The sequence below is a fragment of the Microcoleus sp. Pol7_A1 genome, from assembly GCF_036701085.1.
GTDB classification, from domain to species: Bacteria; Cyanobacteriota; Cyanobacteriia; order Cyanobacteriales; family Microcoleaceae; genus Microcoleus; species Microcoleus asticus.
The window spans coordinates 1-57,671 of the sequence record NZ_JAUBQD010000023.1; the positions used below are offsets into that span (position 1 = coordinate 1).

Sequence of the window (57,671 nt, forward strand, 5' to 3'; positions counted from 1 at the left end):
GATTTTCAGATCTGAAGTCTGTTTATTTTCAACTCAGCTTTGCTGAGTCTTTTCTTGCTGCCTAGTCTAAACTCCAGTCAACAGGCTTTCCGGCTTATTTCACAAAGAATAAGTCTTCTTCTTGTGCGGTGGGCTTCTCGCCCGCCCTTCTGACCTAATTTTTGCTTTTTAAACTCAACAAGATAAACTGAGTTTTCTGCGCTTCATCAAAATTGTCGTCGCTGACCAAAACTACACTCTGGCTGCCGTCTGGCAAGCGCGGGCCGAGGGTCATTCCCTCTAAATTATATAGCGGAATTCCGAGTTCGCTTAAGTCTAGCAGCAACTTTTTCTTAACAGGTTCGACCATTGCCACTCGCCCTTTAAAACTCTGGATTCTCGAAGTATCTGTAGCCGCCCCAACCGCTACTTGATAAATCCTAGCACTGTATCCCGACAGCCCAAAAGAACGTTCTAAACTCAGAATCTGACCGCCACCGACCGTTACTAATTCTGTTAAACCGTTCAAAATAGTCATGGGAACTTGGTCGAGCTTGTAAAGATTTTCTGAGACTAATTGCGGCGTTTTATCGACGATAACATAATGTAAAAGACGGAGTTTGCTTGTCTGTTCTGGGTCTAAATCTTGCATTAACGGCGCTTCCGTAGCTGCGAACAAACGAAAGGGATCGAGACCGCCCGGACTAAAAGTTTCTGGGTCGATGGTTAAAGATTCAAAACCTAAATTTTCCACCACTCCTTGCTGCTGTTTTTCATCGCTGGCATCGGGAATATAGCGCTTTGGTATCGGCAATTGTCCCCGCATTTGCCCTGTTTTGAGGTCAAATTCACCGAGAAAAGGAGGGATGCCAACATGAGTAACGCCTTCGCTGGCGACAAATACTGAATTGCGGGGAGAAAGGGCGATACCTTCGGGATTGATGGAACCCCAAGAGAAGGTTTCACCGTCTGCTTTTTTGAGGGAGGTAACACCTTCAACGGTAACTTTTTTTAGGCCAATATTTGCTGGGTCACTTGATGTGAGGTCGAGTCGGAGACTGTAAAATCTGGCTTCTCCGTTTTCGCTGGGGTCGTCGGAAAGAGCGTAAAAGCGATAAGCTTTGGAAGTGACTGCGCTAATACCTTTGGGGTCGTAGGTAATTCCTGACAAACCGCCGACTGGTACTCCTTCAAAATTGATTTTTGGCAATTGGTACTCGCCCAAAAATTCTAGGGACATTTCGGGAAAAGAGCGGTCTCTAGCAACTGCGGGAGGGGGGGCGCAAGCTGTGCAAACAGTTAAGATAATAAGGGCTAGACTAAATAAGCGTAAAATACGATCGCCCAGCGCCTTTAAATCCCAATAATTGCTCAGTGCGGTAATTTTTTTGTTGTTGCTCTTGTTGAACTGTTTGCTTTTGTGCCATCTTTGTGACATAATTTATACCGTTTTGTAGATATGCAAAACTTGATGTTTCCAGAAGTAATGCCGAATCGCGGCAACCAAATTTTGAGAATGAGAAGTTCTGTGCCAATTGGGTGCTTGCTTTTCTTGTGGCTGTGTGCTGGTTCTATTGCTAGCGCCCAAACTAATCCACCAGGCCTCGATCAATTTTCTCCTAATCCTCTAGAAATTACCACACCCGATCCCCTAACTCCCGCTAACGAATCTTTGAGCAGCACTCAGCGGGAGGAACTGACAGCGGCTTTGGAAGAGTTAAACTTAGAAGCAGCGGCTAAACTGCAAGCTGGAGACGGCGCGGGTGCTTTTGAAATTTGGTTCCGAGAATTGCGGCTGCGGAGGTATCTGGGCCCGGCGGCGGAAATTGCTGCTTTGAGTCGGGTGGGAAGTGTTGCTTGGAGTAACGGTAAAAACCTCGAACTACAGCTTATTACCAAACGGTTGCAAGCAATTCAAAAACAAGTCAAATCCCAAGTACCACTTAATACTGAGTTGCTCCCCACCTTGGTTGCCGCTTTTCAGCAGGTGCGCGCTAAAGGCCCGACTGTAGAAGTTTACCAAGAAATTCTCGAAAATGCGCGCCAAAACGAAGATATCTTGGCTCAAGGTCAGATTTTGAAGGCGATCGGGCTAATTCACATCAATTGGTTGAGTTACGATAAAGCTGCTCCCGTGTATGAGGAATTGGCTACTTTAATTCAGGAAAACCGCGATTTATTTGCTGCTAATTCTGCTGTGCAAAATTCTGCTGTAGTTGCGGGAAACGGCGCGCCGCCGCAGCCTGTAACTCCTCCAACTGAGGTAGATACTCTGAGACAATTGGCCTACGTTTACCAGCAGTCGAAACAACCCCTAAAAGCGATCGCAGCCCGGGAAAAACTAGCATCAGTGTATCTTAACTTACAAAATCCCAGCGCTATACCACCGCTCAAAATTGCGATCGCCAGCGATTACCAAACCATAGGTCAAATCAATTTAGCAGCTCAATACTATCAGGAAGCCTACAATTTAGCCGTCCCCATTCAACAGTATGCTCAGGCTAGCGAAGCTTTGGATAAATTAGCATTGCTTTACCGAGCGCAAAAGCAGTGGGAGCCGACTTTGCGGATTTATCAAATGCAGTTGCTGTTAGAAGAGCGGGCTTACAATTTTTACGGATTGATGAATGCTTACGACAATATCGGTCAAGTTTATCAAGAGATGACGGCTTACGATAAAGCTTTGGAAGCCTATCAAAAAGGGTTAGAAGTGGCTAAAAGATTGGGACACCGACAAGAGTATTTTGATAAGAAGATTCTCAAGGTGAACAAGCAATTGCAAAGAACTTCGTAGTTGTCTGCAGGCAATAATTACAAATTGCAATGTGAGTAATTTAAATGCAGTAAGGTGTGCAATGCACACCCTACAAAATTACTTTTGACTCGTAGGTTTCTCGGGAGATAGAGTAATAAAGTACATCAGTTTCGTAATAACGAGCATTTTTTTCATATTTCATGCCCACTTTCTGTATCACCCGCTGAGAGGCGATATTTTCTGGTCGGGCGATCGCAACTATTCTCTCCAAGTTTAATATTTGAAATCCATAGTTTAGACTAGCAAAAGATGCTTCAGTCGCCAATCCTTGATTCCAGTAAACTTTGTCGATCGCATAGCCAAGCTCAACTTCCGGTGTTTTGTCCAGAAAAGCAAGTCCGCAGCGACCGATCAATTTACGGTCTATTTTATGTACTAAAGCCCACATTCCGAAGTTGTTTTGTTCCCAACGTTGGAGCATGGTATGAATGGCGATTTCTGTTTCTTCTTTAGTTTTAACTCCTGTGAGGTATTTCATTATTTCCGGATCGCTGTAGATGCGGTAGAGCTCATCTAAGTCGTCTGGCGTAAATTGTCTTAGATACAATCGGGCTGTCTCTATCTCTTGCATGATTAATATAATTAATACCACTAGATTATGATATCAGTTTTGATAAGTATTGCTACAAAAATAGTGGTTGGATTTCCTTCCTCAACTCAACTAAACTACTTTTGACTGATAGATTTTTCGCGAGATTGAATAATATACTCGATCGGAATGGTCGAGGTTATGCTGGTATCTCATCCCCACTTTTTCCATTACCCGCCGCGAGGCGATGTTTTCGGTATATGCAACAGCGACAATTTTTTCGAGTTTCAATACTTCAAATCCATACTTGAGGCTAGCCGCTGCAACTTCCGATGCTAAACCTTTGCCCCAATACGCTTTTGCTAACACGTAACCGACTTCTACTTCAGGTGTTTCGCGTAAGAAGCGAAGCCCCCCGTCGCCGATCAATTGGTTATTTTCTTTATTGACAACAGCCCACAAACCGAAAGCGTGTTTTTCCCAATCTGCGATTATCTGAAATAAATCTGCTGCTGTTTCTTCTCTATTTCTGACGCCTTCGCTCAAATACTTCATTATTTCCGGATCGCTGTAGATGCGGTAGAGCTCATCTAAGTCGTCTGGCGTAAATTGTCTCAGATACAATCGGGCTGTCTCTATCTCTTGCATGATAAATATAACTTCTACCAGTAGATTATAATACCAGTTTTGTCTGCCTACAAACATTTTGGTTGGGTTTCGTTCCTCAACCCAACCTGCTGTTACAAGAAAACACTCTTTTTGAAACAGGCATCTTGCCTGTTACTGATAGTAGTGCCAAATATTCATTTTATTTGTTACAATTATTAACTAGATAGATTGTACAGTTTTTGCCATCAATGACTATTTCCTCACCAGTAGCAGACACCAAAAACAAATCCGGCCAGGAAACAGACTGGCGGTTATTTCTGAGGTTGGCATCTTACGCAACCCGCAGCAAACGCTTGCTGATTATTTCGATCGCACTATTAGTACCGCTAGCAGTCTCAGGAGCAGTTCAACCGATTCTCATCGGACAGGCAATTTCGGTAATTCGCTCGGAACCTACCTACGAATTATTGCGGGGATTGCCTTTATCTGCTGCATTGAATCTTCTGGCAGTTTTGCTCATGCTAACTATAACAGTTAGATTGGCACTGCAATCACTTCAAGGCTATTTAGTCACGAAAGTAGGGCAAATAATTACTACAGATATTAGAAATGATTTGTTCACGCACGTCACATCGCTAGCAGTGAGATTTTTCGATCGCACTCCTGTAGGCAAACTTATGACTCGCCTCACCAGCGATGTAGAAGCTTTGGGAGAGGTTTTCTCTTCAGGGGCGATCGGCATTGTCAGCGATTTATTTTCTATTTTAGTAATTGCCATTTTCATGTTTACCATGCAGTGGCAACTAGCTTTAATGTTGGTACTGATGATGATCCCAATTACCGCAGTCATAGTTTATTTCCAGTATCAATATCGCCTAGCAAATTACACTACCAGAGAAGAACTTTCCGATCTCAACGCACAACTGCAAGAAAATTTGACTGGTATTGGCGTAGTGCAGCTATTCCGGCGCGAAAGATTCAACTCAGAATTGTTCCGGATCACCAATAAACGGTACATTAAAGCCGTTGACACAACTATCTTTTATGACTCAGCCGTATCTGCGACTTTAGAATGGATTGCTTTAGTGGCCATCGCAGGGGTTTTGTGGATGGGCGGTCAAAGGGTTTTAGCCGGTAATCTTAACTTCGGTACTCTGTCTGCATTCATTTTATTTGCTCAGCGTCTCTTCGATCCGCTGCGGCAATTTGCTGAGAAATTCACTGCAATTCAAGCAGGATTTACCGCCGTCGAACGGATTAGCGATATTCTCAACGAACCGATCGAAATTCAAGATCCAACTAGCGGGAAGAAGGAAGAAGGAAGAGGGAAGAAGGAAGAAGGAAGAGGGAAGAGGGAAGAAGGAAGAAGGGCAGGTTATTCACCGTTGTTGATAACTGGACATCCAGAGGCAACTGCTTACAACTTGTCTCCGTTCGATCGAGAATTGGCAGATAATCATCAAAATCCAGCAAGTTCAGAATATCGTTTATTGCCTAGCAATCCCAAATTACCCCCCAACCCGCCCAACCTTCGGAGGGGAGAAAATGCCAAATCGCAGAATTCTGAATCGGGAGAAATCCAATTTGACAACGTGTGGTTTGCTTACAAAGAAGACGAATATGTCCTGCAAAACCTCAATTTCACCATCAAATCAGGCGAAAAAGTAGCATTAGTCGGCCCTACCGGTGCGGGCAAAAGTTCGATTATCCGTCTTCTCTGCCGCCTTTACGAACCTAGTAAAGGGCGGATTCTGGTTAATCATGTGGATATTCGGGATTTGCCTCAAGCAGAATTGCGCAGGCACATAGGCGTGATTATCCAAGATGGCTTTCTATTTGCTGGCGATGTGAAGAGCAATATCAGCCTGGGAGAAAATTACTCGATTGAGGAAATTCAAGCAGCAGCAGAAAAGACAAATGTTGCCCGTTTAATCGAACAGTTGCCTCAAGGTTATGACACGCAATTGCGGGAACGGGGAACCAATCTTTCGGGGGGACAAAAGCAATTATTAGCGTTTGCTCGCGCCGCTATTCGCAATCCCAGTATTTTAGTTCTAGACGAAGCAACGGCTAGTTTGGATGTGGGAACCGAAGCTTTAATCCAAGAAGCTCTAGAGCGTTTGATGGCAGACAGAACGGCGATTATTATTGCCCACAGGCTTTCGACTATCCGAAATGTCGATCGTATTTTAGTGCTCAAACGCGGGCAGTTAGTAGAATCAGGCAGCCACGAAGAGTTGTTGGAGCAAGAAGGGTTGTATGCCAGTTTGTACAAGTTACAAATGCTGGGAAGTTAATATCTGAAGGAAGAAGGAAGAGGGAAGAAGGAAGAAGGAAAATTTTCGTAATCCCCAGATACCCGGCTTCTGGAAGAAGTCGGGTATTTTAAAAAATCAAAAATCAAAAATCGGATTACTTGCCCGAAATCATTTTCCCTAGGGTTTCCGGCAGGTGAATTATATGTTGAAAAAGCTGGTTGGGCCCGATGCCAAACAATAACTGCATCGCCAGCACAATTGCTGCTAAACCTATCGCTGTACCGATGCTGGCTTTCAATACTTTAAAAGCCCAATTAAACACCAGCCAAGATACAAGTAACGAAGCAATTAAGATAATTAGTTCTATTGGCATATAACATTTTTAACTCTATTTAAACTCTACATAACTTACGCAGCAATACCAAAGAAACCGGGTTTTTTATCTGTGTTAAAGGCTTAAATGCAGTATTTCCGTAAAAACCCGGTTTCTGCGTCCAAGATTACTCTACTTATTACTTTAAGCAATACTGCCGCGCTTCCGTGTTTCCTTATAAGAAATTCCCACGTTTTTTAAGCCTGCTTTAATCATTTGCTGCTCTAACAAAGCGAAAAAGCGACTTCGATCGCCCCCCGTGACTACCGCTTGATTGTGAGCTTCTGCTAGCGTCACCGGATACCCGCCGCCTTTGTGTACTTGAGCCAGCATCATTCCTAATGCTAAATCTAGCTGTGCTGTATCTTGTGCTACCCATTCCGGCACTTCTATTCTAGCAATTTCTGTGCCTACGTGAACGTAACAGAAATAGACGGAATTAAGACCGTACAAATCTAAAATTCGAGCTTGCGATTTCCACAAAGGGCTTCTTTGTCCCGGTGACAGGATTGTTGCCCACAAGATGGCATCCCGCAAGGGTTCAAATTCTTGACAAGGTGCTTTGTCGGCGAAAGAAATTGTGGCGGCAAATCCCACGTTCGGGCAATTTGTCATGCAGTCCGGTACTTCGTGGGTGCAAGCTTCAAACCGTAAAAAAGATAAGCTTTCGCTGCTGCGAGAAGCGCTTAAGTATCCTAACAGCGGAATTCCTGCTAAACGCAACTTGTCCCAAGCTTCTAAAATTGGCAGCAAAATTTGATCGCGCGCTTCGGTGGGTAACTGTTCCAAAAACCAATAAATCAGGGAACCGTCTACCATTGCTAAAGCTGGCGCGGGCAATTTATTGTCGTTAAATTTTGCCCAATTGCAGCCCATTTCTGCTAAGGCAATTGCTTCGGAAACTGCTCGCCGGTATCCCATCCATTCTTCGGTTCTAATTCCCCACTGTCGCGAACCGTACAAGTCTTCGGGTTTGTAGAAAACCTCGGGCACGCTGTCTAAAACTGGGTGGCGGCTTTGTCCGTAGTGCAGCATGACTGTGCCGACGTTTAGCAGGTAGCAGTAGGCTATTTCGTGATGGTTGGGGGAAATTTGCGATCCGTCTGTGGCAAAGACTGTGTGGGCGGCGGGGGGTGCGGTGATGTAGGTGCGATCGGACAACGGCTCGATCGGCGTGGCAGCATTAAATAAAGTGCGATCGCGCCAATTCTCTTGCAATTCCACCAATTTTCCCTGTTCCGCTGCAGCCTTTACCAGCAAATTCTGAGCCACTTCCAAACGCTGGCGAGCCGCGTGAGCTTCCACATTCAAATGTTGGCTCATTCCCTGCATTGCCTTGGCTGCTTTAGTTAAATCGAGCATTGGTTTTAAGTTTCAATATTAGAAAGCTTTCAAGCTGAGAAATTATCAAAACACTTTTCAATTTTTGGGTTCCGAAGCTTGGTTATTTGTCATACACGCGGTTTGATAAACTAAAATACTTCGTACCAGCCCGCAGAAATTGCAAAAAAAACCAGTTTTTGAGGTCATTAGTACCTCCAATAGTCGCTCAAAAAAACATTATTTTTGTCGATATCCTTGCTTTTTTGGGGAATTTTTGTTATATTTATTTTATAATGGAATGGTGGAAAAAACAATATTTTTTCCACCATTCCATTATATTAAAATACCATGTCTCCGCCGCAAAAGTCAACAAAAAAGATGTAAAATTTTGTGAGTTTTTTTGACTCTGAAAAACAAAAAAAATCCCACCTCCCAACAAATTTCACATCAACATTCGCTCGGCAGCCAATCGGCAAAATCTCCGGCAAACTGCAACAGAGAAAGCAATTGAACAGGTGGATTTTGGGCTACAGATTCCCGTTCGGGCAAAGTATTGTAACCCCAATCAGCCAAAAATAACCTCACCTGAGATAAATCCGGCTGCTGCTTCACCGACAGCAAAGTTTTTAACCGATCTTCCACAAACCAAATAGTCGAATCTTTGGCAGACGCAGCCAAAAACTCCCGCAAAATTTGGTGTTTTGGCTTGTTGTATTCCTTACCGAAAATCAACTCTGACGGCATTTGTACCCCTGCTAGCTGCAAAAGTTCTCGCACAAAACGACCTTCCTTTGTAGTGACGATCGCCACTTTCACCGAACTCTCCTGCAAGGAGTGCAAGCGATCGGCTACCCCTGGATAAAAGCGGTGCAAAGACAGCCACCCAGCTAAATCCTCAGCAATCCAATTATCGCGCAATCCGTCTAACATAGCGCCGACAGACTGCGCTTTCAAATTATTTTCGGTCAATAAATGCGGTACAATATGGGGCCACTCCAGCAAAATTTGCTCTTCCGTAATTCCTGTCAGCAGTGCGCGAATCAGCAGCGGCATTTCCCAACCGGTTTCGATGGCGGGCCGCACTCGGTAAAAACTCAAAGCTAAATCTGCATCGGGCACTGTTTCAACTGGTTTCCAGATTTGACAGTAGGTACGCCAAGCTGTTTGGAAATATTCGATTAGTCCGTCACAAATTACACCGTCAAAATCAAGAGCCAGAATTGTCGGAAAGTTATTAGCCATCAATCGATTTTAGATTTTAGATTTTGGAGTTTGGATTGAAGAATTGAACAATTGGAGAATTGAATAAAGCTATCTCACGGATTAATCCGGGGACTTGTTATCTGATAATATTTTTTGGTTGTGCCAGGATAAATACCGGGCTTGTACCCTGGCTGCTTTCGGTCACTGCATTGAATAATTGAATAATTGACTATGCAAACACTCAGCATTTATTCGTCAAGAATCTTGATTAAAAAGACTGAACTAGGGGTTGAGTAGCAATCGATTCTAGTCCTTGAGACTGCAACAATTGTGTCCACTCGGTCGTCAGCCGCGAATCATCGGGTGCGATGCGCAGCATTTGGGCTAAAGTAGCAAGAGTCTCGTACCAAATCCCATTTTTAGCATAAGCAATCAGCCTCGCCCTCGGGTCTGGATTTGCCAAATCGCTCTTGAGAGTCGCCTGGGGTTCAATTCGCTGCATCCATCCTTTAACAATATAATCTCCCGAACGCTCTAGAGGATCGCAAGCTAGTGCAAACGACCACACATATCGCTTACCAACCTCAATATTTTTTGTCTTGTCTTTCTCAGAAATGCTAACTCCAACAATTCCGGCTTTGTCATTTTTGATAGTAGTTTCGTAGACTACTTCGGATTCATCTTCGTTTAGCAAAACAAACTCTACTTGAGCCGCCGGTTGAGAAACATATACAAAAAATGTTGGCGACTCTGTTAGCGTTAAACCAATATTGCTTTCAGGTATTAAGGGAGTAATTGATAAACCTTCGCGCAACTGACAGCCTCGATGGGCCCCCCCTTGTCGGTTGTCGGGGGCTGTGACATCTGGAGGTTTGAAATTAACATTCTGACTCAGCAGAATTGGTGCAGGCACAGCCTGCATCGGTGAAACCAAACTGGGGAGAGTAACGGCGATCGCCAATACAGCCATCGCCAGTGCAGTAAAATGTAGAAAACGTTTCATTTTTTCACCAACTTGTAGAGATATTATAGATCGCATCTCTACTGTTAAGCCGGAGTTTAAACCTCGCGCGATCGGGTAAATTTGTCAATTTTTACATCGCAATCGGAAGACCGACAAAACTTCAAGAAATAGCGAGATTTAAAGAGGGCCAACCAGCGGTTGAGTTGCAACTGATTCCAGTCCTTGGGACTGCAATAATTGCGTCCACTTGGCTGTCAGCCTCACATCCCCCGGTGTCTGGCGTCGCATTTGGGCTAAAGTAGCGAGAGTTTCGTACCAAATCCCATTTTTAGCGTAAACGTTGAGCCTAGTCATCGGGTCGGGATTTGCCAAATCACTCTTGAGAGTTGCCTGCGGTTCAATTCGCTGCACGAACCCTTTAACAACTAAATCTGCCGATCTGTCTTGGGGGTCGCAAACCATCGAAAACGACCACACATATCGCTTACCAACTTCAAGGGATTTGTTGTTGCCCGTGGCAGGAATGCTCACTCCCACAATCCCGGATTTGTCAAGTTTAAAAGTTTTTTCATAGATCACTTTGTCCTCGTTGTCGTTCAACAAAGTAAACTCTATTTCTGCTGACGTTTGAGGAACATAGACAAAAATGGTGGGAGACTCTGTTACGGTTAAACCGATATTAGTTGGAGGTACTAAAGGAGTAATAGATAAACCCGCCGGACAAAGCTTGCTGCCGCGATGTGTCCCTCCTTGTCGGCTGCCGGGGGCTGTTACGTCGGGAGGCTGGAAATTAACATTTTGACTCAGCAGAAGTGGCTGGGATTGTGCCCGCATCGGTGCAAGTGAACTGGGGACGGTAGCTGCGATCGCAGATACGGCGACCGCAAGTGTAGCCCGATGTAGAAAACGTTTCATTTTGTTGTACCTTTCACTATAATATTGCAAACACAGACATTCGCTGATGGCGACAAATATTTTTGAGCTGCTAGTCGAGGGCGCAGATACACAATTGGAACCTTGACATATCATCAATAACATTAATTAATTCGATCGGCAAGTGGATTCTCCGTCCGAAAAATCATGCCACCTAGGTTCCCAGTATAATTGCATACAGTAGATCGCGGTCAACTGTAAAATTTTGTTAAAAAGCGGTCGGAGTTTCCCGGTGTTCTAAGATGGAGGAAGTCTCCGGTAGGGGGCAAAGGCGAAACAACTGCTGTTCCAGAAACGAGTCAAACTTTTATGCTGGGATAATGAGTAAAATATCTAACAAAATTCGATCGGCAGCGGCTCAATTGAGTCAAATGTATAAACCATCACTAGCATTGGTTAGGTCTGTATTAATTGCCAGCGCGGCAGTAACATTATCCTTGATCGGGGCCAGACAGCTAGGAATACTCGCTCCAGTAGAATTAAGCGCTTACGATCAAATGCTGAGGTGGCGTTCCGACGAAAAGCCAGACCCGCGCTTGTTAGTTGTGGGGATTACCGAAGCAGACATTCAGAAACTGAAACAGTGGCCGATATCCGATCGCAAAATAGCTGAAATATTACAAAAACTCGAAAAAATGCAGCCTGCTGTCATCGGTTTAGATGTACTGCGAGACGTACCTTTAGGAGACGGGCGCCAGGAATTAACCAAAATTTTACAAAAAAGCGATCGAATTATTGGAGTATGTTTAGTTACCGACGGAAGCCCGGATAATCCCGGTTCTCCGCCTGCGCCGGGGCTGCCACAAAACCGGGTAGGATTTGCAGATTTCGGAGTCGATCCGGGCGGCATACTCCGCAGAGCTTTATTATTTATGAAACCGCCGACAATTGAGGGCAAATCCTCGGTGGAAAAACATCTTTGTAATGACAATTCTCAAGTTTTATTTTCATTCAACCTCCAGCTAGCACTCCGCTACCTGCAAGGACAAAAAATATCTCCCAAACTGGCACCCGATCAATCTTTATGGCTGGGAAACACCCCATTAAAAAAATTAGAAAGCAATGACGGAGGATATAGAAATACCGATGCCAGAGGATATCAAATATTAATTAACTATCGTTCGAGGCAGCAGGTGGCAAACCAAGTCAGAATTACGGATGTTTTAGAAGGGAAAGTTGACCCGAATTTAGTTAAAGGTAAAATAGTGCTCATCGGTTATACCACAGAAACAGTTAAAGATTTCTTTTATACTCCTTACAGTGGGCGACAGCAAAGTAAGCAATTTATGCCGGGTATCGTGGCACACGCACAAGTAGTCAGCCAAATTTTGAGTACAGTTTTAGACAACAGACCGATGTTTTGGTTTTGGCCGGAATGGGGAGAAATCTTGTGGATTGCGGCATGGTCAATTGTGGGAGGAACCTTGGCATCGCGGATGGCTCACCCAGTGCGGTTGGCGGTGACATTCGCAGCAATACTGTCTGGGTGTTGCGCGATTAGCTTTGGGATTTTTCTGTTGGGAGGGTGGGTGCCTGTGGCAGCGCCAGCCTTAGCATTAATCCTAACTGGCGGCAGCATAGTATCAGCAGACAGATTTAATAAAGCCGGATACGGGAAAGTAATTAGCGATCGAGTAAAACAAGCCTTCAAAATTGAAATAGACCAAGCCAAAAAAGACCAGCAAGTCGCAGAAATCACAGAATCTGATTTCTTTAAAGAATTGCAGCAAAAGAAAGATAAACTGAGGATTAGCAAACAAGAAACCTCTGAAAAAGCACCTTCCGATCCCCAAGAAATAACTGCTAGTAACGCAGAGCTTGCCAAAGGGCAAAGTCAGGCAGATGAATACTTAGCTCAGTTGCAGGAAAAAGCCACACAGCAGAAGCAGCGCGCCGCCGTGACTGAATCGGAAAGCGGCTCAAAAACGGTTACCCCGAGCGATGCCTGTTCGGGTGCTAGTTCAGCCGAAACCAAACCCGATGACGAGTTCAGCGATTTGCAAGCCAAAGCCAAACAAATGCGGCAGCGCAGGGGCGCAGAAAAGAGGATAAAAGATGAAAAAATGGATAGTTTAACAGACAAGGAGGATTTGGGGGACAAGGAAGAATGACAGAGAACTCGACTGCATCGAGAATTGCATCATAATGGGTTCTCGCCGTTTCTTACCCTCATACGCAGATCATGTCCAAAATCATCTCTGTCCACTCTTACCGGGGCGGAACTGGCAAATCGAACACGACAGCAAACCTGGCATCTATTATCGCTCGCGGCGGCAAGCGGGTCGCCATTGTAGACACAGACATTCAATCGCCCGGGATTCACGTGCTGTTCGGTTTCAGCGAAAGCAACATGGATCGCTGCCTGAACGATTACCTGTGGGGCCGGTGTCCGATGGCGGATACGGCCTACAATGTGAGTTCGCTGCTGCCAAAATTAGCCAGTAACGGCAGCCTCTACCTGATTCCTTCAAGCATTAAAGCAGGCGAGATAGCGCGAGTTTTGCGCGAAGGCTACGATGTGGGGCTGCTTACCGACGGCTTTCAAGAACTGATCGAGGTTCTGGACTTAGACTACCTATTTATCGACACGCACCCGGGGCTCAACGAAGAAACCCTCCTCAGCATCACCATTTCCGACATCCTGCTGTTGATTCTGCGTCCGGATCAGCAAGATTTTCAGGGCACGGCTGTCACGGTAGATGTGGCCCGCAAATTAGAAGTTCCCAAGATTTTGATGACGATCAACAAAGCCCCTGAATCTCTAGATTTCGAGGATTTGAAGCAGCAAGTAGAGAGTATTTACAACATCCCAGTTGCAGGGGTGCTGCCCCACAGTGACAAGATGATGCTTCTCGCCAGCAAGGGGGTGTTTGCGCTGCACTTCCCTAAAGATCCTCTAACTAAGGTGGTGGAAGGGATTGCGAAACAGATTGTGGGATAATTGGTGCAGCGAATGTCGATCGTCCGCCCAGGAGTGAGTTTCGATCTCAATTCCTCCCGAGCGATGTCTTCCTGGGTATCCGGCTGCCGGCGGAGCAACTTTCAAAGGCGACAATATTTGGTTAAAGACTCAGGAGAATGGCGACAAAATGAGATACAAATAGATTATGAGAATTTGTTAAAAAACTTTAGGAGGAGAACTCATGGATTTTGACTTCCGCATACTAATAGTATTGCTGCCCGTCTTGTTGGCGGGCGGCTGGGCTGCGTACAACGTCGGCACTATAGCTCTCAAACAAGTGCAGAAATTGTTGAACAAGCAAGCTTAAACTCAGCCTCTTTTCAGGTAATCCCGCAGCCGACTGTTTATTGAGACACAAAAACAGCCGGCTGATTTGTGCATTGGCTCTGCTTAACTGATGGCTGATTTTTGGCAAGCGGGCAATTTACGGCCGCAGAGAGATGGGGCAAAAGCAAAAGAAAAGTTATATTAAAAAGCTTGCCATAAACCGGGTGCAATTGACCAAAATACGTCTTTGCAGCAGGCGATACCCGGTACAAGAACCCGGTTTATTCGCGAGGCGATCGCGTAACTCCGGATTTTGATGTTTTGGGCTTTCCTCTACACTTGTGAGTAGAACCCAAAACAAATATTTGGCAAGCACGTTCCCGCAGAAAATATGAGACAATCACAAAAGTATTTGCCCTGACAATCGCCCTAAAAACTGCGAAGTTTAACTTGTAGGGAAGATCGGTCAAATTGTCAATGTTTAATTCCTATATCTTTAGATAGATTATGCTTTTTCCCCGATCGAGCGGCATTCTACTCCACCCCACATCCTTTCCCAGTCGATTTGGCATTGGGGACATGGGAATAGAAGCATATCGCTTTATTGACTTTTTAGTAGAGAGCGACCAGCAATACTGGCAGGTATTGCCGCTGGGGCCGACAGGATACGGCAATTCTCCTTATTCGTGCTATTCAGCAATGGCGGGAAATCCGCTGCTGATCAACCCAGAACTGCTGCGGGACGACCAATTGCTCGCCGATGAAGACTTCGCTAATTTACCAGAATTTCCGCTCGATTATGTAGACTTCGAGCGGGCGATCGCCCTGAAAGTGCCTTTGCTAAAAAAAGCTTGCGAAAACTTCCAAGCCAAAGCATCGCCGATCCAGCAAAAAGAATTCTCAGCTTTTTGCCAAAGCAAAGAGAGTTGGCTGGAAGATTACGCCTTATTTATGGCACTAAAAGACAACTTTGGCGGTGTTAGCTGGAACAATTGGGAACCAGAAATTGCCCGTCGAGAACCCGAGTCGCTAGAGAAGTGGCGCCAGCAGCTAAGTGCTGAGATTTATTACTACAAATACGTCCAGTTTGAGTTTTTTCGCCAGTGGACCGAGTTGAAACGCTATGCCAACCTGCGGGATATTAAAATTATTGGAGACATTCCGATTTATGTAGCTCACGACAGCGCGGATGTGTGGTCTCATTCAGAAATATTCTGCTTGGATGAAGCCACCGGAGAAGCAGCTTTAATGGCAGGAGTTCCCCCTGATTACTTCAGCAATACCGGTCAATTGTGGGGCAACCCCGTATACAATTGGGAGAAGTTGCAAGCAAATAATTTCGAGTGGTGGGTGCAGCGTTTTGAAGCAATTTTCGCTTATGTAGACGTGACTCGGATCGACCACTTTCGAGGATTTGAGGCTTACTGGGCGGTGAAACGCGGGCAAGAAACTGCGATGTACGGAGAGTGGATTAAAGCGCCGGGAACAGCTTTGTTGGATGTAATTAACGAGAAGTTTGGCAACTTGCCGATTATCGCTGAGGATTTAGGGGTAATTACTCCAGAAGTAGAAGCTTTGCGCGATCGATACGAGTTTCCAGGAATGAAGATTTTGCAGTTTGCTTTCGGCGCTGGACCGGACGATCCTTTTTGGCCTTTCAATTACGATCGCAACTGCGTAGTTTACACCGGCACTCACGACAACGACACGACTGTGGGATGGTTCAATCAACTGCAACACTACGAAAGAGATGAGGTTTATCGTTATTTTGGCTGCATCGATCCCCAAGGAATCCACTGGTCTTTAATCCGCATGGGTTGGATGTCTGTTGCTAATATGGCAATAGTACCGTATCAAGATTTGTTGGGTTTGGCTACGGACGCGCGGATGAATTTTCCGGGGAAAGCAGAGGGAAATTGGGGCTGGCGGTATCGACCCGAAGCTTTGAATGGGGAAGTGGGCGATCGGCTCAAAACCATGACTTACATCTCCGGTCGCGCTCCAAATAAAAATTGATCGTCTGGAATGGGTAGTTGGTAATTGTTAATAGGTAATATCAAATCTGTTAGCATCAGAATTATTCCTATCTCTATTCTCGCTCTCTGCGTGAATCTGCGTCAATCGATTGTCATCTGCGGCCCGAGAAATTAACTTTTTTTAACCGCAGATGAGGGCAGATAAACACAGATTAACGCAGATGAATTAGATCGATTCCGTTTGCACCATTCATCCGTGATTGTTGACTGTTGACTGGATTTGACTATTCCGATGCAACCGAAATCGATCTAATCTGTAATTGTTAATGGGTAATTGGTAATTGGTAATGAGTGAATAAAGACGGACATTCTAATTAAAAGCCGTGGACTGCCAGCCATTACCTATTCCCGATTACCCATTAACACTTACCCTTCATTTTTTGGCAGTGTTGCAGGCTTGAGGTCGTCTGCTTTAAAAACTACTTCTTTGACGACTCCAGGAACTCCGAGTTGTTCGGCTTGTCCGTTATTGACGGCAACCATTACCCCGCCGGCGTTACCAGCTACAACTACCAATTGCTTTTGAGCCTGCCAGGTGCGTACAGTTCCTGAAGGCAAAATTCCCTCAAACTCTGTTTTGCCATCGACTTCAACCTGCATCCACGATTCGGCTTTAAAAGTGACGCTAACCATCACTGGTTTATTGCCAGATTTATCTAAATTTTTACCTGTTCTTGCTGCTTCCACAGCGGCGTAACTATCCGGTTTCTGATTTTGTGAGGCGCTCGATCCCTCAGCAGCTAAACGTGCTTGTTCTTGCTGGCCAAGCGCTAGTTCTTTGGCTCCCGCACCGTTTTTAGCGGTCACAGAACCGCCCATCAACTGAGATAAGACATTGACCGAACAGATAATTAGAAATGTGTAAAAGAGGTAGAGGTGCATCGGGCGCAACTGAGGCCCATCTTGCCAGGAGAGCTTGGTTCTCGATCGGGCTGGCGGTTCGATCGGGAAAAAGTCGGCAAACTGAGTTCCGTCCAAACCCATTGCTTCAGCGTAGCGCTTGATCAAACCCTGAGTGTAGACGGGTTCGGGAAGTTGGTCGAGTTGACCGTCTTCGATCGCTTGCAGCAGATTCCGCCGAATCATTGTTACCACAGCTACTTTGTCCAAACAAATCGACTGCTGTTCGCGGTACTGGCGGAGTTGAGCCCCTATTTCCGCTAACTTCTTCTGAGCTGGTTCTGGCTCTTGGGAGTGCAGTTTCTTCTTAGTTGTTTTGAAGAATAAAAACAATAAATTCTTTGTCATATGCTGTGCTCCTGGGATTTTACTGGCACGCTTATTGATGTTAGGTTGACTAGATTCCATAAATAAATAATTTCCGAATCTTCTAGGGGTCGGTAGCAGCCCGGTGGCAATATTGGCAATTCGGGCCGCTGCAATTGAATCGGGCCGATCGCTGTGCGGTGCAGCCCCACCACGGGATATCCCAACTGCTCGGCTGTTCGCCGAATCTGTCGGTTCCTGCCTTCTGATAGAATGACTTCTAACAGAGTTTTGTCTCGCGCGCGATCGAGAACTCTCACTTTCGCGGGCAAAGTCTTTCTGCCTGACAAGATAATGCCGTGACGCCACGCTTCCAGTATGGGTTCCGGGGGATCGCCGAGCACCCAAACCTGATAAGTTTTGGCGATCGAGTGACGCGGATGGGTCAAACAAAATGTCAGCTTACCATCATTGGTGAGCAAGAGGGCACCGGTGGAATCTGCATCTAAGCGTCCTACGGGGTGGATGCCTTGACCCGAGCGCAGTTGGGGCGGCAGCAAGTCGAGAACTTTCGATCGGGCTCTGGGGTCGCTGCAAGTAGAAACGACGCCTGCCGGTTTATTGAGCAACAGATAAACCTGTGACGGTCGATCCGTTGGTTTTACCGGGACTCCATCGACTTCGATCAGATCCCGATCGGGATCTGCTTTTTCTCCTAAGCGAACAATATTGCCATTAACTCGGACTCGTCCAGCTACAATCATCTGTTCTGCAAGACGGCGAGAGGCAATGCCCCACTGGGCGAGGATTTTTTGCAGCCTTTCATCTGACATGACGGGAGTGTGGAAACCCCCAACGAGCGAGCGGTGGGGAAGGAAACACGACAAGGTTAATTGATTAACCGATGCTGGCAATGCTCAATTCCTGCTTGGGAATAAATTATAATCCTCGACCAATCCTTAGGGGGCGTTACGCCCTGTAAGAATTGTCCTGATGGCATGACCCTGAATGTTGTGTAAAAACTACGAGGAAAAGACTCGCCGCAGGAACAGGCTTGCACCGTTGGTTTGCGACTGGTTTTAGAGGTGTGGGTCTGACCAGACCCTAAACCAACACTACCATAAATCCCGTACTGCTGGTTAAATTTATACGCTCGATCGCAAATTTTTCCTGGGGATCGCACAACTCGCGAACTAAGGAAAGATTCCAAGGGGGGAAAGGGTGAGAATTTTTCTGCTTCTGGTGTTGCTGAGGCGAGATTTATGCTTGGTTTTGGAGTTAATAGGAGTTGCGCTCGTCAACCCGGTTTCTTATAAAAATAGGAGGTTTACGGCGATATATCTGTGAATCAAAGGGGTTTTTGAGGCCGGACGCGCAAGTTCTAGTTAAATTTATGTGCTTGAATATTAAGGTTTATATTCTGAAATTATTTATGACTGTCGATCGAAACTCTCATCAATTTGACAATAGAGATGGGGCTGCTGGCTCTGGTGGGACTGTTAATCTCGGCGAGGAGCCGGGGAGACATTCGCCGAGTCAAGGCAGCCGGATCGCGAGCGCGGTGCTGTCTCCGGCGGTGCAGTTGTGGCTGCGATCGCAAGTTCAGCAGGTGGACGAGTTGAAAGTGAAAATTGAGGGAAGCGATCGACAAATCTTCAGCGGTGCGATCCCCAAAGTCACGGCTGCCGCGAGCGGTGCTGTGTATAAAGGACTACACCTAACAGAGGTTGCGATAGAGGGCTGCGGCATTCGCATCAACCTCGGTCAAGCTCTCAAAGGCCAACCCCTGCGCCTCCTGGAATCCGTTCCCGTGACAGGCGTTTTGAGGCTCAGTCAAGCGGATTTGAATGCGTCGCTGAAAGCGCCTTTGCTTGCTGATGCTTTGAGCGAATTTTTGCTGCCAATGCTGCCGCTGACAGATAGGGAACAGTCGCTGAAGTTGCAAAATTCGCAGATTGCTATTGAGGCTGGTTTGTTAACGCTTTCGGCGACAATTTTGCGCGCTGGCGGTAGGCAAATTCCTTTGGTATTGCGGACGGGTTTGCGGATGGCCAGCGGTCGCGAATTGATGTTTGAATCACCAGAAATCGAAATGGATGGAGAATTAAAGAGCAGTGATTTCAATGGTTTTAAAATTGATTTTGGACCGGAAGTTGAGATTGAAGAGTTGATTTTGAGTCCGGGGGAGATTGTTTGTCGGGGAGGAATTAGAGTTTTGCCTTAGTTAGTTAACTGTTGACTGTTGACTGTTGACTGTTGACTGTTGACTTTAACCTTCCACGCATAGCTTGGGAATACATACCCAATTCCCAATTCCCAATGCCAAATTCCCCCTTCCCAATTCGCAATTCCCAATTCGCAATTCCCAATTAGCGGGCGATCAAGTAAGAGTCGATCGCGGGCAACAGTAAAGTGACAAAATAGTAGACTAAGGGCGCGGTAAAAACATAACTGTCGGTGCGATCGAGAATGCCGCCGTGACCGGGGATCAACTGTCCCGAATCCTTAACGCCGGCGTCTCGCTTCATCATCGACTCAGTTAAATCTCCCAACAAGCTAGCAACGCCAATCAACAGACCAAAAGCAGCCCCAGTATACGGCCACCCCGGCCAGTGCAAATACCAAGACCCAGCCGCTGCCACGGCGATGCTGCCGCAAACTCCAAATACGGCACCTTCAACGGTTTTTTTGGGGCTGATGTGGGACAGGCTAGTGCGACCGAAGAATTTGCCGACAAAATAAGCCCCAATGTCAGCGGCCCAGATGCAGAAGAAAGCCAGCAGCAGCGAAGTCAATCCTAAAGATATGCTGCTGGAACTTGTCCAAGACGGCGGCGGGTAAATGTTAACGGGCAAATTGCTTGCTACTGCTTGCGAAAGTTGGGTTGTAGCAAGATTGGCTGGGTCGAGGCCGACTCGCAGCCGTACCCAATAGCTGGGCAAATAACCGCCGTAGAACAATCCTAAAACTGAAGCGGCAATATCGGCGATCGTCGATAATTTAGGTTGGAATAACAGGTAGAAACAAATTAAGGTTCCCGCTAAGGGGAACATGGCATCTACGAGTTCCGGTGCTAGGGCGGCAGTAATTAATAGCCCTTGACTGACGGCTAAGGTAGTTTTGGCAGCGGGTGCAATGCCTTTAGCCCTGGCTAATTGAAAATATTCCAATTGACCTAGGTAGACGATGACTCCAAAGCCGAGGGTGAAGTACCATCCCCCCATAATAATCATTCCCAAAGCAAGGGCGATCGCAACTATTCCACTGAGGATACGAGACCAAGGCATAAATGAATTTCTCTTGCAGACGGCGGCGGGTCATTCGATTTTGGATTTTGGATTTTGGATTTTGGATTTTAGATTTTGGATTTTTCTAGAGCACGAGTTGATCCCTTGCACAAATAACCCTTATCCCCCATCCGTTATCCAATATCTCAAGTCAGGCGGTCAATCCAGCTATGGTGGCCCCTATTCTTAAGTATGAAGGTTAAGTGAACTTAAAAAAGATTAAGAATTACATTTAGGAATGGGCATAGGGCATAGGGCATGGGGCATTGGGTATGTATTCCCAGGCTCTGCCGAGGAACCAGGTTAAAGTTAACTGTCAACTGTCAACTAACTTCTAATCCAGCTTTTCGCCGCTGAGAATAAATATGGGATTGACGGCGGCAAAGGTTTGACTCAGGCCGCGAGTCTCCAAGCGGTTGACGGCGGACTGGACTACTTCGATGTTGCGGACTTGCAACTCGGCGAACCCTTCGGAAAGGGCGTAAAGATTCTCTAAATTCGAGGCTGTGGCGACAACTCTACCGTGGGGTTGCAAGTACCGCCAGACTTCTTGGAGAATGGCTTTAATGGGGCGACCTCCTTCGATGCAGACTCGGTGGGGGGGTTGAGGCAGTTTTTCCAGGCATTCCGGGGCACTGCCTTCTATGACTTCTACGTTGTTGAGCTCGAATCGATCGCAATTTCTGCGAATCAAGCTTGCTACTTCTTCGTCCCTTTCGACGGCAATAATCCGACCTTTGGGACACAGCAAACCTGTTTCTACGGCGATCGTACCAGTACCTGCACCGATGTCCCACACGACTGAATCTGCTTTCAGCCGCAGGTGGGAGATTAACAGCAGTCGGACTTCTCGCTTACTCATGGGAATTCCCGGTAAACGTTCAAATAAGTCATCGGGAATGCCTGGAGTGACGTAGGGCCAAAGCATAGTTCTATTTTTGATTTTTGATTTTTGATTGAAGCAAGACCGAAGTTGGAACTCGCGGAAGAAGTAGAAATTCTCCCAATTTCCCCCAAGCCTTAATATTTACTGTCGCACAACCTTGAGAGTTTGGAGTCCGGGATCGCTGCAACCTGTAATTTTTCCGCCGGCTGCCAGGATTTGTTGCAGGTAGTCAACGGCTGCTGGGGTAATAATTTCACCGGGCATCAGGACTGGTATTCCTGGGGGATAGGGACAGATGAGTTCGGCGCTGAGTCGATCGACTGCTTTGTCTGCGGGAACTGTTTCCGCCGGGAAAAAGAATGCCTCGCGGGGGGAGACGAGAGGGGGAGAGGGGGAGAGGGGGAGAGTGGGAGAGTGGGCAAATCTTCCATCGGACATCTTCCTTCTTCTCTCGGACTTCTTCTTTCTTCCTTCTTCCTTCTTCCTGACATCCGTTACATCCGTTACAGAATCCGTTGCCGAACTTCCTTCTTCCTTCTTCCTTCTTCCTTCTAAAAGAGTACAAGCTTTAACTAAATTGTCAATATCTAATTCTGTATTTCCCAGGCTGATAATAAATGTTAAATGTCGGGGCATGGGAAGTTCTGCGGTAACGGCGAGTTGAGAGTGCAGAATTTCATCGGCGGCAAATCCTGTGATTCCTAAATCGGATACTTTTACTGTTAGCCTGGTTCGGTCTAATGCTGCAAAACCGGGTGTATTTAACGGTTCTAAAACTGATAAGCCGGGAATTTGACTGATGCGCGATCGCGCTTTTTCTGCTAGCTGTAAAGTTTGCCCCATTAACTGTTCGCCGTGGAGTACGATTTGTTGGCGGGCTGCGTCTAGGGATGCTAATAATAAGTAACTCGGACTGGTAGATTGTACTAACTGCAATGCTTTATTTAATTTTTGGATATCTATGCGATCGCCCTTGACGTGAAGCATCGATGCTTGTGTCATTGCACCGAGGGTTTTGTGGATGGATTGTACTGTTAAATCGGCACCGGCTGATAGTGCTGGTTCTGGCAAGTTTGGATGAAAGTTAAAGTGCGCGCCGTGGGCTTCGTCTACTAATAACGGTATGTTGTATTGATGGGTAATTGGGGCGATCGCCCGCAAATCACCGCAGACGCCGTGATAGGTTGGGTAAACTATCATTACTGCTTTGGCGTCGGGATGTTGTTCTAATGCTGCCGCTGTGGCTTCTGGGGTGATGCTGTTGGCAATATCCCAATCCGGGTTGTACTCGGGATTGACAAAAATTGGAATTGCACCGGATAAAATTAAACCAGAAATTGCCGAGGAGTGGATATTTCGAGGTAGGATAATTTTATCTCCTGGGCCGCAAGTCGCTAAGATGGCAGCGATAATTCCGCAAGTCGAACCGTTAGCCAAAAACCGAGTTGATTTTGCTCCAAATGCTGCGGCGGCTAAGTCTTGAGCTTCAGCAATTGCACCTTCAGGGTTAAAGAGATTGTCTAACTCCGGCAATTCGGGCAAATCCGATCTAAATACTGCCGCACCCAATAAGTCAATTAGGGGTTGAGAGATTCCTTGTCCGCCTTTGTGTCCGGGGGCATAAAATGGGGCGTGCGACTGATTTGTGCGATCGCGCAAGGCATTTAATAGAGGCGTTTGTTGTTGAGAGTTTGCTGGTGACACGCTTAATCCTGATTGCTGTATTTGATATCTAAGTAGAGCGGTATCAAAAAACCATAATATTTTGTTGTAGGGGGGGGTGAGCCAATGTCTTTACTTTCACGCAGTTTATTTCTGTACTCACGCGCCCTCGCCATCTAATGTTTATTTGTAACCACATACTTAGTTTAATACCAAAGGAATAACTTTCTCTGGAAGTAACAATTAATTATAGTTATTTAGATAGATGTCTCCGCCGCAATCTTTAGTTTATAATTTTCAGATACAACACTACCACAACTCAGTTATCTTTGTTATAAAATATAGCGAGTAGTTGCGAGCAAATGTTTTTGAAACACCTCTATTAGCGAGCAAAACACTAACATGATTTATCCCACTCCAGATCCATTTCCAGGCCCGCAGATTCCCAGCACCGAACCGGGGCTGCCGACTATACCCGCATCGCCACCAGTGCCGGGCCCCGTTCCCGAACCGATTCCCGGGCCAGTACCAGAGCCGGTACCTGCGCCAATTCCTCAGCCAATTCCTGAACCGGTGCCGGAAACTGTACCCTCTCCAATTCCTCAGACAGTGCCGGGGCCAATTCCTCAGACAATCCCTGAACCTATTTAAATTATCTTTTAGTCGATCGCGAAATTTAAGATTGTTTGTGAGGTCGATCGCAAAAACCGGGTTTCTCCAAAGTCGCCAATCTTTTTGTTGAATATCAGACTTGAAAAAACTCGGTTTTTGCCTAAATTATCAATTAATTGAAGTTGAGCGCAGTCTCTTTACAAAGGTCAACAGCCTCCAAATCAGTGGATTTGCCGTCAGAGTATTCGGCCCTGACATCAAAAACACAGCCCGCATCCGAGCCGCCGTAGTCAGCTTGATTCCACTCAAAATCTGCCTTTTCCCGATCGGCAATCGAGCCGTCTAGCTCGTTTTCTCCCCAAGTATCCTTATCGGGAGCAGAAATATAAACGGCTGTCATCGTCTTGCCGCTGTTGTTAATCACCGAAACTTTGACCATCTCAGCGAAAACGCTAGCTGCTGTCAGCGCTAACAGGGGCAGCGAGATCCCCGCAGCGATCGTTACTTTGCTTAACAACTTGTTGATCATTTACCTATCTACCTCAAGTTAGATATTTATTCAAGCTTAGCTGTAGAAGTTAGAAGGGACAAGTCAGATATATTGCTATTTCTTATGATATTTTGATACAGTGATATGTTTCTAAATACCTATGCTCACCGCCGGAATTGTCGGATTGCCTAATGTTGGCAAATCTACCTTGTTTAATGCTTTGGTTGCTAATGCCAAGGCGACTGCTGCTAATTTTCCTTTCTGTACGATCGAGCCAAATACGGGTATCGTGGCAGTGCCAGACGAACGGTTGAAGGTGCTGAGCAATATTTCCAATTCCGCGCAAACTGTGCCGACGCGGATGGAGTTTGTGGATATTGCGGGTTTGGTGAAGGGGGCGAGTCAGGGGGAAGGACTGGGAAATCAGTTTTTGTCTCACATTCGAGCTGTAGATGCGATCGTCCACGTTGTCCGCTGTTTTGACAATGATGATATCATTCACGTTGCGGGTTCTGTCGATCCCCAGCGAGATATTGACATTATCAATCTCGAATTAATTTTAGCAGATTTAGCTCAAATTGAACGCAGGCTCGATCGCACTCGCAAGCTGGCCCGCAACAATAAGGAAGCTCAGGCCGAAGTGGATGTACTCGAAAAATTGGTCGCTGTTTTGAATGCGGGGAAACCGGCGCGGCAGTACAGTTTCACAGATGAAGAAGCTGAATTAGTTAAAGGTTTGGAATTACTGACCAACAAACCAATTATCTATGCTGCTAACGTATCTGATGACGATTTAGCAACAGGAAATAGCTATGTCGAACAAGTGCGGGAAGTAGCAACTAAAGAAAATGCTAAGGTTGTCATAGTTTCGGCGCAAGTTGAGTCAGAATTGGTGGAGTTATCCGAGGAAGAACGAACGGATTTCCTAGAATCTCTGGGAGTAAAAGAAGGTGGCTTGAAATCTTTGATTCGAGCTACTTACGAATTATTGGGTTTGCGGACTTATTTTACTAGCGGGCCGAAAGAAACTCGCGCTTGGACGATTATCGCGGGAATGCTAGCACCGCAAGCTGCGGGGGTGATTCACTCGGACTTTGAACGGGGTTTCATCCGGGCCGAAACTGTAGCATATGAAGATTTGGTTGCTACGGGCGCTATGAATGCGGCTAAGGAAAAAGGCTTAGTTCGCAGTGAAGGAAAAGAGTATATTGTACAAGAGGGGGATGTGCTGTTGTTCCGATTTAATGTTTAGCTTTTTTAAGGAGATGAACACATGGATATCGTTTCGCTGGCAATTGCTTGGCTGGTAACTTCGGTGAGCTTTTTTATTATTTCCAAGTTGCCCATCGGGGTGGACATTGACACTTTTGGAAAAGCGATGGTTTCGGCTGCCGTTTTTGGATTGCTGAATGCTTTGGTGCGGCCGCTTTTTGTGGTTTTGGGTTTTCCATTGGTGTTGGTAACTTTTGGTTTGTGGATAATTGTTATCAACGCGATTATCTTTGGATTGGCGGCTTGGCTAGTGGATGGATTTCGGTTGCGCTGGGGAATTTGGAGTGCTTTGCTGGGGGCGATCGCCCTCGGTTTTATCAACTCTTTGCTCTATGAGCTGTTGCGGACTCTGCCTAGTGTAAGGTAGCTCCGGGTAATGCGGGGGGCGGAAGGAAGGGGCGGGTTTATTCATCCTGTTAGTTATCGCCAATATTTCAGGTAAAACCGGCCCCGACGGCAAATATTTTAGGTTTAATTCCTCCATATCAGGTATTTGTTTTTTGTTACTGGTTGAGTTATTAGCCTTCGCAGTAGTCGATAAATTTGTCTGGAACTAGGCGCAATTCGCCTGAGCGAAAGCGCTCGATCGGCATCCAAAATGCAGTATGTTCCCCATCTCCGTCTGCAAAATCCAGACTCTCCAATTGATAAAATTTGGAATCGACAAAATCGCACTGGTATAGTTGTATTAATTCATGTCCGGCTTGGTCATTAAAAATAAAAAAATTTTCCAAACAAGCCAAATATTTGATGTTTGTCAACTCGGCTTGAATTTCTTCTTGAAACTCTCTTTGCAAAGCGTCGATGCTGTGTTCTCCGAATTCTATGCCACCGCCCAGAGCTCGGTAAAATGTGTCTTGTTTGACCGGATCTTCGCATTCTGACACGAAAATGCGATCGCCCGATCGAATTAATCCTAAAACAATTACGCGAACTTTACCTTGCATAATTAGTCATCAGTCATTAGTCATTAATCATTAACTGGTTCCTAGGCTCTGCCTAGGAATCAATGTCCAGAGGCTCTGCCTCGCTTTGGGAGCAGCAAAATAGGAGGCAGAGCCTCCGGATATGCGTTACCAGGCAGAGCCTAGTAACGAGTAGAATCCACCGCTAATGACTAATGACTAATCACTAATTATCAGCAGCAAAAGCCTCTCGACGGCGAGTGTTGTCAACGGGCCAGTTTGTATTTTCCCCACCAATAATGAGTTTTTCAATCGTTACGAATTCTTTGCTGAGTTGCTGGAAAACATTAATCAAAACATCGAGGCCGATCGCATCGCTAGTGCCCAAATCAAACCAGCAGCGAGCCCAAGAACCTTGATACTCCATTTCTCCCATATTGTGCATCAAAGCCATCATGCTTTGGTCGGCTAGATTAACATCGTAATTCATCTGACTGATATCTAAGCCTTCATCTTGAACTTGCAAATTTTCCGCATTAAATCCTCCGAGTTTTCCCAAGAAAAACCAAGAGTCAAACACTTCTTCAACATACTGTTTTTCACCGTTTGAAGGCACGTTGCTGAACTTCAGCCAAATCCAGAGGTCAAAGGGGTTAAACTCGCGAAACTCTACTTGCATAGTTTTTTGGTGTTTTTATAATGGTGGTAAGGCTGTCGGCCCCCAGACTCCATCTGCATCTCTAATTTTATCGCGCATCGGGTCGCAGGCGCGAGATTGGCTGTCGAGACGGTTACGGGTTCTGCACTGCTGAAAGAAGATTTCGGCTACTAAACTGCGCGGCAGTTGGTCGGGTTTTGCTAAGGCTGCGTCGAAGTTTTTTCGGGCTTCCTCCAGTAAGGTTTTGTTGCCGTCTTTCCCCTGGGATTGGGAAAACAAAATTTGTGCTTTTAGATAGAGAACTTCGGGATTATTTGGCGTTTCTGCTAGCGATTTGTTCGCAAATTCTAAAGCGCGATCGTACTTTTTCAAGTCTCGATAGCCTACTGCCATGCCGCGATAAGCTAAGTAACGGGGAGAGGCTTTTTGTTCCAGTCTTTGAATGGCTTCGTTGGGGTTGGAAAAGGGCAGGTTTGTGGCTAGAATTAAGTCCATGTAGCCTTTGATCAGGTTAAGTTCGGGGTCGTTGGGCGCTATTTTATCGGCGGCCTCTAGGTATTGAAATACTACTCGCAATTTACTCAAAGCTTGGGGCGCGCCTTTGGCTGTTCCTTCTTTGGCTATAATGTGCGACCCTTCTAGAAAGTGACCTGCTGCTGTGTAGATGTTGCCGCGCAATGGATTAGTTTTAGTCAATTTTTCCCCGACTTCGCGGGTTTTTTGTGCGTAGGAATTCATCGAGTTTAAGTCCTGCTCGATGTATGAGAGGGAGGCTGCCATTGCATAGGCTAGCGGCTCGTTTGGTTCGGCTGATAGTGCTTGTTGAATTTGAGTTTTTGCTTGTTTGTAGTTTCCTTGCTGAAACATTGTTTTGAAAGCGGTTTCGGTGTTGGTCCCGATCGCCTGCGGGTTGCTGTTGCGAAAGGGATCGCCCGCTACTGCCGAGTTAATGCAGATGCTGAGGGCGATCGCTGCTGCACTGGCGATCGCCCGCACTGTCTGTTTAGAACTTAACATTTGCTTGCCCAGCGATGCTAAAGGGGTTTTCGTCATCGTCAATTCTCTCAATGGAATATACTGTAAACTACAAACAAGAGAGTTAAATTTTCAGACTCTCGGGTCGCGACCAAAAAAAGAGTGAAATTTGCTTGATTTTTTCTAGCTGTTGCGGTATATTTTAATAATGGAAGTGTGAATTTTAATAGATAAACGGACTGATTTCCATTATTAAAATATACCATGAAAAAACTGAGAAATCAAACGCCAATCCTGAAAAAAAGGAAAATTTTTGTTAAGATTTCTGTAAAATAATTGTGTGCGCTCGGCAACAACCAGAAACAGCCTTAACTATTAATAGCACAAATCCGTTAAACCCGTTAAATCCCGTACACTGTTAGTTAGCGAACTTCCTTCTCCCCAATTACCAATTGCGTTAATGCTTTATCTAAAAAACTTAGTATATCATCCTACAGCCTGTCCGAATGCTATTCTGAAAAATATTAACTTAGAACTTCCCTCGCAGCAAATGGGGCTGATTGTCGGTCGCAGCGGTTCTGGCAAAAGTACGCTATTAGAAATATTAGCAGGTTTAGCAGAAAAAACTAGCGGCGACATCCGTTGGCGGGAACAAGAATTAACACCGGAACACTTGCAACAGTTAGGAGGGTTAGTGTTCCAGTTTCCAGAAAGGCATTTTTGCGGCGGCACAATTTTAGAAGAATTGCGGTTGGGGCATCCTGAATTGGGACAAGAACAAATTAACTCAGCAATGGCAGAAGTGGGGCTCGGACATTTGCCGCTGCGCGCTTCCCCCCACGCTTTGAGCGGCGGGCAACAGCGGAGGGTAGCCCTGGCAGTGCAGTTAATTCGGCAGCCGCATTTGCTACTATTGGACGAACCGACGGCGGGTTTGGATTGGTCGATGCGGCGGCAGTTGGTAAGCTTGTTGAGCAAGTTGAAAAGTCACTGGACTTTGTTGATTGTTACTCACGATGCTAGCGATTTGCTGAGCGTTGCTGACCGATTTTGGACTTTAGACCACGGGGATTTGCAGGAGGTCGATCGGGCTAAGCTAGAAGCTAAGGAAACGAGTTTTGTTAGTCATTAGTCATTAGTCATTAGTCATTAGTTAGTGCGGGCGGGTCTATCGCATTGTGAAGCATTTTTGGGCGAAGATAATTTGCATAGTTTAGGAAAGAGTGGCAATACAAGATGAATCAGATTACAATGCCTGTGCTACCGGAGATGAACGAGTTGTGGCAAAAAACGCTGAATTGGCAGCCGGATGAGTCGCAGCAACAACAATTTCAGCGGCTTTATGAGTTAATTGTCGAGGGAAATCGCTCCTTGAATTTAACTCGAATTACTGAGCCGATGGAGTTTTGGGAAAAACATTTGTGGGATTCTCTGCGGGGAATTGCGAGACTGCTGCCAGCTAATCACAATTCGGCGGAAAATCCCGAATTGTCCGCCGAGCCGGTACACAAAGCGATCGACATTGGGACTGGAGGGGGTTTTCCGGGGTTGCCGATCGCGATCGCCCTGCCGCATTTATCAGTTACGTTGCTCGATTCTACGCGCAAAAAAATTACTTTTTTGGAAACAGTTGTGCCGTCTTTAGGGATAGAAAATGCTGCAACTTTGTTGGGCAGAGCCGATGAAATTGCCAGAGGGCCACAGCACAAACAAGCTTACGATCTAGCACTTCTCCGAGCAGTGGGAGCCGCTCCTCTATGCGCTAAATGCGCGCTGCCTCTGCTGAAAAATGGCGGTTTGGCTGTACTTTACCGTGGAAATTGGACGGTGGAGGAAGAAACGGAGTTGCAAAGGGCGATCGAGCATTTGGGCGGTAAAGTTGAGTCAGTCGAAGCATTCACAACGCCGACGAGTCAGGGGGCGCGGCACTGCGTTTACTTGCGGAAAGTTGTACAGCAGTTCGAGCGTCCCGTGCGCTAGCTATAGCCGTTTTTCAATGGTTTATAATACGAAACCAGGTTAAATAATTTCTCTCTTCTCTGAGTCTCGCGTTGCGCGGACTTTGTTTGTATAGTCGCGAATTCTATTCGCCGATTATCCTAATATTTTCAATCTACATAAAACAATGTTTGTAGTTGCGCTGAAGCGAAGACAGCGCCACTACAAATCTGGTTAAACTAACCGATCGCCTGTTCGTAGCGCTTGTTAATTTCCGCCCAATTAACAACATTCCACCAAGCTTTTAAGTAGTCGGCGCGCAGGTTTTGATATTTGAGATAATAAGCGTGTTCCCAAACATCGTTACCCATAATTGGATAGTTGCCATCTATCAAAGGAGTGTCTTGATTGGCAGTAGTTGTAATCTCAAGTTTGCCTGCTTTATTGCGGACTAGCCAAACCCAACCGCTGCCAAAACGCTTAGTGCCGGCATCGTTAAATTTTGCTTTAAAATCGTCAACACTGCCGAACGTTTGCTGGATTGCTGTTGCAATTGCCCCTGTGGGTTCGCCGCCGCCGTTGGGAGTCATGATTGCCCAAAACATACTGTGATTTAGGTGTCCGCCGCCATTGTTGCGCACGGTTGTGCGAATATCTTCCGGCACTTTGCTCAAATCTCGCAGCATATTTTCCGCAGTGATATTTTTGAGTTGCGGGTATTTGCTGACAGCATCGTTGAGGTTTTTAACGTAAGCGGCGTGGTGTTTGTCGTGGTGAAATTGCATTGTCCGCGCATCGATGTGCGGTTCTAAAGCATTGTATTCGTAAGGCAGAGGTGGCAGTGTAAAAGACCCCGGAGTTTGGGCTATTTTTGGACTTTCTGCAACTGGACTTGCTTGCGATACATTATTTCCTGACGCTTGGCAAGCACCTGCGGTAATAGCTCCGACGGTGGCAGTCACCAAATACAAGAAATCTCGGCGTTTGAGAGTCATAAAAAATACCTAAGTGAATTATTAACTGTTTTATCTCAGATTAAAGCAAAATGGGAGCGAGTTTAGAAAAAAAGTTCGATCGCCCGAATGGATGAGACGGATGGGCGATGGTTGTGAGAGTTTCTCAAGTATAGGCTAATTGTGTGCGCGTAACTAACTCACGTGCTCCGGTTCCCCAACCCGGTTTCTGTCTCGAAACCGGGTTGTTTTTTGATTATTCTTGGGACAAGCGCTGGATGGCTTGGCCTCCAAAAAGCCGATCGGCTGCTTGAAGAATACCGGGAATTTTAGCAGCGTGGGGACTGTGGGCGAGAGGGCGGCGCAAGTCTAATTCATCGAGGCGATCGGCTTTTTGGCCGGGGAACCAGTGGCCCGCATTACCTAAGAGGTTGTAGCGCATCTTGCAATAGTCGATCGTATCGTAAGCCTGCGCCAAATTCCACAGCCACAGAATCACATAAATATTAATACCTCCGGGAGTATTTTCTATAGTTGGTAAACCGACGTGCCAAGTTTTAAACCAATCTTCTCCTAATTTATTAATTGCTGCATCTTCCAACCTGGCTAATATCGGTGGCAAAATTTCATCAGCTCTATCTAACAATTCTACAGCTTTCAGATGCTCGTTAAAATCTTCAGGTTTGGCTGCGCCTAAACTTAAAGTGTGTACTTGCGGATGCGACAAACAAAACAAATCATTAAACACCATCGGACTCAGCGGATAGCACAAGTCTACCAATTTTTGCGGCGGGCTGTAAAGTTGACCGCCTTTGTCGGAAGGACTGATAATAAAAACGCCCATATCGTGACGTTTAGCAGCTTCAATAGCCGGCCAATTAATTTGATTGATGTAGTACCAGTGCAAGTTAAGATAATCAAATTGATTAGTTTCAATTGTTTTGACGATCACATCCGTCGGACCGTGGGTTGAAAAACCAATAAACCGAACTTTGCCTTCGGCTTGCAACTTTTTCGCCACATCCATGCAGCCGCCCGGACGCATAGACTCCTCTAGCAATTCCAACGTATTAATGCCGTGTAGCGACAGTAAATCGACGTATTCCAGTTGCAAATAAGCTAAGGATTTATCAAATTCTTCGCGAAACTCTTGGGAGTTCGGTTTGGGATTAACTTTCGTTTGCACTATCAACTTTTCGCGGGGAAAATTGGGAAAAATCGACCCCAGTTGCATCTCAGAAGTGCCGTAACCGCGAGCGGTTTCTATGTGATTTATGCCGCATTCAACCGAGTAGCGAATCGTCGCTTCTAGATTTTGTTGATTGTCTGGGGGAATTTCATTGGCTGGCACGTCTTGCCATTTGTACTGATATCTCATGCCACCGCAGGAAAAGACGGGCATGGATAATTCTGTGCGACCGAATCTGCGATATTGCATCATCATAATCAAAATCAAAGCTATAGCAGAAGGAAGTTCGGCAACGGATTATGTAACGGATGTAACGGATGTCAGGAAGAAGGAAGTTCGGCAACGGATTATGTAACGGATGTAACGGATGTAACGGATGTAACGGATGTCAGGAAGAAGGAAGATGTAACAAGTGCAAGGGTTTCACTGATTAAGAACTTCTTAATAGTCTTGGCGGTTGCTATAGGGTAAGAAGCCTTGTTTTTGGTATTTTTGCGGGTGGTAACTCCCATATTACAGCATTCTATTGAACAGGCAAGATGCCTGTTCCACAAATAGTTTTTGACCACCATCGGGCCAGTCTTGACTATTTAGAAATCTCCCGTACTACGGGTTTTCCGTCTTTGATTTCGCCGACTAAAACCAAATCTGTACAGTCTACAAACAAACCATTTTCTAACACACCGGGAATGTTATTCAAGCTTTTTTCCATTTCTCCGGGGTTGGCAATGTCATCAAATTTGACATCAATTACCATATTACCTTGATCGGTAATTACCGGGCCTGCTTTTTTCACACCCATGCGGAGTTCGGGTTTGCCACCCAATTTTTCAATGGCACGCATCACTGGTGTTAATGCCATCGGTATAACTTCGATGGGAACGCGAAAAGTCGAACCCAATTTATCAACCATTTTGGAACCGTCAACTACTACAATAAACTGAGTTGCGAGGTAATCGACTACTTTTTCGCGGGTGTGGGCTGCGCCACCACCTTTAATTAAGTTGAGGTGGGGATCTACTTCATCAGCGCCGTCAATAGCAACATCAATTTTGTCAATTTCATCTAGTGTTGTCAGCGGTACTCCGTACTGTTTGGCTAACACTTCTGATTGAAAAGATGTCGGCACTCCTTTGATATCTTTGAGTTCACCTGATTTTATGCGATCGCCCAATGCTTGAATAGTATAAGCTGTAGTTGACCCCGTGCCGAGTCCGACAATCATACCAGATTTTACGCGATCGGCGGCAGCAAAGCCGACTTGCTGTTTCATCAATTTTACGGGATCTTGTTCTGTGGTCATGTTGGGTACTCCTCAATAGTTTTAAGATTATACCATTTAATGAAAATCGGATTTCTCGATACCTACACTTGGGATTACAAAATTGAAACTCCTTACTGCAAACCTTTGGGCGGCACTCAGTCGGCTATTTGTTACTTAGCCGAGGCGTTGGCAGCACAGGGAAACGAGGTATTTTTGCTCAACAATACTTCCGAGTCGGGGATGTCGCGCGGCGTTGATTGCAGGCGCAGGGTGGGGGACAAATCTAATTTAGAATTGCTGCGAGCGCTCGATTTTTTAGTTATAGTCAATATAGTCGGCAAAGCACTGGAAGTTAAGCCGTTTTTGGGGAAACAAACTCAATTAATTTTGTGGATTCATAACGAACCGGGCTTTGTATTCCTCGAAAATTTTAAAAATGTTCGAGAAATCAATGCTTGCGATGCCTTTGTATTTGTCAGCGACTGGCAGCGCGAGCAATTTCATCGGCGCTTTGGGATTGACTCCAATCGCAGTTGTGTTTTAAGAAATGCGATCGCACCTTGTTTTGCTAACATTTTCGCCGATAATATTTCTATCCTCTCTCATAAATCTCGACCGCCCATTCTAGCTTATACCAGCACTCCATTTCGCGGACTCGATATTTTGTTAAAAGTCTTTCCCGAAATTCGTCAAGCTGTCCCTGGAACCAGATTAAAAGTATTTTCAAGCATGAAAGTACACCAAATAGACGACAATGATAACCAGCTTTTTTTCGGTCAACTTTACCGCCAGTGTCAGGAAACAGAAGGCGTCGAGTACGTCGGTTCCGTACCGCAACCCGAACTCGTCCGGCAACTGCGTTCAGTCGCGGTTTTAGCTTACCCGAATACCTATTTGGAAACCTCATCTATTGCCGTGATGGAGGCAATGGCCAGCGGTTGCCGGATTGTGACGAGTGAATTGGCAGCTTTGCCGGAAACAACTGCTGGATTTGCCCGTCTAGTTTCAATGTCCGGGGTGGAAAATTTTGCATCGATAACTAATTGGAAGCGGGCTGGTAAACCAGATTGGGAGGGATATACAAGGCGGTTTTTAGAGGCGATAGTCGGAGTTTTAAATGAGGAGACGGGTGCGGGCGGCGCAACTGCTGAAAATCATCTGAGACAGCAGGTAGAATATATAAATCGAGGGTGTACTTGGTCTGTGCGATCCCGACAGTGGGTAGAATGGCTGAATAGTATTACTGTACAACCTGTAAGAATGGCAGAGCAAATGATAACGGATTCGTTGGTGGATTTAGAAGCAGCTCAAGCTTATTTTGTCAAGGGAAATCGGCTGAAAGATGCAGGCAAGCTTGATGAGGCGATCGCAGATTACAAGAAAGCTTTAGAGTTTAACGGGGAAGATGTCGAATCTCACAAAAAGTTGGCGGAAGTTTATGTTTTGCAAGGAGAATTTGAAAGTGCGATCGCCTGTTGCAATCTCGCTCTTAAATTCAAACCAAATTTTGCTCCGGCTTATTTGACAATGGGCAATGCCCTGCACGCTCAAGACAAGCTGGAAATGGCAATTAAAGCTTATTTGCAAGCTTTAGAAATTCAGCCGAGATTTGCCGAAGCTAGCGCGAATATCGGCAGTATGTATTACAAGTTAGGGCAATTGGAACAAGCAGCAAATTATTACCAAAAAGCTCTCGCCATTAATCCTAAATTGTGTTCGATTAATTTGATGCTGGGCAGCGTTTTGCAGCAGCAAGGAAAGTTAGATGCAGCAATTGCTTGCTATGAAAAAGTGCTGCAACTGCAACCGGGAGATGCCAGCGCTGCTGAGAAACTATCGAGTTTGCTAGCACAAAAACAGCGGGAAACTACCGACAGCAAATTTATCGAATTAGAAACAGAATCAGAGGAACAGCAACCAGTATCTGTCAACAAAGATGAAGGCTACGGCTTGCAGCCTTCGAGCATAAATTTGCCGCCAGCGCCCACCACTGAGACTTTAAATACTCCGTTTACAAACCCCGCCGAAGTTTCCGAACAAGTTACCTCGCTCAATGTTCCAGATAGCGGGCAAGTTGCCAATTTTCAAGAAGTAGAACCGTACAAAAAACTGGCAGAACAGTTTTTAGTTGAAGGTAAAATTAAAGAAGCGATCGCCGCGTGCCAGCAAGCGATCAAAATCCGACCAGATTTCATTCACGCTTACGTCACTTTAGGCAATGCTTTGCAAGCAGTAGGCAAAGTTGAAGCTGCCATTCGTTCATATTCTCAAGCCCTAGAATTGCAGCCAAATTTTGCGGAAGTGCGGGCTAATATCGGCAGTATGTATTTCAAAATGGGGCGTTTGGAAGAAGCGATAGCCCATTACCAGCAAGCCATTGCCCTCAGTCCAGATTTAGCAGGCGCTCACTGGAATTTAGGGAAAGTATATCAGAAACACGGCAACATCGCAGCAGCGATCGCCTGTTTTAAAAGAACATCCGAACTCAACCCGCAGCTAGTCGGCGCAGACTTCCACTTTAACTTAGGTAATCGACTTTTCAGCGAAGGAAAGCGCGAGGAAGCCATCGAAAGCTACGAAAAAGCGATCGCCATTAAGCCGGATTGGGCCGAAGCTTACGGTAACATCGGCAGCGCGCGATCGCAACAAGGCAATCTCGACGCCGCCATCGCTTACTATCAGAAAGCTGTAGCTTTAAAGCCGCAATTAGAAGTTTTGCACTTCAATATAGCCAACTCTTTTTTACAACAAAACAAGTACGACGAAGCAATTACTAATTACCGCAATACTCTGAAAATCAAGCCCGATTGGCCGGAAGTTCACGCTAACCTCGGCAGTTGTTTTTCCATGCAGGGGCGGCTGGAAGAAGCTTTAGCCAGCTATCAGCAAGCTTTGGCATTAAAACCGGATTGGGCAGAGGTTTACTGTCGCATGGGACACATTCAGAAACAAGATAAGCCGTTGGAGGCGATCGCCAATTTTGAAAAGGCGATCCAATGCAACCCCAAATTCAGCGAAGCCCACCAACAACTGTGCGACTTGCTAAGCCATTCCACCAACCTTGCCGGAGCCCGCAATGTAGCCGACAAATACTGCGAAAACTGCGGCGATGTCGCCCCAATCATGTCAGCTACAGCCTACGTCTTTTCCTACCTGCAATCCGGTGTCAGCAAACAGGCTATTCAGAAACTCGAAGAAATCGAAAAACTCTGCTACGAAAAGGTGGAAACCTTTAGCGTAATCGAACTAAAACTGCTCTACGAAATCTTCCTGTTTGCAGTTTCTCACCTGCGAGACAACCGCGAAAAAAATGCCAGTTTCTACAGACTAATTGCCAAAGAATACTACAAAAAAGCCGTCCCGCTGCGGCAGCAAATTAACAGAATCAAGCCAACCACTTACCAAATCAAACAACAGCCTTTAAAAATCGGCTTTCTTTCCAAACACTTCCGCCGCCACTCGGTAGGTTGGTGCAGCGAAGCTTTAATCCGCGAATTAAGCCGCATTACCCCCCACGTTCACCTTTACGTCACCGGGAAACTCAATCGAGATGAAGTTACGCAGCGGTTTGAAGAAATGGCGGGCAAATTTTACTGGCCTAAAAAATATCCAAACGGCTTTGCTGATGGCGGCGAAATCTTCGCCGAAGTAGCGCAAGACAACTTGGATGTTTTGATAGACTTAGACTCGATGACAGTGCCAACAAATGTCGAAGTCTTATACCAATATCCTGCGGGAATTTGCGTTTCTTGGCTAGGATTCGACGCACCATACATTTCAGATAATCACTACTTTCTGTGCGACGAACACACTCACCCCCCTGGTGTTGAAAAAAATTACTTAGAACAATTAGTGAGATTGCCTGTTTGTTCGGTAGCAATTGGCGAACTGCAAAGCATTCCTGTGAACCGAGAGGCGATTAGAAATGCTCTCGGAATTGGCTTGGAGCAAATGACTTATCTGTGCGTTGCGCCTGGGAGAAAAACCAATCCCGAAATGGTACGAGCTCAAGTTAAAATCCTTAAGGAAGTACCAGAGAGTTTGTTAATCCGCAAAGGTCAAGGCGACCCCGATGTTATTCACAGCACTTACCGCGAAGAATGCGAAATTCAGGGAGTAGATTTTGCTCGGATTAAGTTTATAGGGCAAACCAGAAGTGAGGAAGAACACCGGGCTATTTATTATGTAGCAGACGTGCTTTTAGATTCCTATCCTTACAACGGGGGAACTCACAATTTAGAGGCTTTGTGGGCGAATTTGCCAGTGGTAACTCGATCGGGCGACCAATATCTTTCGCGGATGGGTTACGCTTTTATGAAAAGTGCAAATCTTGATGTTGGTGCGGCGTGGAGTTGGGAGGAATACACGCAGTGGGGAGTTAAGTTTGGCCGCGATGCGGGTTTGAGAAATGCGGTGAAAGAGCATTTAGTAAAATCTAAGCAGCCAGAACATCTCGCCCCTTTGTGGAATCCTAAAAAGTTGGCTGAGGATATGTATGAGGTGTTTCAAAAACTGTTAGCTAAGTAGGTTAGTCAGTAGTCAGCAGTCATTAGTCATTAGTCATTAGAAGGAAACATTTCCGCATCTCCCACTCTTCTCCTCTTTCTGTGAAGTCTTGTAACAATCTTCGTGGAAATGCGTAAAAATTCCGCGCCGAATCTGATTAATAGATAGCTAATTCATAGTACCGCGATCGCACTAACTTTATGCCAGTTAGGGCGATCGTTTTTTTAGTAATACCAGTTTCAAAAAAGAATGCAACTGTAGACAAGCTCCAAACCAGCAGCTTCATCAGTAATTCCCAAATCTAAAATCTAAAATCTAAAATCTAAAATCTAAAATAACCTGACTACTCACTAATCGCGATCGCCACTCGATCTCGCCCGCCAGACTTAGCTCGATAAAGTGCCTTATCCGCCGCTTCAATCAGCATTTTCGGGGAATTTTGATTTTCCGAAACGCCCGCAACTCCCAAGCTGAGAGTCACGCAATCGCTGACAACAGACTTGATGTGGGGAATTGCCAAGGCTTTGACGCGGCTGCGGATTCCCTCAGCAACAGCCTGTGCAGACACGATATCCGTATTTGGCAAAATTATCCCAAATTCCTCGCCGCCGTACCTAGCAGCCAAATAGAGGCGTTCTGCAGGTGCGTTCGTGCAAGCATCCCCGATCGCCCGCGCCACTTGCTGCAAACAAGCATCCCCGGCTTGGTGGCCGTAATTGTCGTTGTAAAGTTTAAAACAGTCAATGTCGCACATAATCAAAGATAGCGGTTCCGAAGAGCTAGAGTGCTCCCATTCCCCGTTAATCACCTCATCAAACCGGCGGCGGTTAGCTAATTGAGTCAGACTGTCCAAATTCGCCAACGCGTCCAACCGCTGGTTAGCAGCAGCTAACTGTTGGTAAAGTAAAGATTGTTCGATCGCGATCGCCACTTGAGTACCCAACTGGCTCAGCAAATCCATGTCAAACTGCTGCCAATGGCGGGGTCCCGAACAGTGGTGGGCAATCAGCAAACCCCACAACTTCGGCACTTGACAAGAACCGTTACCTTCCCTAGGTTCCATTCCCTGCTGGACAATCGGCACTACCAAATTTGCCTTCACCTGACACGCCGCCAAAAAATTAAGGTGACACTCGCTCAAATTAGAAGCATGAACATCCTCTATGGCGCGAATGCGGCCCATTAAATACTGTCCGATGTAAGTATTAGCAAAACAGCAATCGTCAATTGGCACCCCCTTCAGTGGAATCCATCCTTCTCCAACTGACTCCACCACCACATCTCCGTTCCAGTCGGGTCGGAAGCGGAAAATCAGGACGCGATCGGTTGCCAAAAACTCCCGGACTTCCGCTACTGTAGTGTTGAGAATATCTTGGAGATCCAGAGAAGAACGGATGCGCGATTGAATTTGTGCGATCAGGCGTTCCCGTTCTATTTGTTGCCGCAGCGCTACTTGGGCTTGCTTACTTTTAGTAATGTCCCGACCTTCCGGCAGCAGCAATACTATTTTGCCAGTTTCATCCGCGACCGGTTTGAGTGAAAAATCAACAATTGCCGTCCGATTTGCACCTTGAAGTTCCACTTCGTAGCGAACAAATTCACCTTTTGCCGATCGAGAAATCGCATCTTGCAACTGTTCCCGAACTTCCTCAGAGTCTCCCCACCACGGCAATAGCCAAAACGGTCTATTTGCCACATCCCGCAGCTTAATTCCCGCGAAATCCAGAGAAGTTCGGTTAGCTTCCAGCAGAGTGCCGTCGGGTTTCAACAAGCTCACAAATTGGAAAGAAGAATCAAAAATTGCCCGAAAGCGCCTTTGAGAATCTCCCAACATTGCCGTCACCTTTGCGCGAGAGGTAATATCGCGGAAGCGCCACACCCTGCCAATAATATTTTGTCCGACTCGAATCGGCTGCGTGTAGCGCTCAAAAGTTCGGCCGTCTTTAAATTCAATAATATCGCAGCCTTCGGACTCCGCATCGCTATAAATTTCTTTAACTCTCTGCAAAAAAGCGCTCGGATCTTTAACTTGCTTAGTGAGAAATGTCAGCCGCACCGTTCTATCCATTGAGTTTCTAACTTCTTCATAAATTCCCCACATTTGGACTAACTTTTCGTTAAAACTAATCAGTTCTCCGGCGGTAGTAACGGCGAGGATGCCGTCTGCCGTTGCTTCCAAGGTAGCGTGCAGCAGAGATCGCGATCGCTCTAATTCTGCTGCGATTAATTTGCGTTCCGTGAGGTTTCGCACTGCTTTCACCTGCACTAAACGACCTTCCCACAATACGAATTTGCTGCGCACATCAGCGGGAAAAGCAGTTCCGTCTCGCCTGAGAAAAATAGTTTCACAGACTGTATTGGTGGCTGCTGAAATCATTTGCGCTGCTTGTTTGTATGATTTCGGCGACAGCAGTTCCAGCAAGCTCATTCCCGCCATTTCCGCAGGTTCGTAACCGAAAAGCTCGGCAAAATTGCTGCTGACGCTCAAAATTGTGTCGCGGTCAGCCACGGCAACTGCTTCAAAATAAGCTTCGGATTCAAGCAAGCTCGGTACTACTGTATTCCTGCCATTTTCGCGGCGGGAGTAGCTGTTGCTAATTAGCTGTTTCAATTGCATATTTGCCGAGTACAAAGCGGCCATAGCTTGCCGGTACAAGGCAGTACGTTTATCGACTTTTTCTGCGAGGCGATCGCGATATTCTCGCAGTTCTTTTTCCACTCGAATTAAATCTGTAATCTCTACTGCAAACACGATCACGCCAGCAACTTTACCTGTTTCGTCGCGGTAAGGTATTTTATCTGTCCGCACCCAGCATTTTTGACCCGAGACAGTTGGCAGCAGTTCGACTTTACCCTGTTTGGGAAGACCGGAATTGATTACTTCCAAATCTTCTAAATAATATTGCTCTGCTTCATCTGGATATATTTCATAAAAAGATTTACCTTCTAATTGAGCTGCGGACAAACCTCTCGATGCAGCGGCAGCTTGATTAATTCGCAGCAGGCGGCTTTCGGTATCTTTGTACCAAATCATCGCCGGCACGGAATCAAAAATAATTTGCTGTTCTTGTTGCTGCCGGCGGAGTTCTGCTTCTGCTTGTTTTCTTTTAATTATTTCTTGTTGCAGTTTTTGGTTGGCTTTTTTTAGTTCAGCAGTGCGTCTTTCTACTCTTTCTTCTAGTTGGTCGTAGTATTTGGTCAGCAAGTTTTGCTGCTGTTCGCGTCGCATTACTTCTAATTTAAAGCTTTCGCTAACTGACAAACTTGACGATACAAAATCTGCTAATATTTGGGTAAATTCCTGTTCTTCTTCCGTCCAATCGCCGTCAGAACCGTGCCGTTCGGCGCTGACTATTCCCAACCTTTGACCTGCCAGCACAATCGGTACGTTTAACAGGGAAGTCGTGGTGCCCCGATCGGCAAAATAAGGACCGACAAGTTCTCGCGTTCTCGGGTCATTTTCTGCTGCCACAGTTGCGATCGCACTTGCGGAGCTTAAAGCTTGAAAATATGCCGGACAGTCGGCGGCTGTGATGATTATTTGTACGGAATGGAGTTTAGTATTTTGTTCGTAAAGGTCGATGCAGTGAAGATGCGTTTTGTCTTCGCCGTACAGCCAAATACTGGCTCGATCGCAGTTGACAATACTGACAGCAGTTTCTGTTACTTCGCGGATGAATCCTTCTAGATTGTGGCGTTGTTTAAGTTGACTTTTGGCTAATTTTGCGATCGCCCAAGTTGGACTGCGCCAATTTTCTCTCTGTTGGGGCGGCAGCGATAGCCTCGATGACTGCGAAGCGGTTTTAATTTCTTCGCAAACTAACAGTACAGCCGGCAGTTGGAAATTGGCAATTGAGCGACCATTGGTATTTTCCTCTATTTTCCAGTCAACCGCAAGCATTGCGCGCGCGGTTGCTTTTACCGCGATAATCCTGCCGTCTTTGCAAGTCAAATTACCTTCCCAACAGGCAACTTTTGGAGTTGCCGTACCGTTTTCCGGCTGGGCCAATCCGGCAAATTCTGCCTGCATTTGCCCTTGCTCTTGGCAGTAGAATATGTTAAAAATTGAATGACAAATTAATTCCTGCGATTTGTATACGAGGCGAGACTCGCCGAATTGATTGAGCGAAAAAATTCTTCCCAAAGCGTCTAGGACGAAGTAAATGCCAGGAAAATTGTCGTAGAGAGTTAGATACCAATCCTGTTCGACTTGTTGACCGTACGAAAGTTTGGCTGCCGCGAGCTCGCCCTCCGTGTCGGTTAAGTGAGAATTGTTGGTTTCTGGGTTGCTTGAATTACTTTTTTTAGCAAACACTTTTAGCTTAACTCGACTGTAATTAATTTTACTTTCTGGAATTTAACTTTCTTGTGAAACTAAATTAAACCTGTTGTTTGAAAAAAGTTACAAGTTGTAATAAATTTACAACTTGTCCAGCACCCTGCTTTTCGCTTCCCAATGCAACCACTTTGTTTGTTTGTAGTTTGTAGACCGTCTGCCGGCGATATTTCCCGCTAGTTGCAATGCCAGCAGGTTTAGCTGCAATTACCCGGTCTGTACTTTTAGCATCCCAGACAATCGAAAAAAACGGCAATCAATAGTTTTAAGTATATATGATAACACTCAAATACCTAGTATTGGGACTGACTTACTTGGGATTCGGTTTGGGATATTTGCCGGGACTGCGGATGAACCGGGCGGCGGTTGCAATTGTTGGGTCAGCTTTTGCGGTGGCTTTGGGGATACTGGACCTCAAAACTGCTTGGGAGGCGATCGACCCAGGTACGATTGTTTTTTTGCTGGGAATGATGATCGTTAATTCGGCTTTGGGAGCATCAGGTTTTTTTCAACTCGCTTTGGAGTTTTTAACTCGCTTTACTCGTTCTCCTTTCGGCATTATGGTGGCCGTTACTTTTGGCAGCGGCATTCTATCGGCATTTTTTCTTAACGACACTACTGCTATTTTGCTCGCCCCTTTAACACTGAGTCTGACTCGCTCTTTGTCTCTCAATCCTATCCCTTATCTTTTGGCTTTAGCGGGAGGTACGAATTTAGGTTCGGTGGCGACTGTGAGTGGGAATCCGCAAAATATTCTCGTCGGTTCTTTTTCGGGAATTAGTTATTTAGAATTTGCCCGCTCTCTCGCACCGGTAGCTTTAATTTGTTTGCTGGTTCAAGTAGCTTGGCTGTGGTTGCTTTATCCAGAAGTGCGTTCTTGCAAATCTTTGCCGGAGGTTCCCCAAGTCCGCTATCGATTGTTCAAGCCTTTACTAGGAAAAAGTTTGTGGGTGACAGCAGGACTTTTAGTAGCTTTTTTGGCGGGAGCACCTTTAGCAGAATCTGCTTGGATTGCTGCGAGTATATTGTTAATTACTAGGCGCGTCAAGTCCGATCGCATTTTGCAAGGCGTTGACTGGAATTTGCTAGTAATGTTTGCGGGATTGTTTGTGGTAACTAAAGCAACTCAACAACTCGGTTTGTTGGACAATTTAACTAATTTGACTGGTACGCCGCTGAGTTTGTTGGGAGTAACAGTAATTCTTTCTAACTTAATTTCTAACGTACCCGCGGTGTTAGTTCTGCAATCGGTGATTGTCAAAACAGATACACAAGCTTGGCTGTTGTTAGCGGCGGGTTCTACTCTAGCCGGGAATTTAACTTTGTTGGGTTCTGTGGCTAATTTAATTGTAGCTGAAGTTGCAGGAAAATCAGGCGATTATTTGACTTTTAAAGAACATTTGCGGTTCGGGCTGCCGCTGACTTTCGTTACTTTGGGAATAGCTTTTTTTTGGCTGTACTAAAAGGCGATAATTCGCGCACTATCGTGCTCATACAATTAAATTTTAACCTCGCGCTTTTACCTGTGCTAACTGGATTTGTTTTCCATGAACCGCAGAGGGCGCAGAGGGGAAATGAGAAGAGAATAGATGAGAGGGAAAGACGTAGGTTGAGAAATCCTTGCAGATTTCGGTATAAAGTCTTTAGGTCTGTGTTTGGCGCACAACTGCAAAACTCGCGATTTTCCAAGGCTCTATCTTAAATCCTCGTCCTTCGGGCAACTTTTCAGACAAATTGGCAGGTCGTTCTAACAAATCTACTGCCTCTACAATTTCTAATCCCAAATCACTCTTGAATTCTAACACAGTCTCTTTCCCCTCGGATTCGCAACACCGCAAAATCCACACATTAGAATCGTCTTCCGATTGTTTGAAAGCCATCAAAACTAAATTGTCGGCGGACAAATCCAAGAACTTGCCAACTGCCGGCAGAGTCTTGCGGTCATTTTTCTCTAACTTGGGTAACACCTTTACTAGCAGCGGCAAATTCAACTCGTAGCCGCGCCGAACTGTGCCCGCCTCTTGCCAATTTCCAGCATGGGGATAGACGGCACAAGTAAATTCCGAAACTCCTACATCTGCTTGTTCATCGGGCCAAGTCGAACCACGAAGCAAAGTCAGCCGCATTCGATTCGGTTGAAGGTCGCAACCGTATTTGCAATCGTTGAGCAAACTCACTCCAAAACCGTCATTGCTGATATCAGTCCAGCGCAAAATCGGCACTTCCCATTTGGCTTTTTCGGCGGGTGTTTGCGGCTTAGTTGTGCGTGCGATCGCACCGCCGGGAATTTCGCAAGTTGCAAAATCTGCTTCTACATTTAACCCAAAGGCTGCTTTTACTAAAACGTGAGTTTCTTGCCAATCCGCAACAGTCTTGATTTTCAGCATAGGCGAACCTATTTCTACTATATAATCTTGGCAAAACTCCGATTTTCCAATTTGTCGGACTACGCGCAAACTCTGCCGTATTTCTCCCTGCGCTACCCAGGAAATCTCTTTCAGTATCGGCGCTGGTAGTTGATGTTTTTCATAATTTGGATCGATATTCCAAGCATCCCAATATTGACCGCTGTCTTGAAATGCTTGCAGTTGATTCCCGCCTGCTGCATTCAAGACTTCTCTGTTATTCACTTTATCCCAAATGCTGGATAAATCCCCGGTTTTTCCGTCTACTGTTGCCCGAATAAATTCATTTTCTACAACCATTTCTGCGGCTGCAAAATGCGTTTCTTGACCAGGTGTGTTTTTTTGCGCTATACCGTATGTAAGTTCTGATAACTCTGTCTTTTTTTCAGTTTCTGGACTCGCGGACGCATTATCTACAGTTTCAGCATCTTCGCGACACAGCCAAAACAACTGGTAGCCAACGGCGGGGAGATTATTTGCCCAGAATAACAGTTTAGATTGCGATTGGAGTCGATCGCCCCTGACAATCTGCGAAGCCAGTGGCTGTCCTGAAAAATCGTAAATTTGCCAAGCTGAATCAGCCACATCGGGAAGCGGTACGGCGACAACCTCAGAGCGCGACCAATTGAGAGTATTGAAAATCAAAATCGGTTGAGCGTCGGGCTGCGGAGGATTCGGCAGAGAAATTTGAGCCGAGATTGCATCCAAAGATTTTAGCAGGATTTCGCCACAAGTGCGATCGACCCCGACCCATCCTAGATTAGCATCCGCGTAAACTTGGGCGATCGCAGAACCGGGCAAAATATCGTGAAACTGGTTAAACAAAATTTGTTTCCAAGCTGATTCTAATTCTGATTTCGGATAAACCGCACCAGTACAAATCGTGGCCAGCGAAGACAGCAACTCCGCTTGGTAGAGTAATTCTTCGCAGCGGCGGTTTTGGCGTTTTTGGTCGGCGCGAGTCGTGTAGCAACCCCGGTGGAATTCTAAGTACAGTTCGTCTTTCCAAACGGGGAGAGTGCCTGGAATAGTTTTAAGTTGTGAGATGGGAAGATTTGCATCCGAAATTGCCGACAAATTGGACAATTCTCGCGCCCGCAAATTCTCCTGATTGTCCGATTGTGGAACATCGTTTTCGGGCAAACTTTCCGTAACTTCTGGCAAAAACTGACTCTCAATCAAAGACAAATAATCAACCGCTTTCGCAAACTCCAACCTCGGGAAAAAAGGCGACATTTTCCAGCGTTTCGCCACCTCCAACATATCACGAGTCGGGCCGCCGCCGTGGTCGCCAACCCCAGGCAACCAAAGAGCATCTTGCAAACCAGTCTTAACTTGCCAGTCAAAAGCATAACTTGCCATTTTCACAGATTTTATGCCTTCACCAATTGGAGGAGACATCATACTAAAAATTTTAGTACCGTCCAACCCTTCCCACCAAAACGCACCGTGGGGAAATTGCGTTGTATCGTTCCAACGCAACTTTTGCGTCACAAAATAATCAACTCCACCTTGCCGCAAAATCTGAGGTAATTGCCACCCAAAACCGAAAGTATCCGGTAGCCAAGCCACCCGCATCAATTCCCCAAATTTTTCTTTTGCATAGCGCTGGCCGTAAAAAACTTGCCTCACCATTGATTCAGCGGAAATCAAGTTTAAATCCGGTTCTACCCACATCCCGCCGACAACTTCCCAACAACCCGCCGCCACCTGTTTTTTAATCGCTGCAAATAAGTCCGGCCGATGTTCTTCCATCCAAGCATAAAGGGCCGGAGTTGAATGACAGAAAATCAAATCGGGAAACTCCGATTGCAATTTCAATACCGACTCAAAAGTTCGCTTTGCCGCTTCCCAAGTTTCCGGGACAGGCCACAGCCAAGCTAAGTCTAAATGAGCGTGACCGACCAAATAAATTTTACCTGTATATATAGATGTCCGATCGCCGCTTTCTCCTATATATATAGATGTAGCTTTGCTATTTTCTCCAACCTCAAAAACCTCATCTTTTCTTCCTCCCTCTGTGGACTCTGCGGCCTCTGCGTTTCCATCCTCTAAATCCCCAGAAAAAGCCCGCAGATATCCCAGTAAATTGTGCCGCAAAACCGACAGCGATCGATCGAACTTTTCGCGATCGCTCACCGCCGACCAATCAATCAAACCAAGCGCCAAATCAATCTCAGATTTCAGCGTTTCCCCCTTGACAAACATGGGGCTATTTGCTATTGTTTCAGTGGAGAGGTATTGGGAATTTAGATTTTCTAAATTTCGAGTTAGCGAATTTTGCAAAATCTCTAATTCGGCAGCCACAAAACCCGGATCGAAACAACAAGAGTCAGCAGCTTCGTACAAACAAATCGATCGCACTAAAGCACCGCTATCGTGACCCGGACTTACCAACCGCAAAATCACTAAAAATTCATCTCCCGGATTTGCCGACGAACTCAACAAAACTCGATCGGCAAAATCAAATAAATCTCCTTGTCCGACTAACTCGCCGTTGACAAAAATTTGAGCATCTTCTGCCCACCAAGTCAAGCCCAGCAGCAACCGCAAACCAACCACAGGATAGCCGTGCAAATTGTCAGGAATTACAAATTGCTGGCCCAAATACAAAACTTGCTTCCCAGACGGCCAAGCAATATGTCCTTTGCCGTTAAGTTCGGCAACAGGGCTGTTACAAATATTTACCGAAGAGACAGCCGAGTCAGAATCGCAGTACCTCCAGCCAGACTGAACCTCCACTTGGCTGAGGCGACGCAACTTCTCGACAGCGGCAGAAATATTGTTGCTAGCAGGTGACACAGAAGCGCTCATATTTCGCTAAAATAGGAATTGTGTATTAATCAAAGATCGGATTGAACCGCGAAGACGCAAAGGACGCGAAGAAATAAAGGTTTCAGAGGGTTTGAAGCTGCGATTAAGATCTCGCTTTGATTTTACAGCAATATTCAGCAATTCCGGCGCGAATCAAAAATCAGAATTGAATAATTAAACTTATGTCCAACGGTTACTACGGCCCCTACCAAAGCCGACTATTAAATTTTATATCGAAACAGTCCCGCCAAGTTGCCGACAATTACGATCGAACTTGGCGTCAAATTAAAGAAGCAACTCTCACCGCCACCCAAATTCTGCTTTATCCAGCTTATTTGCTGGTGCAAAGTTCCCGAATGCTGGGCCGACAGTTGCGGGAATCAAGCCAAAAAGTAGATTTACCGGAACTGCAAGAATTTAGCGGCGACGAAAACCCCGATTTGCAACAAAATTGGTATCAGGGGGAAACTTCCGAGGAAAGTTCGATCGCCGAAATTTTGCACCTCGCCGAAAATTTGCTAAACTCGTCGCAAACTGCGAAAACTTTAGCCAGCTTCCCGCTGTTAATTAATCAGGGAAATACTGCTAACGATTTACATCCGGCAATCAATTTGAGCGGACAAATCGCCAAGCATCAAACCACTTCCGTCTTAGAACACCCGCTTGCTAAAACTGAATTAAAACCGCAACCGAAAGTTGAGGGAATTGCCAGTTTTATCCCGGCCCGCACTTTAGTATTGGTCGGAAAAGAAAATCAGATATTAGATATTTTGACACCCGAACAGCAGGAAATTCTCGAAGGTAGCATAACTTGGGAAATTGCCAACACCGGGCCCGAACGGCGGGAAATTACCCAAAAAGAATTAAAATTTAATCTCGGTTTGGAGTCAGCGGCCAAAAAAGCGCAGTTGCCGCCGATGCGTCGTTTTTGGGAATTGATGGCATGGCTTCAGACCAGCCCGGTTGCTTTGAAAAGAAATCAGTTTGGAGAATCAATCCTCGCAGTTAAAAAATCGATCGACCGCAATTCAATCCTAGTCCAAACAGCCCGCGCGCAGATTGAATCAAAAACCGCACAGCAGTCGATTGCGGCATCAAATTCGATCGACTACAATACCCCAAAACTAGAAACTAATTTTAACAGCAAGTTCGATCGACCCCCTAGTCCTCTCTCCTTTGTTACATTACTCGATCGCGCCGCCGTCAACCTCGAAGAATTAACCCTGCCACCAGCGGCAAAAACAACCGCCCCACCCACAGAAGCCCCCGGAGTAAAAATTAATACATCCGGCACAGACGCCAATTTAGATTTGTCCGCCCGCGAAATCCTCGAAAAATACGCTCGAAACATCGAAGGAATTATTTGGTCGTCAGTAGACCACCTCCTCGGCAAAGAAACAGCAGCAAGTGATAATACGGAAAAAGCAGTTGCTATTCAGTATTCTTTGAAACAGCGACAAGAACAAGAAAACACGCAAAAAAGCCCAGAGGTCGATCGACCGTGGCTGAACTGGCAAGACTTATTCGGGGAAGCAGCACCGCAGCATTTAATCGAGGGCAGTTCCGAACCCGAAGCAGCAGCTCAAATCCATTTATCACAAAGTAGCCTAAAAGTCAATCAGAAAGTTGCAGAATTAGGAGAACTGCCAGAAGGTCGATCGACCGCAGTCTCAATCTCCCCTTACCCCGAAGCACTTCACCGCCTGCTAGGGCAGCTAAAACAGAGCTTGCTGGCAAAAAGCCCAAAAAGTCAACCCCAAACAGCATCTGATTTATCTGATTTAGCAATTACTCAAAAAAATAGCTCTGCACTCGCAGCAGAATCAATCCCAGGGCGCGCGCCGGAAACCCCAGTGCCAAAAAACACAAACCCGAACACCCGACAAAACAGCCAATCCCCAGCAGCAATCACCGCGCAAACCAGCAGATACACCGCCGCAACCCCCGCTGCTGCCGAACCAAAAAATCAGAGCGCAGGCGTCCCACCCGAGGGCGACTACTTAGAAACAAAAGCAGAATCAATGGGATACATTAAGCACCCGCTAGAACAAGTGCTCGAATGGCTCGATCGAGTCATGCTGCGACTAGAAAACATCGCGGAGCAACTCTGGAATTGGGCAAAAATCAACTTGCCAAAAATCCTCAAAAGCAAAGAGAAAATTGACTAATCTTTAGCTTATGATAAAAAAGTTGCCGCAACAGCAGCAAATCAGCTCAGTATTATGCCATCTTTGGAGACTCCCACAGTGCTAACCCTCAAAATCGTAGTTAATGTAGTTGTTTTATTTTTTGTTTCCCTGTTCATCTTTGGATTTTTGTCCAATGACCCAGCCCGGAACCCCAACCGCAGAGACATGGAATAAACAAGTTATCTCTGCCGCTTGCTGGGGGGCACGCCACCGCAGCCCCTCAGCAAGCCCGCAAACCCGCAAAAATTAGTCGAAAAAAACTTGACCTCGCACCAGCAGCGAGGTTATCTTGTGGCGGAAGCAAGTTCTGAAAGCAGCCATATTCCGGCGCGCCAAAGCCACTGCAAATTTTAGATGTCAGATTAATGTCTAAACACTTGCCTTTTAGACGCAAAAATTTTCAATAATTTGCACCCTATAAAATCTAAAATCTAAAATCTAAAATCGGATGACTTACCTGTTGTAACTATGCCCTATCCGGTACCGCCGCCAGAACCCTCTGCCATCATCTACATCGCAAAGCCAAAAAAAGTCGCCCTCACTGTGGCGGCCGGCGATGGAGACACCCGCAGCAACCCCGCAGAAATACCGGAACCAAGCCCAGATATCGTTCAGCCAGAACCCACACCAGCCCCTGCAGCACCCGCAGCCACACTCCTCGGCACTACCCCAGCCACCGACCAGCCTCCAGAAATCGCCGACCCGCTAGCGGAAGTGGAACGCGGCGACGCAGTGGTGGGGTTTCAGCGTCGGGATCCTGTGAGAGAACCCAAAACTGCGGAAACTCCGAAAGATTCCTCGTTTACTGCTTACCAGTTGGGTTCGGTAGAAAATGCCATTGCCATTCGCAATCGGAAACGAACCGCAGAGGCACAGAAACAACAGGAGAGGAATCTTGTCGGAAAGCAGGAAAGTTGGTATCAGGCCCAAGGCCGGCAGTTAGAAGATAACTCTCCCGAACCTGCTGAAATTCCCGTTCCAGAACCCGCGCCGGAACCAGCACCCAGCGGGCAACAGCAGTTCGACATTCCAACTCCGGGAACGACGCCCGCACCGCAGCCTCGGCCGCAGCCTCGGCCTAAACCAGCCGCCCCGGGAGTCCGCACTGCGCCTTCTCAGCGGACGGTGCCGTTTCCGGTGAGTCCGGCCGATACTATCGAAGTTAAGGCCGACCGCCAAGAATTCGACGACAAGCAGCAAATTGTCACGGCGGTTGGTAATGTCGTCGTGCGGTTCCGGCAAACGGTGATTGATGCCGATCGGGCGATCGTCAACTTAGTCACCCGCCAAGTGGTAGCATCCGGCAATGTTGCCTATACCCGCGGCCAACAAGTAGTACGCGGCCAGCAGATGGAGTTCAATCTCGGCCTCAACAGCGGCGCAGTCGAACAAGCCAGCGGCGAAATATTCCTGCCCGCAGCAGGTAGCGAATTGACCCCCACACTGCCGACAGATATTAGTGCTGGGACGATTCTCGAACAGCCGCTGAGCGATCGAATTACCAGCCAGCAGCCCGTGCGCGGAGTCAAATCCCCCGGCGCTGCTACAGTGACTATCGGCGGCGGCGGACAGTTAGCAGCCCCCCAAGTGGTCGGCGCCGTCAACCGCGTCCGCTTTGAAGCAGAACGCATCGAACTGCTGCCAGACGGCGCGAGGGTAGCAACGAACATTCGGATTACTAACGACCCGTTTTCCCCGCCGGAATTTGAATACAGGGCCCGGAGGGCGACGATTAGAAGGATTTCGCCCACGGCTGAGGAATTAGTCACAACTCAACCCCGCTTGGTGTTCGACAACCGCGTGAAAATACCCGTGTATCCCCGCAGGCAAGTGTTTGACAGCCGGCAGCAAAACGGCCCGTGTTTGACTTTTGGTTACGACGGGGGGGACAGAGGCGGTTTGTATGCCGAGTGCGGTTTGGAGGTGTTGCAAAACGGGCCGGTGCGGCTGACCCTGACGCCCCAAATTTACCTGCAGCGGCTCGTGGCAGAGAACGGCGGTAATCCGTTTTCTCCCGACAGCTACGGGCTGAAAGCGAGGTTACGCGCTAGTCTCGGCCCGCGCACCAGCCTGGACGGATCGGCAATATTTTTGAGTTTTGAAAATTTCCCGAATTTGCCGGAAGACAGCTTTCGGGGCAATTTGCGCCTGCGGCAGTTGATCGGCACTCACTCTCTGGCAGCAGAATACAGTTATCGCGATCGGCTGTTTAACGGTTCTCTGGGCTATCAAACCGTGCAGAGCAGCCTCGGGGCAGTCCTCACTTCCCCTGTCATCCAACTCGGAGGCACTGGCATCAATCTCAGCTACCAAGCCGGGTATCAATTTATCAATGCTGACACCGATCGAGCAGACTTGCTCGAACCAGTGCGGGAAAACAACCGCGTCGATTTGGGCCGTTCCCAACTCAGCTTTGCCTTGAGCCGCGGCTTCAACCTGTGGGAGGGCGAACCGCTGCCCCGCACTCCCACCCAGGGTTTGAGGTATACGCGGACGCCGGTGGTTCCTTTCTTGCAACTGGCCTTGGGAGTCCGGGGAGTTGGTACTTATTACAGCAGCGGCGACAGACAAAATTCGATCGCCCCCAGCGTCGGCATTCAAGGGCAGTTCGGTCATTTCTCCCGCCCTTTCCTCGATTACACTGGGTTTAACGTGACTTATACCCAGGTGGGGCGCGACGGTATCTCGCCGTTTTTATTCGATCGCTTAGTAGATTTGAGAGTCCTGTCTTTTGGACTTGTCCAGCAAGTTTACGGAGGGTTTCGAGTCGGATTTCAAAGTGCTATTAATTTAGAAAGCGGGGAAGCAATCAGTACGAATTACACTGTAGAATACAGCCGTCGCAGCTACGCAATTATTTTGCGTTTTAATCCTGAGCGTCAAGTCGGCAGCCTGACTTTTAGAATTAGCGACTTCAACTGGAATGGGACTCCCCAACCTTTTTCCGGGGACGCGCGAACTGTAGAAGGAGGCGTGCGTTTATCCGATTAATTCAATTGGGTAATCGGTAATGGGTAATTGGTAATAAGTAATTCGTAATTTTTCCTTCTATCTGTTACATCCATTAAATTCCGTACACTGCTTCGTTGCCGAACTTCTTCCTTCTTCCTTCTTCCCTCTTCCTTCAAAATCCCAATTCCCAAGTTCCCATGACAGAAGTGACCGCAATATCTGCACAAGCAGCGGCTCTGCTGGTTCACTACGGTTTTGACCTAGGTGGCAAAAAAGCCGAGAAATTGGCGGGTGAATGGCTGACCAAGTATCCCGGCTATTGGCTGCGTTTAGCAGTGGTTGAAGCGCTTTATCAAGGGCGCTACAAAGCTGTTTCTGTGGGACAGCTATTGAGTATGTGGCATCGGATAGGTCAACCTCTCTATCATTTCAATCGCGAGTTTGAACGCTTGGTCTGCAATAATTTTCCTCAAAGTTTAACCGGGGAAAGTGCTGCTCAAATGCCACAGGAAGATATACTTTTATCGAACCCGGAATCGGAATTTAGTGCCGCAGAGTTAGATTTTCGCGGGCCGTCAGAGGCGCAACTTGATGTGGCGCTTCATGCAGAAATCCCGAACACAGATGCCGAGGAAACAGGAAAATTGCCTGCAGCCGACGATCGCACAAAAGAAAATACAGAATTTGTAGTATATGAAGATGTGGCTGTTACCGCCCTCGCCGATCGAGCCGAAGCTGAACACAAATTAGCGGACAAACCTGTGGCAAAATCATTCCCAGTTGTCAAACACACTGATTTTCATACCAAGTTAAAAGCGATTGCCAGAGAAGGCCGAAGAAAGAAGGGAGAAAGCAGAAATAGAGTGTAAACTTTGGGAACTAGATAGTTATTTGTCACTTTTCATTTTGGGCACTTCCTCCCATCCGAATTTCCGAACAAAAAGAGGCTTGTTCGGTACCGTTAGCTTGCTTAACAACGCTAGTCCGCAGCCGCAAATTGGGCATGAGATACCACACCCTTTCTTCGGCATGGAGAGTGTCTGATTCTGTAATCAATGTCAGCACGTCGTCGCCCATCACGTAGCGGCTGTTACCCTTGTCTTGCAACACTTTGCCTTCGCTGGGATTGTCGGGATTTGGTACGATCGCTAGTATGGTAGAACCGATTTGTTTAGCTTTGTCGCGATCGGAAATACCGTCCCAAGTAATCCGAACGCTGGTTAGCCCAGTTGAGGCCGGGTTAATGGAGTGTGCTTGGCAAAGTTTGACGACTGCTGCATCGCTAGCTGTCAGTATTTCTATTTTGAGGTCGGATTTACCTGCCTGCAATTTCCCAGAATTGAGATTGTGTACGGTGCGCTGAGAAAACCATTTGCCTGCACTTAACTCGAAAAACTCGATAACATCCATGAAATTTGTCTCTAAAGTCAATACTGCTTTATTTGCGATCGTAACTTGCGCGCTATGGAGTCAGAAACCCGGTTTCTTCCTACCTACCTAGCGGTCAAACCAATGATTTTGTTTAGAAACCCGGTTTAACAGTGCAAGTTCTATTCTATATTTTAGAGGAAGGGGGCGCGCCTGCAAAGCTTTCTGAGAGCTTTGGCGAAGCAGATTGCAGATATGGTTGAGGTAGGAAACCCAACCAGGGCGACATCTGCCTCGCTGATGCGGCCCCATTGACAGAAAATTAGAGCATCCAGAATCGTGTTTCTTTAAAAAAGCCTTGTTCCCACATCAAATAGGATTGCGATACCTGACAATTTTTAGCTTGAGTTTGTTTATCTATCGACAATCATCGCCCAAAGACTGGCTATGTTAAGAAAGACAACGATATATGTCAGCTTTTGTAGATCGATCGGTTAATTGGGCGTTGCTGAGTTGAATTATATTGGTACCGATTGATTATAATCGCACTCCTTGAAAATTCTCAAAGCAGACTCAGACTCAAAAACCAGCAATTCATCGAACCATAACCAAACCAAGGACAGCAGACCCTAGCACATAGCATTCAAATATGTCATGCTAAGTCAAGAGAAAAGATTCTCGATCGGGTTTCCAGCAGGGTGCAGCTAGCGATCGCATACATTTAAAAAAGACATCCACAAATTCATGAGCGAGTTTACACAAGGGCTGGATAAAATGCAGCCTGCAGAACAGAGACACTATTTAGGAATCTTGCCAAGTCAGCTAGCAGCGACTTCAGACTCCGAGAAATTATACAGCTTACTAACAGATTACAATTTTATTGAAGCCAAGCTGTCAGCATCCGGAGTACAGGCGCTAATAGAAGATTACGATTTAGCAACAAGTCCCGATATAATTACCTCAGACCAAAAAGGCGACCAACTCCAATTAATCCAAGAAACAATTCGTCTGTCTGCCCACATTCTAGCCAAAGACAAAACCCAACTAGCCACCCAACTAATTGCCCGCTTGATGCGCTTTGAAAGTCCAGAAATTCAAGCACTGCTAGCACAAGCAAAACACCAAAAAAGCCCCTGGCTGCGACCGCTAACGCCCAGCTTTACTCCTCCCGGCGGGAGATTGCTGCGCACCCTCACAGGACATACAGATTGGGTACAAGCTGTAGCAATCACCCCCGACGGCAAGCGGGCAATTTCTGCGTCCTCCGACCACACCCTCAAAGTTTGGCACTTAGAAACAGGCGAAGAACTTTCAACCCTCGAAGGTCATCTTACCTACGTCAATGCTGTAGCTGTCACGCCCGACGGCACTAAAGTAATTTCCGGTTCTTGGGACAATACTATTAAAATTTGGGATTTAGAAACTGGACAAGAAATATTTACCTTTGCAGGCGATACTTTTGCAGTAGAAGCAGTAGCAGTAACTCCCGACGGCAAGCGAGTAATTTCTGGTTCTTGGGACGGCAGCATAAAAGTTTGGGATTTGACAACCAGGGAAGTAATTTTTAACTTCAAAGGTCACAGCAGTTTTGTCCAGTCCGTAGCAGTAACTCCTGATAGCAAACGGTTGATTTCTGGGTCGGGAGACAACAGCATAAAAGTCTGGAACCTAGAAACGGGAAAAGAACTTTTTACTCTCACGGGTCATGCAGATTGGGTAAAAAGTGTAGCAGTTACTCCCGACGGCGAACAAATAATTTCCGGCAGTTACGACGGAACTGTTCAAGTCTGGAGTTTGTCAGAAAGAAAGCAACTTTTCACTTTAGGAAAACACGCCAGCTTCGTTCAAGCTGTAGCAGTAACTCCCGACGGCAAACGAATAATTTCAGCTTCCGGCGACAAAACGCTCAAAGTTTGGAATCTGGAAACAAAAGAAGAACTTTTCACTTTTACCAATCACATCGCCCCAGTGAATGCTGTGGCTGTTACCCCCGACGGCCAGCGGATAGTTTCTGGTTCCTCTGACAAAACTCTCAAAGTTTGGCACTTAGAAATAGGCAAAGAAAATTTATCATTTGCAGGTCACCATGACTGGGTAAATGCTGTAGCAGTGACGGCGGACGGTACTAAAGTAATTTCCGGTTCAGGAGACAACAGCATTAAAGTCTGGGATCTCAAAGACGGACAGGAAATTTTTACTATTCCCGGTCATAAAGATTGGGTAAAAGCGATCGCAATAACAGCGGATAGCAAGCGAGTAGTTTCGGGTTCCGGCGACAAAACTGTGAAAGTTTGGAATCTAGAAACCGGACACGAAATCTTTACTTTCACTGGTCATACGGACTGGGTGAATTCTGTGGCAGTGACGGCAGACGGAACGATGGCGATTTCCGGTTCGGGAGACACAACTATTAAAGTTTGGAGTTTAGACACAGGAGAGGAACTTTTTACTTTATCAGGTCATGAGGACGGGATAAAAGCTGTGGCAGTTACTCCCGACAGCAAGCGGATTATTTCGGCTTCCGGCGACAAAACTCTGAAAGTTTGGAGTTTGGGGAAAGAAAAGAATATTTTGGCAAATGTCTGGAATTTAGCCGTCAAACATCTACTTTTCACCCTCAAAGGTCATGAGAGTTTTGTGAATGCTGTGGCAGTTACCACCGATGGCAAATGGGCGATTTCGGGCGGGAGAGAAAACAATCTTAAAGTTTGGGATTTGTCAAGTAGAAAAGAAGTTTTTACTTTGGTAGGTCATGACGATTCGATAACATCTGTAGCGAGTGTGGGAAATAGGGCGATTTCTGTTTCGGATGACAATACTCTCAAAGTTTGGGATTTGTTGAGTCGAAAAGTAGTTGCTAGTTTCAGGGGAGATAGTGCGTTGAAAGCTTGTGCTATTGCACCGGATGGAGTGACAATTGTGGCGGCGGAAGCTTCAGGACAGGTGCATTTTTTGAGGTTAGAAGAGGGGGAAAAATAACCTACGGGTAGGGACACGGCCTTGCCGCGTCCTTACAAATATAATGTGAAATTAACGGGGTTTGATATTAATTATGAGGGTGCGCAGTCCGCACCTTACGGCTTAATGTAGCCCGATCGCCCTTTTCCCCAGTCTAGTTTACAATTGTTCCGGGTCAATCCCCATCGATCGCAGTCTTTCTACCAGGACAGCAGCCCGCTGTTCGGCTTGTTCTGCAAGATGTTCGGCTTGTTCTAAGCTGCGAGAAACCTCCTCATAACTTGTAAACGGTTCGCCGTCAGGGCGATAAATTTGCAACTCTTCACCCGACAAATCAAAGCGAATTCCCAGTCGGGGACTGACCCAATTTTCGATCGCATCAATTACGTCCAAACGCCCCTGTGAACGAATCCAACCGCTGAAATCGTTGCGTTCCGGGTCGTACAGGTAATATTCCTCTACCCCGTGGCGATCGTAAAATACCTGTTTTTTATTCATTTCTGTTAGCTTGTTATCGGCAGAAAGAATTTCAAATACTACTTGCGGCGCGCTATTTTCTTCTTCCACTGTTTGTAAGAACCCCTATCTCCTTTCG

General features: G+C 46.4%; 46 protein-coding genes and 1 pseudogene (1 of these 47 running past the window's edge). 20 read left to right on the forward strand and 27 right to left on the reverse strand.

Annotated features, from left to right (window positions below; translation table 11 throughout):
- Window positions 1-154 precede the first annotated feature (154 nt).
- Window positions 155-1,417 carry an esterase-like activity of phytase family protein gene (locus tag QUA20_RS14840; RefSeq protein ID WP_333189564.1) on the reverse strand — a complete coding sequence of 421 codons (1,263 nt, stop codon included), beginning with the start codon at window positions 1,415-1,417 and terminating at the stop codon, window positions 155-157.
- A 21-nt stretch (window positions 1,418-1,438) separates the two neighbouring features.
- On the opposite strand from QUA20_RS14840, the gene QUA20_RS14845 reads away from it, so the two are divergent.
- Window positions 1,439-2,773, forward strand: a complete 1,335-nt coding sequence (locus QUA20_RS14845; protein ID WP_333189565.1) for a tetratricopeptide repeat protein — start codon at window positions 1,439-1,441, stop codon at window positions 2,771-2,773.
- 70 nt (window positions 2,774-2,843) lie between these two features.
- Here the strand turns inward: QUA20_RS14845 and QUA20_RS14850 are convergent, their stop codons facing one another.
- Window positions 2,844-3,365, reverse strand: a complete 522-nt coding sequence (locus tag QUA20_RS14850) for a GNAT family N-acetyltransferase (protein ID WP_333189566.1) — start codon at window positions 3,363-3,365, stop codon at window positions 2,844-2,846.
- Between the two features lie 90 nt (window positions 3,366-3,455).
- Entirely contained in the window at window positions 3,456-4,028 is a 573-nt protein-coding gene (locus QUA20_RS14855; protein ID WP_333189567.1) for a GNAT family N-acetyltransferase, read from the reverse strand.
- Between the two features lie 152 nt (window positions 4,029-4,180).
- Here QUA20_RS14855 and QUA20_RS14860 point away from each other — a divergent pair, with 152 nt between their 5' ends.
- Entirely contained in the window at window positions 4,181-6,229 is a 2,049-nt protein-coding gene (locus QUA20_RS14860) for an ABC transporter ATP-binding protein (RefSeq protein ID WP_333189569.1), read from the forward strand.
- 115 nt (window positions 6,230-6,344) lie between these two features.
- Here the strand turns inward: QUA20_RS14860 and QUA20_RS14865 are convergent, their stop codons facing one another.
- From QUA20_RS14865 to QUA20_RS14885, 5 genes are all read right to left on the reverse strand, one after another.
- A complete protein-coding gene (locus tag QUA20_RS14865; RefSeq protein ID WP_242720424.1) occupies window positions 6,345-6,563 on the reverse strand; it encodes a hypothetical protein in 219 nt (72 codons plus the stop codon).
- 144 nt (window positions 6,564-6,707) lie between these two features.
- Window positions 6,708-7,925, reverse strand: a complete 1,218-nt coding sequence (locus QUA20_RS14870) for a DNA double-strand break repair nuclease NurA (protein ID WP_333189570.1) — start codon at window positions 7,923-7,925, stop codon at window positions 6,708-6,710.
- Between the two features lie 408 nt (window positions 7,926-8,333).
- Window positions 8,334-9,128: an HAD family hydrolase gene (locus QUA20_RS14875; protein WP_333189636.1), complete on the reverse strand. Its 795-nt coding sequence runs from the start codon at window positions 9,126-9,128 to the stop codon at window positions 8,334-8,336.
- A gap of 229 nt (window positions 9,129-9,357) precedes the next feature.
- Window positions 9,358-10,092 (reverse strand): DUF928 domain-containing protein, encoded by a 735-nt coding sequence (locus QUA20_RS14880; protein WP_333189571.1) that lies wholly within the window; start codon window positions 10,090-10,092, stop codon window positions 9,358-9,360.
- A 138-nt stretch (window positions 10,093-10,230) separates the two neighbouring features.
- Window positions 10,231-10,968, reverse strand: coding sequence for a DUF928 domain-containing protein (locus QUA20_RS14885; protein WP_333189572.1), 738 nt, complete (start codon window positions 10,966-10,968; stop codon window positions 10,231-10,233).
- Window positions 10,969-11,306: 338 nt separating this feature from the next.
- On the opposite strand from QUA20_RS14885, the gene QUA20_RS14890 reads away from it, so the two are divergent.
- The 4 genes from QUA20_RS14890 to malQ all read left to right on the forward strand — a co-directional run bounded on the left by QUA20_RS14890 (window position 11,307) and on the right by malQ (window position 16,231).
- A complete protein-coding gene (locus tag QUA20_RS14890; RefSeq protein ID WP_333189573.1) occupies window positions 11,307-13,097 on the forward strand; it encodes a CHASE2 domain-containing protein in 1,791 nt (596 codons plus the stop codon).
- Window positions 13,098-13,168: 71 nt separating this feature from the next.
- Complete coding sequence (locus QUA20_RS14895) at window positions 13,169-13,927, forward strand: MinD/ParA family ATP-binding protein (protein WP_172184715.1); 759 nt, start codon at window positions 13,169-13,171, stop codon at window positions 13,925-13,927.
- Between the two features lie 202 nt (window positions 13,928-14,129).
- On the forward strand, window positions 14,130-14,255 hold the full coding sequence (locus QUA20_RS14900) for a photosystem II protein Y (RefSeq protein WP_172184717.1): 126 nt from the start codon (window positions 14,130-14,132) through the stop codon (window positions 14,253-14,255).
- Between the two features lie 467 nt (window positions 14,256-14,722).
- Window positions 14,723-16,231: a 4-alpha-glucanotransferase gene (gene malQ / locus QUA20_RS14905; protein WP_333189575.1), complete on the forward strand. Its 1,509-nt coding sequence runs from the start codon at window positions 14,723-14,725 to the stop codon at window positions 16,229-16,231.
- A 386-nt stretch (window positions 16,232-16,617) separates the two neighbouring features.
- On the opposite strand, the gene QUA20_RS14910 is transcribed toward malQ, so the two are convergent.
- Together QUA20_RS14910 and QUA20_RS14915 are read right to left on the reverse strand one after the other, a co-directional pair.
- Window positions 16,618-17,499, reverse strand: a complete 882-nt coding sequence (locus QUA20_RS14910; RefSeq protein WP_333189576.1) for a RodZ domain-containing protein — start codon at window positions 17,497-17,499, stop codon at window positions 16,618-16,620.
- On the reverse strand, window positions 17,496-18,290 hold the full coding sequence (locus tag QUA20_RS14915; protein WP_333189578.1) for a pseudouridine synthase: 795 nt from the start codon (window positions 18,288-18,290) through the stop codon (window positions 17,496-17,498). The genes QUA20_RS14910 and QUA20_RS14915 overlap by 4 nt, the downstream gene beginning before the upstream one ends.
- Before the next feature lie 599 nt (window positions 18,291-18,889).
- On the opposite strand from QUA20_RS14915, the gene QUA20_RS14920 reads away from it, so the two are divergent.
- Window positions 18,890-19,681: a DUF2993 domain-containing protein gene (locus QUA20_RS14920; RefSeq protein WP_333189580.1), complete on the forward strand. Its 792-nt coding sequence runs from the start codon at window positions 18,890-18,892 to the stop codon at window positions 19,679-19,681.
- On the opposite strand, the gene QUA20_RS14925 is transcribed toward QUA20_RS14920, so the two are convergent.
- The 4 genes from QUA20_RS14925 to QUA20_RS14940 form a co-directional block, all read right to left on the reverse strand.
- The gene (locus QUA20_RS14925; RefSeq protein ID WP_333189582.1) at window positions 19,678-19,812 is read right to left on the reverse strand and encodes a hypothetical protein; all 135 of its coding nucleotides are present in this window, start codon (window positions 19,810-19,812) and stop codon (window positions 19,678-19,680) included. The two genes, QUA20_RS14920 and QUA20_RS14925, sit on opposite strands and share 4 nt — an antisense overlap.
- 14 nt (window positions 19,813-19,826) lie before the next feature.
- Window positions 19,827-20,744 carry a phosphatidate cytidylyltransferase gene (locus QUA20_RS14930; protein WP_333189584.1) on the reverse strand — a complete coding sequence of 306 codons (918 nt, stop codon included), beginning with the start codon at window positions 20,742-20,744 and terminating at the stop codon, window positions 19,827-19,829.
- A gap of 334 nt (window positions 20,745-21,078) precedes the next feature.
- Window positions 21,079-21,672 carry a precorrin-6Y C5,15-methyltransferase subunit CbiT gene (gene cbiT, locus QUA20_RS14935; RefSeq protein WP_333189586.1) on the reverse strand — a complete coding sequence of 198 codons (594 nt, stop codon included), beginning with the start codon at window positions 21,670-21,672 and terminating at the stop codon, window positions 21,079-21,081.
- Window positions 21,673-21,771: 99 nt separating this feature from the next.
- On the reverse strand, window positions 21,772-23,334 hold the full coding sequence (locus tag QUA20_RS14940) for an aminotransferase class I/II-fold pyridoxal phosphate-dependent enzyme (protein WP_333189588.1): 1,563 nt from the start codon (window positions 23,332-23,334) through the stop codon (window positions 21,772-21,774).
- A 360-nt stretch (window positions 23,335-23,694) separates the two neighbouring features.
- Here QUA20_RS14940 and QUA20_RS14945 point away from each other — a divergent pair, with 360 nt between their 5' ends.
- Complete coding sequence (locus tag QUA20_RS14945; RefSeq protein ID WP_172184733.1) at window positions 23,695-23,943, forward strand: gamma-aminobutyric acid A receptor, epsilon-like protein; 249 nt, start codon at window positions 23,695-23,697, stop codon at window positions 23,941-23,943.
- A gap of 133 nt (window positions 23,944-24,076) precedes the next feature.
- On the opposite strand, the gene QUA20_RS14950 is transcribed toward QUA20_RS14945, so the two are convergent.
- Entirely contained in the window at window positions 24,077-24,433 is a 357-nt protein-coding gene (locus QUA20_RS14950) for a hypothetical protein (protein WP_333189590.1), read from the reverse strand.
- A 121-nt stretch (window positions 24,434-24,554) separates the two neighbouring features.
- Between QUA20_RS14950 and ychF the strand changes: the two genes are divergently transcribed.
- Complete coding sequence (ychF, locus tag QUA20_RS14955; RefSeq protein WP_333189592.1) at window positions 24,555-25,646, forward strand: redox-regulated ATPase YchF; 1,092 nt, start codon at window positions 24,555-24,557, stop codon at window positions 25,644-25,646.
- A gap of 21 nt (window positions 25,647-25,667) precedes the next feature.
- Entirely contained in the window at window positions 25,668-26,033 is a 366-nt protein-coding gene (locus QUA20_RS14960; protein WP_333189593.1) for a phage holin family protein, read from the forward strand.
- A gap of 151 nt (window positions 26,034-26,184) precedes the next feature.
- Here the strand turns inward: QUA20_RS14960 and QUA20_RS14965 are convergent, their stop codons facing one another.
- The 3 genes from QUA20_RS14965 to QUA20_RS14975 all read right to left on the reverse strand — a co-directional run bounded on the left by QUA20_RS14965 (window position 26,185) and on the right by QUA20_RS14975 (window position 28,282).
- Window positions 26,185-26,613, reverse strand: a complete 429-nt coding sequence (locus QUA20_RS14965; RefSeq protein ID WP_445304678.1) for an NUDIX hydrolase — start codon at window positions 26,611-26,613, stop codon at window positions 26,185-26,187.
- 184 nt (window positions 26,614-26,797) lie between these two features.
- Window positions 26,798-27,250 carry a DUF3531 family protein gene (locus QUA20_RS14970; RefSeq protein ID WP_333189594.1) on the reverse strand — a complete coding sequence of 151 codons (453 nt, stop codon included), beginning with the start codon at window positions 27,248-27,250 and terminating at the stop codon, window positions 26,798-26,800.
- Window positions 27,251-27,265: 15 nt separating this feature from the next.
- A complete protein-coding gene (locus tag QUA20_RS14975; protein ID WP_333189595.1) occupies window positions 27,266-28,282 on the reverse strand; it encodes a Sll0314/Alr1548 family TPR repeat-containing protein in 1,017 nt (338 codons plus the stop codon).
- Window positions 28,283-28,664: 382 nt separating this feature from the next.
- On the opposite strand from QUA20_RS14975, the gene QUA20_RS14980 reads away from it, so the two are divergent.
- Together QUA20_RS14980 and rsmG are read left to right on the forward strand one after the other, a co-directional pair.
- Window positions 28,665-29,336: an ABC transporter ATP-binding protein gene (locus QUA20_RS14980; protein WP_172184743.1), complete on the forward strand. Its 672-nt coding sequence runs from the start codon at window positions 28,665-28,667 to the stop codon at window positions 29,334-29,336.
- Between the two features lie 104 nt (window positions 29,337-29,440).
- Entirely contained in the window at window positions 29,441-30,184 is a 744-nt protein-coding gene (rsmG, locus tag QUA20_RS14985; protein WP_333189596.1) for a 16S rRNA (guanine(527)-N(7))-methyltransferase RsmG, read from the forward strand.
- Between the two features lie 197 nt (window positions 30,185-30,381).
- On the opposite strand, the gene QUA20_RS14990 is transcribed toward rsmG, so the two are convergent.
- Both QUA20_RS14990 and QUA20_RS14995 read right to left on the reverse strand, forming a co-directional pair.
- Window positions 30,382-31,137 (reverse strand): Fe-Mn family superoxide dismutase, encoded by a 756-nt coding sequence (locus QUA20_RS14990; protein WP_333189597.1) that lies wholly within the window; start codon window positions 31,135-31,137, stop codon window positions 30,382-30,384.
- Between the two features lie 214 nt (window positions 31,138-31,351).
- Entirely contained in the window at window positions 31,352-32,536 is a 1,185-nt protein-coding gene (locus QUA20_RS14995; RefSeq protein ID WP_445304679.1) for an aldo/keto reductase, read from the reverse strand.
- Between QUA20_RS14995 and QUA20_RS15000 the strand changes: the two genes are divergently transcribed.
- Complete coding sequence (locus QUA20_RS15000; protein WP_333189598.1) at window positions 32,528-32,755, forward strand: hypothetical protein; 228 nt, start codon at window positions 32,528-32,530, stop codon at window positions 32,753-32,755. The genes QUA20_RS14995 and QUA20_RS15000 overlap by 9 nt on opposite strands.
- A 115-nt stretch (window positions 32,756-32,870) precedes the next feature.
- On the opposite strand, the gene rpiA is transcribed toward QUA20_RS15000, so the two are convergent.
- A complete protein-coding gene (gene rpiA / locus QUA20_RS15005) occupies window positions 32,871-33,587 on the reverse strand; it encodes a ribose-5-phosphate isomerase RpiA (protein ID WP_333189599.1) in 717 nt (238 codons plus the stop codon).
- A gap of 39 nt (window positions 33,588-33,626) precedes the next feature.
- On the opposite strand from rpiA, the gene QUA20_RS15010 reads away from it, so the two are divergent.
- Window positions 33,627-38,075: a tetratricopeptide repeat protein gene (locus QUA20_RS15010; protein WP_333189600.1), complete on the forward strand. Its 4,449-nt coding sequence runs from the start codon at window positions 33,627-33,629 to the stop codon at window positions 38,073-38,075.
- A 136-nt stretch (window positions 38,076-38,211) separates the two neighbouring features.
- Here QUA20_RS15010 and QUA20_RS15015 read toward each other — a convergent pair whose 3' ends face one another.
- Together QUA20_RS15015 and QUA20_RS15020 are read right to left on the reverse strand one after the other, a co-directional pair.
- Window positions 38,212-38,340 (reverse strand): hypothetical protein, encoded by a 129-nt coding sequence (locus QUA20_RS15015; RefSeq protein ID WP_333189601.1) that lies wholly within the window; start codon window positions 38,338-38,340, stop codon window positions 38,212-38,214.
- Between the two features lie 57 nt (window positions 38,341-38,397).
- Window positions 38,398-42,369, reverse strand: a complete 3,972-nt coding sequence (locus QUA20_RS15020) for a PAS domain S-box protein (protein WP_333189602.1) — start codon at window positions 42,367-42,369, stop codon at window positions 38,398-38,400.
- Between the two features lie 296 nt (window positions 42,370-42,665).
- On the opposite strand from QUA20_RS15020, the gene QUA20_RS15025 reads away from it, so the two are divergent.
- The gene (locus tag QUA20_RS15025) at window positions 42,666-43,853 is read left to right on the forward strand and encodes an anion transporter (RefSeq protein ID WP_333189603.1); all 1,188 of its coding nucleotides are present in this window, start codon (window positions 42,666-42,668) and stop codon (window positions 43,851-43,853) included.
- Window positions 43,854-44,033: 180 nt separating this feature from the next.
- Here the strand turns inward: QUA20_RS15025 and QUA20_RS15030 are convergent, their stop codons facing one another.
- Window positions 44,034-47,609, reverse strand: coding sequence for an alpha-mannosidase (locus QUA20_RS15030; RefSeq protein WP_333189604.1), 3,576 nt, complete (start codon window positions 47,607-47,609; stop codon window positions 44,034-44,036).
- A 182-nt stretch (window positions 47,610-47,791) separates the two neighbouring features.
- Here QUA20_RS15030 and QUA20_RS15035 point away from each other — a divergent pair, with 182 nt between their 5' ends.
- From QUA20_RS15035 to QUA20_RS15045, 3 genes are all read left to right on the forward strand, one after another.
- Window positions 47,792-49,777: a hypothetical protein gene (locus tag QUA20_RS15035; RefSeq protein ID WP_333189605.1), complete on the forward strand. Its 1,986-nt coding sequence runs from the start codon at window positions 47,792-47,794 to the stop codon at window positions 49,775-49,777.
- Between the two features lie 78 nt (window positions 49,778-49,855).
- Window positions 49,856-49,972, forward strand: coding sequence for a photosystem II reaction center protein I (locus tag QUA20_RS15040; RefSeq protein WP_039887172.1), 117 nt, complete (start codon window positions 49,856-49,858; stop codon window positions 49,970-49,972).
- A gap of 294 nt (window positions 49,973-50,266) precedes the next feature.
- Window positions 50,267-52,789 carry a DUF3769 domain-containing protein gene (locus QUA20_RS15045; RefSeq protein ID WP_333189606.1) on the forward strand — a complete coding sequence of 841 codons (2,523 nt, stop codon included), beginning with the start codon at window positions 50,267-50,269 and terminating at the stop codon, window positions 52,787-52,789.
- On the opposite strand, the gene QUA20_RS15050 is transcribed toward QUA20_RS15045, so the two are convergent.
- Complete coding sequence (locus QUA20_RS15050; protein WP_333189607.1) at window positions 52,786-52,926, reverse strand: hypothetical protein; 141 nt, start codon at window positions 52,924-52,926, stop codon at window positions 52,786-52,788. The two genes, QUA20_RS15045 and QUA20_RS15050, sit on opposite strands and share 4 nt — an antisense overlap.
- Window positions 52,927-52,947: 21 nt before the next feature.
- Here QUA20_RS15050 and QUA20_RS15055 point away from each other — a divergent pair, with 21 nt between their 5' ends.
- Complete coding sequence (locus QUA20_RS15055; protein WP_333189608.1) at window positions 52,948-53,619, forward strand: hypothetical protein; 672 nt, start codon at window positions 52,948-52,950, stop codon at window positions 53,617-53,619.
- A gap of 25 nt (window positions 53,620-53,644) precedes the next feature.
- Here QUA20_RS15055 and QUA20_RS15060 read toward each other — a convergent pair whose 3' ends face one another.
- Window positions 53,645-54,160: a phycobiliprotein lyase gene (locus QUA20_RS15060; RefSeq protein WP_333189609.1), complete on the reverse strand. Its 516-nt coding sequence runs from the start codon at window positions 54,158-54,160 to the stop codon at window positions 53,645-53,647.
- A gap of 690 nt (window positions 54,161-54,850) precedes the next feature.
- Between QUA20_RS15060 and QUA20_RS15065 the strand changes: the two genes are divergently transcribed.
- Entirely contained in the window at window positions 54,851-57,097 is a 2,247-nt protein-coding gene (locus QUA20_RS15065) for a hypothetical protein (RefSeq protein ID WP_333189639.1), read from the forward strand.
- A 138-nt stretch (window positions 57,098-57,235) separates the two neighbouring features.
- On the opposite strand, the pseudogene QUA20_RS15070 reads toward QUA20_RS15065, so the two are convergent.
- Window positions 57,236-57,671: pseudogene (locus QUA20_RS15070) on the reverse strand (Uma2 family endonuclease); it runs 238 nt beyond the window's last position.

What these genes read in the sequence shown, in the direction of transcription:
- QUA20_RS14840 (WP_333189564.1), bottom strand. Translation starts at nt 1,417, where the DNA reads ATGTCACAAAGATGGCACAAAAGCAAACAGTTCAACAAGAGCAACAAC.
- QUA20_RS14915 (WP_333189578.1), bottom strand. Translation starts at nt 18,290, where the DNA reads ATGTCAGATGAAAGGCTGCAAAAAATCCTCGCCCAGTGGGGCATTGCC.
- QUA20_RS14995 (WP_445304679.1), bottom strand. Translation starts at nt 32,536, where the DNA reads ATGATGCAATATCGCAGATTCGGTCGCACAGAATTATCCATGCCCGTC.
- QUA20_RS14880 (WP_333189571.1), bottom strand. Translation starts at nt 10,092, where the DNA reads ATGAAACGTTTTCTACATTTTACTGCACTGGCGATGGCTGTATTGGCG.
- QUA20_RS14950 (WP_333189590.1), bottom strand. Translation starts at nt 24,433, where the DNA reads ATGATCAACAAGTTGTTAAGCAAAGTAACGATCGCTGCGGGGATCTCG.
- QUA20_RS15045 (WP_333189606.1), top strand. Translation starts at nt 50,267, where the DNA reads ATGCCCTATCCGGTACCGCCGCCAGAACCCTCTGCCATCATCTACATC.
- QUA20_RS14865 (WP_242720424.1), bottom strand. Translation starts at nt 6,563, where the DNA reads ATGCCAATAGAACTAATTATCTTAATTGCTTCGTTACTTGTATCTTGG.
- QUA20_RS14920 (WP_333189580.1), top strand. Translation starts at nt 18,890, where the DNA reads ATGACTGTCGATCGAAACTCTCATCAATTTGACAATAGAGATGGGGCT.
- QUA20_RS14860 (WP_333189569.1), top strand. Translation starts at nt 4,181, where the DNA reads ATGACTATTTCCTCACCAGTAGCAGACACCAAAAACAAATCCGGCCAG.
- QUA20_RS15025 (WP_333189603.1), top strand. Translation starts at nt 42,666, where the DNA reads ATGATAACACTCAAATACCTAGTATTGGGACTGACTTACTTGGGATTC.
- ychF (WP_333189592.1), top strand. Translation starts at nt 24,555, where the DNA reads ATGCTCACCGCCGGAATTGTCGGATTGCCTAATGTTGGCAAATCTACC.
- rpiA (WP_333189599.1), bottom strand. Translation starts at nt 33,587, where the DNA reads ATGACCACAGAACAAGATCCCGTAAAATTGATGAAACAGCAAGTCGGC.
- QUA20_RS15010 (WP_333189600.1), top strand. Translation starts at nt 33,627, where the DNA reads ATGAAAATCGGATTTCTCGATACCTACACTTGGGATTACAAAATTGAA.
- QUA20_RS14875 (WP_333189636.1), bottom strand. Translation starts at nt 9,128, where the DNA reads ATGGCTAATAACTTTCCGACAATTCTGGCTCTTGATTTTGACGGTGTA.
- QUA20_RS15030 (WP_333189604.1), bottom strand. Translation starts at nt 47,609, where the DNA reads ATGAGCGCTTCTGTGTCACCTGCTAGCAACAATATTTCTGCCGCTGTC.
- rsmG (WP_333189596.1), top strand. Translation starts at nt 29,441, where the DNA reads ATGAATCAGATTACAATGCCTGTGCTACCGGAGATGAACGAGTTGTGG.
- QUA20_RS14895 (WP_172184715.1), top strand. Translation starts at nt 13,169, where the DNA reads ATGTCCAAAATCATCTCTGTCCACTCTTACCGGGGCGGAACTGGCAAA.
- QUA20_RS14990 (WP_333189597.1), bottom strand. Translation starts at nt 31,137, where the DNA reads ATGACTCTCAAACGCCGAGATTTCTTGTATTTGGTGACTGCCACCGTC.
- QUA20_RS14870 (WP_333189570.1), bottom strand. Translation starts at nt 7,925, where the DNA reads ATGCTCGATTTAACTAAAGCAGCCAAGGCAATGCAGGGAATGAGCCAA.
- QUA20_RS15035 (WP_333189605.1), top strand. Translation starts at nt 47,792, where the DNA reads ATGTCCAACGGTTACTACGGCCCCTACCAAAGCCGACTATTAAATTTT.
- QUA20_RS15060 (WP_333189609.1), bottom strand. Translation starts at nt 54,160, where the DNA reads ATGGATGTTATCGAGTTTTTCGAGTTAAGTGCAGGCAAATGGTTTTCT.
- QUA20_RS14900 (WP_172184717.1), top strand. Translation starts at nt 14,130, where the DNA reads ATGGATTTTGACTTCCGCATACTAATAGTATTGCTGCCCGTCTTGTTG.
- cbiT (WP_333189586.1), bottom strand. Translation starts at nt 21,672, where the DNA reads ATGCTTTGGCCCTACGTCACTCCAGGCATTCCCGATGACTTATTTGAA.
- QUA20_RS14975 (WP_333189595.1), bottom strand. Translation starts at nt 28,282, where the DNA reads ATGACGAAAACCCCTTTAGCATCGCTGGGCAAGCAAATGTTAAGTTCT.
- QUA20_RS15015 (WP_333189601.1), bottom strand. Translation starts at nt 38,340, where the DNA reads ATGAAGCTGCTGGTTTGGAGCTTGTCTACAGTTGCATTCTTTTTTGAA.
- QUA20_RS14960 (WP_333189593.1), top strand. Translation starts at nt 25,668, where the DNA reads ATGGATATCGTTTCGCTGGCAATTGCTTGGCTGGTAACTTCGGTGAGC.
- QUA20_RS14965 (WP_445304678.1), bottom strand. Translation starts at nt 26,613, where the DNA reads ATGCAAGGTAAAGTTCGCGTAATTGTTTTAGGATTAATTCGATCGGGC.
- QUA20_RS14980 (WP_172184743.1), top strand. Translation starts at nt 28,665, where the DNA reads ATGCTTTATCTAAAAAACTTAGTATATCATCCTACAGCCTGTCCGAAT.
- malQ (WP_333189575.1), top strand. Translation starts at nt 14,723, where the DNA reads ATGCTTTTTCCCCGATCGAGCGGCATTCTACTCCACCCCACATCCTTT.
- QUA20_RS14970 (WP_333189594.1), bottom strand. Translation starts at nt 27,250, where the DNA reads ATGCAAGTAGAGTTTCGCGAGTTTAACCCCTTTGACCTCTGGATTTGG.
- QUA20_RS14890 (WP_333189573.1), top strand. Translation starts at nt 11,307, where the DNA reads ATGAGTAAAATATCTAACAAAATTCGATCGGCAGCGGCTCAATTGAGT.
- QUA20_RS14945 (WP_172184733.1), top strand. Translation starts at nt 23,695, where the DNA reads ATGATTTATCCCACTCCAGATCCATTTCCAGGCCCGCAGATTCCCAGC.
- QUA20_RS14855 (WP_333189567.1), bottom strand. Translation starts at nt 4,028, where the DNA reads ATGTTTGTAGGCAGACAAAACTGGTATTATAATCTACTGGTAGAAGTT.
- QUA20_RS14930 (WP_333189584.1), bottom strand. Translation starts at nt 20,744, where the DNA reads ATGCCTTGGTCTCGTATCCTCAGTGGAATAGTTGCGATCGCCCTTGCT.
- QUA20_RS15055 (WP_333189608.1), top strand. Translation starts at nt 52,948, where the DNA reads ATGACAGAAGTGACCGCAATATCTGCACAAGCAGCGGCTCTGCTGGTT.
- QUA20_RS14850 (WP_333189566.1), bottom strand. Translation starts at nt 3,365, where the DNA reads ATGCAAGAGATAGAGACAGCCCGATTGTATCTAAGACAATTTACGCCA.
- QUA20_RS14885 (WP_333189572.1), bottom strand. Translation starts at nt 10,968, where the DNA reads ATGAAACGTTTTCTACATCGGGCTACACTTGCGGTCGCCGTATCTGCG.
- QUA20_RS14845 (WP_333189565.1), top strand. Translation starts at nt 1,439, where the DNA reads ATGCAAAACTTGATGTTTCCAGAAGTAATGCCGAATCGCGGCAACCAA.
- QUA20_RS14910 (WP_333189576.1), bottom strand. Translation starts at nt 17,499, where the DNA reads ATGACAAAGAATTTATTGTTTTTATTCTTCAAAACAACTAAGAAGAAA.